Origin of the sequence: Sphingomonas elodea ATCC 31461 (genome assembly GCF_000226955.1) — a bacterium.
Classification (GTDB): Bacteria; Pseudomonadota; Alphaproteobacteria; order Sphingomonadales; family Sphingomonadaceae; genus Sphingomonas; species Sphingomonas elodea.
On sequence record NZ_AGFU01000006.1, the window covers coordinates 1 to 54,000 of the forward strand.

The window sequence follows — 54,000 nt, forward strand, 5'->3', positions numbered from 1 at the left end:
CCGCCCGCCGAAGCGCGCGAGCATCGGCACCAGAATGACGACCAGAATGATAAACCAGAACAGCAGTCCGATCGGCAGCCCGCCGCCCTGCCGCTTGCGCGCGGAGGATTTGGTCGCCGCGTCCTGCGCCGCCTTGGCCTTCTGCTCGGCCGCCTCGAGCGGCTGCTTCATCTGCTCGGCAACGGCCTGCGCGCCGGCGACGATGCCGCCCGCCATGTCGCCCGCCTTGAACTTCGGCACGATGACCTGGCTGATGATCTGGTTCGACAGCGCGTCGGTCATGATCGGTTCGAGGCCATAGCCCACCTCGATCCGGACCTTGCGCTCATTGGGCGCGACGATCAGCAGGATGCCGTTATTCGCGTCCTTCTGGCCGATCTGCCATGCCCGGCCGAGCTGATAGCCGTAATCGGCAATGTCGTACCCCTGCAGATCGGGGATCGTCGCGACCACCAGCTGCCGGCTCGACGCCTGCTGCACCTCCGCAGAAAGCTGGGTGAGCTGCGCCACCTGCTCGGGCGAGAGCAGATGCGCATCGTCCACCACCCGGCCGGTCAGCTTCGGAAAGGTCGGATCCGCCAGCGCGCCTGTCGCCCCGGTCAACAGGGCGACGAGCAGCAGCAGGAGACGCAGCGTACGCATGATCGACGCTCCGGAGGCGGGACGGATCAGTTGCCGTTCCCGAAGTTCACCGTCGGTGCGACATCCGCGCCGGCCTTGGCCTGGAACGGCGTCATCGGCTTGGCGCCGTAGAAGATCTTGGCGCCCACCGCGTCCGGGAAGGTGCGGATGCGGGTGTTATAGTCCTGCACCGCCTGGTTGTAATCGCGGATCGAGATGGTGATCCGATTTTCGGTGCCTTCCAGCTGGCTCATCAGCGTGGTGAAGTTGGCCTGGCTCTTGAGGTCCGGATAGGCCTCGGTGGTGGCGAGCAGGCGCGAGAGCGAGCCGCCCAGCTGCTGCTGCGCCGCCTGGAACTGCTGGACCTTGGCCGGATCGGTCAGGTCGTTGGCATTGACCTGCACCGACGTCGCCTTGGCGCGCGCGTTCATCACGTCGGTCAGGATCTTGCCCTCCGACGCCGCCGAGCCCTTCACCGTCGCGACGAGATTCGGCACGAGATCGGCGCGGCGCTGATACTGCGCCTGCACGTCCGCCCATTTCGCCTTGGCATTTTCCTCGGCGGTCGGGACGCTGTTGAGTCCGCAGGCCGAGAGCGACAGGGCTGCGATCGGCGCGAGTGCGGTACGAAACTTCATGGGGAAGCAACCTCCAAATCCCATCAACGGGGTGTCTTATACGATGCCTACACCCGGGGACGGAAGCGAAATCGGTAGCTGCGGGGTTGGCGCCGCGGCCGGACTTGGTAATGGTTGCATGCCTTCGCAATGGGAGAGACGGCGAATGTTGAAGGAATTCAGGGCGTTCATCGCGCGCGGCAACGTGCTCGATCTCGCGGTGGGCGTGATCATCGGCGCGGCGTTCGGTACGATCACCAAATCGTTGACCGACGACATGATCATGCCGCTGGTCGGCTGGATCTTCGGCGGGATGGACTTTTCCGGCTATTTCCTGCGGCTCGGTGCGATCCCGGCCGGCTATACCGGCTCGCCGGCAAACTATGCCGCGCTGAAGGCGGCGGGGGTGCCGTTGATCGGCTTCGGCCAGTTCATCACGGTGGTGATCAACTTCCTGATCCTGGCCTTCATCGTCTTCCTGCTGGTGCGCACCGTCAACAAGGTGATCGCCGCCGCCGAACGCGACAAGGCGAGCGGTGACGCGCCGCCGGCGGCCGATCCGGCCGACGTGGTGCTGCTGCGCGAGATTCGCGACGAACTGAAGAAACGGAACGGCGCGGCCTAGGCCGCTGCCAGATCCTCGGCGACGGCATCGGCCAGGCTGGTGCCGTCCAGGATACGGGCGGTTTCGTCGCGTACCCGGGCCATGGCGCGGCGGATCGCGCAGGCAGCCTCGTCCTTGCAGTCGTTGCAGGGCCGGTAGGCGGTACGGCTGACGCAGGGAACCAGTGCCAGCGGCCCTTCGATCACGCGGATGATCTCGCCCAGCGAGATCAGGTGCGCCGGACGCGCGAGGCGATAGCCGCCCATCTTGCCGCGGGTGGAGGTAAGGAAGCTCGCCTCGCGCAGATCGGCAAGGATCAGTTCGAGGAACTTGCGCGGAACATTCGCTTCCGCGGCGATGCGGTTCATCGGCACGGGCGCGCCGCTGATCGGCTGATCGGCAAGGAAAAGCATTGCGCGGAGCGCGTAGCGGGAACGCTGCGTCAACATGATGCACTCTCCATGCCAACCGAATGGGGCCGTGTGAAGGCGCTTAATCCTTGCAACCTGACCTTTTCATTAAGCGCAAACCGCCTATATAGGGTTTCGCCGGGTTCGCCCGGCTATGGCGATAAACAATGGCGTATAATAGATGCAGCGGACCCGGGGGCAGTACCCGGCGGCTCCACCATAACCGGTGGTGTATCTGGACACCGTTTCTGACGGGGCCGAACCAGGATCGACGTGTATTGAAAAGCGCTGTCTTCGCTCGGAATGGGACCACCGCAACGGCCCATTACACAAGTGCCAACGATAACGAAGCACTCGCTATTGCGGCGTAACCTCACGGCTTAACGGCCTAAGGTTATTCTAAAATGCGCGGTTGGGCCACACCGGGCAACAGAAGTGGACTCCAGCGGCCGCCAGGGGGGCCGGGCAACAGAACCCCCTGGACCTTCCTTATGCTAGAGGGTCGCGAGCCACGGCTCTACGGCGGCGAAATGCGCCTCCCAGCTGGGCATGGCATAGCCCTGCACCCGCGCCAGTTGCTCTGCGCGCACCGCGCCTTCCTGCAGATGATGGGCGATCGCCGCGAGCCAGGTCGCGCCGTCCAGCGGGTCGCAATAGATCGGTAGGTCGCCGGCGAGTTCGCGGAAGACCGGCAGGTCGCTCGCCACCACGGGCGTGCCGACACCCAATGCTTCCACCACCGGCAGGCCATAGCCCTCCGCGAAGCTTGGCATCAGCAGCGCGCGGGCGCCGCGGAGATACCCGGCCAGATCGGAATCGCCGCAATCCTCGATCACCTCGACATGACCGGCGAGCATCGGCAGCCGGTCGAGCATCGCCAGCGCCGTTTGCGCTTCCCAGCCGCGCTGGCCGATGATGATCAGCTTGGGGCAGGCGCCGGGATTGTGCGCGATCAGCCGGCGCCACAGCTGGAGCAGCAGGACATGGTTCTTGCGCCCCTCGATCGTGCCGAGAGTGACGAAATAGGGCCGGTCGAGCGCGATGGGCGGTGCGTCGACGGGCAGCGGATGGCCGCCGAGCAGCGCCGGCAGCATCGGCGGGCAGGGCTTGCCTTGTGCCGCGGCAAAGGCGGCGAAATCGTCGAGGGTCGCCTGCGAGTTGCCGATGATTCCGGTGGCGCTCGCCAGCGCGTTCGCCATCCGGCGATGGTGACGGATGTCCTCACCGACGCGGCAGAATTCGGGGTGGGTGAGCGGAATCAGGTCGTGGATAAGATAGACCGGCCGCACCCGCGCGCGCTGCGCCCAGGTGACCAGGCCGGCTGCGTCGAGTCCGGTATGGCCGACATTGAGGTACAGACGGTCGTGTCCCGACTGGCCGCCGCGCTGCGCCACGACGGCGCGCATCGCCAGCCGCGGGGCGCGGGTGCGGAATTTCGGGCCGCCTTCGCGGATCAGCCGGAAGATCGCATCCGACAGGGCAGGGGTGAGGATCTGACGCAAGTTGCCGCGCTGGATCACCGCCTGGGCGCGATCGGCGAACTGGTCGACATAGGCGAGGCAAACCCGGTCGATCCCCGTCGGCAGGCGTCCGGTCCAGGTGCGCCAGATCAGCCGGCTGATGTCGATGAGGAGGTCGCGCTGCATGGGAGCCAGTCAGTCCGTCGCTGCCGATCGGGATGGGAGGTGTTCGCTGCAAGTCATGGCGCTGTCCTCCGCTTGCGCCCGCCGGCCTGGCAAATCAAGCCGTTGCTGCGTCACGGCCCAGCAGCTAGGAGGCGGACGAGACAAGCTGCCGAAAGGGCGGCATAGCCCGAGACTGGTGATGGCGCGACGAATCCTGATGCTACTGTTCCTGCTGTCGCTGGCAGCGAACCTGCTGGCGGCGCTGCTGAACCCCAGCCTGTGGGCGATCCCTGCGCTGCTCGCCGGCTGGTACGCCGCCGATCTCGCCTCGGGTCTGGTCCATATGTACATGGACTATCGCCCCACGCCGGCCGGCAAGGGGCTGGATGCGCTCTATTTTTACGCCGGCTCGCGCGAGTCGGAGCATTACAAGGCGCTGTGGCGCGAGCGCATGTCCAAGGTCGGGCCGATCGACCGGCTGGTCTATGATTTCAAGAACCACCATCCGCGGCCCCATGCGCTCGGCCGCCGGGATCTGTGGCGGCTGATCGGCAGCACGGTGATTCTGGCGGCGCTGCCCTTTTCGCTGATCCTCAATCTTTTGGCGTTCACGGGCGTGGTGCCCGGCTGGGCGGCGGCGGGCGGCGTCGCGCTGATCGTGGGCGGCGCTTTCGCCCAATATTTCCACGGCTCGCTCCACCGCGACCTTAATCCCTGGATCGTCCGTGCGATGCGCCGCTGCGGGCTGCTGATGACGCCCGCCGCGCACCAGCTTCACCACGATACGCTGCAGCGGGACTTCGCGACCAATTGCGGATGGTCCAACCCGCTGGTCAATCGCCTGTTCGCCGCCGGCCGCCGGCGGGGCTGGTTCGACGATGCGGGGCTGGAGCCGACCGCCTGAACTAGACGAACAGCGCGGCTTCGCTGATCCGGGCGATGTCCTCAGCGCCGTCGCCGAGCAGCCGCTCGATGCTGTTCTCGATCAGTGTCTCGGTGGCCGACTGGCTGGCGAGGCCGCCGCGGATCAGGCAATGCTCGTGCAACACGCGCCGGAAGGCATCGTACAATTCCATATCCGGTGCCTGGGGCGCGTCCCAGAAGCGATCGAGATGGCCCTGATGGGTGATTCCCGGCACGTCATAGATCGCCTCGCCGAGCACGATGACCGGCTTGCCGGCGGTGAGTGCCAGTGTGCCCGACGTGCTGTTGACGCACACCATGCCCTGCGCGTCCCGCGCCAGCCGGCTGAGGTCACCGCCTTCGATATGGTGGACCCGGTCGGCGATGCCGAGCGCCTTTGCCCGCTTTCGCACGAACCTGCGCCAGTTGTGGAAGCCGCAGTCGAGCGGGTGCTCCTTCACCAGCAGGTGGGCATCGGCAGGAGCGCACTGCGCGAAGCTGTCCAGCACATAGTCGGCGGCGGTCATCATCGTACCGAACGGCGAATGTTCGCGGATCTGATAATCGCCGGTCAGCTGCAGCGGGAACAGGAAGAACGGCTTGCCGGCAAGGGCGGCGAGCGTCGCCTGCGCCTGTGCCGCGCGGCGGCGGCTGAGCGCGAACTTGCGGATCCAGCCCAGCCCCTCGACGATGATCACGCCCTTGCGGTGCGACCGATAGAAGGGGAACCGGAAGCGGCCTACCACGACGCGGTGGTAGTACCAGTAGGAGTCGCGCGCGCGGCGGCCGAAGCTGGCGGTGATCGGCGGCAGATCGGGTACCGGCGGCAGCGCGCGGGCGCGAGCCCGCAGCACGTCGGGATTGCGCTCCAGCGTCGAATGGCCGTTCACGCCGTCCGGCTCCAGCGTCATCCAGTCGGGGCGGATATAGCCTTCTTCATAGACATGAATGGCCACGCCGCGGAGCTTGGCCAGCCGGTGGGCGGCGAGGTGCATCGGCCGGCAATCGCCGTAGAGCACCAGATCGGTGATCGCATGTTCCCGGATGAATCGATCGACGAACATCGGCCAGTTCGACATGCGTCCGCGAAAATCGACGGCACCTTCCGGCCAGTCGTAGCGATCGCCGCCATTCAGGTTGATTCGGTGAACGGCACAACCGCGGGCAGCGAGTTCGCGACTCAGCTGCCAGAAAAAAGGACCCGGGGGGCCCTGCAGGAACAGAAAAGAACGCCGTAGCGGTCGCACATGTTTCATCGGCCGATCCCCAAGCGGGCTAGACTGCGTCTAACCTTGCCTTGCGCGATACGCAATCGTTCGAGCATGCTCGGCGTCATCGCCTCATCGGCAATCATTCGTTCCACAAGCAGTTCGACTTCACAAGGGATCCGGGTGACCGGGTCCAGGTAGCGCGGATAGACGATGAGCACTGCGGCGACGAGTTCGGCAAGGCTGCGCCGTGCGGTGCGCCGTGCCGGAACCGGGCCCAGATCGTGGGTAAGGCCCCAGCCGGCATAAAAGGGGACGCCGTGGGTGACCACCTGCTTGCCCCGCAGCAGCGCCTCGAACCCGGCCAGCGAGGTCAGCACATGGATCGCATCGACCATGTCGAGCAGCGCGGAAATCGGCGTCTCGCGTTCGATATGGTCGGCATGGCGGCGTGCCACCGAATCGTCGATCGCGCCCTTGCGGTGGCCGGCCTCGACATCGGGGTGCGGCTTGTAGATCAGATAGGCGTCGGGTTCCGCCGCACGCGCGGCCATGAGCAGGTCGAGATTGGTCCTGCCAAAGCCGCCGCACTGGACCGAGCGATCATCCTCGACCTGGCCGGTGACGAGCACGTGGCGCCGCGCACCCGCCGGGCGCGCGATAGCGGCGGCGCCCCGGCCATATTTGCTGAGCCCGGCGGTGACGATCCGAGAGACAAGGGCATCGGCGCGGGCGCACAGCTCGGGGCCGAGGTCGCCATGCTCGAGCAGATGCTCGAGATCGCTCGGCTGCTGCGGATCGAAGTGCACGCCGCGCCGGTCGACCGTGATCGACAGCGGGGGCACGCAGTTCGCACCGAGACCGGTCGATCGGACGAAGCCGTCCTCGATCTCGCCGATCGCGCTGCCGTCGCGTTCGATCGCCTGCAGGATGGCGGGCGGCACCCGCGAGCGCCACAGCAAGGTGATGCCCGCAGCCGAGCCGCTGCTTCGATAGCTCGGCCCGGCGCCGCCATGCCACAGCAGCGCTTCCACCGTCTCGCGCTTCCAGCCGGCGACGCCCAGCACGCGGGTCACGTCGCGATTGCCGTCGATCAGCCGCCGCCAGGCGCCGAACTGCTCCAGAAGCGCATCGAGCGTGGTGGGAGCGTCGGTGAACGGATCGCGATAACTTCGGCCTGCCAGCAGTTCGGCATCGACGGTGGCGGCAAGGGCGGCGGCATCGCTGCCGTCGCCCAGCCCGGCGAAGCGCCCGGTGCCGAACAGCCGGAGGCGGCAGCCGGCGATCGCCGCGACCAGGGCGATCTCATCCTCGGCATCGGCGAACAGCATCGTGCCGTGGGCGGCCAGCCACCAGGGGTCGGCATCGGGTGCCGCCAGCAGGCCCGGCAGCGCCGCGCGGGTGGCGATTCCGCGCGCTTCGGCGTCGGCGGGTGCGGCCGACAGCATCGTGCGGAGCTGGCTGCGCGTGCGGGCGGCGAACACCAGGTCGCGCGCGGCAGGCAATGCGGGCTGTGCACCCCAGAAGGTACCGCCGACCCGAAGGCGGCGCAGTTGCGCGAGGATGGCTTCGGGCGTCCCGGCGGCGCGTCCCGGTGCAGCTTCGATCACCGCCCCCGGCCGGGCGCGGGGGAAGGGGGGGATGCGGAGAAAGGCGGGATGCCCCGCACCGGAAGCGCCGCGCGTCACGCGATGTCGCGCGCGGCCAGCGTGGCTTCGATGGGAGCGAGGTCGGTCGGGTTGTTGAGCTCGATCGGATCCCAGCCCGGCGGATCGAAGGTGAGCACGTCGATCGGGATGCCGTGGTGCAGGAAGCGCAGCTGTTCCAGCCCCTCGGAAAGCTCGGCAGGGGAGGGCGGCAGCGCCCGATAGCGGCGCAGCGCCTCCGCGCGATAGGCATAGAGCCCCAGATGCAGTTGCACGGGCAGCGGCCCCTTCTCCGCGCCTTCCGGCAGGAAAGGCAGCACCCGCTTCGAGAAATACAGGGCCTGGCCGGTGGCGTTGGTGACCACCGTCGTCCCGCCGCTGCGGCCCGCGGCCTGGTCTGCGATCAGATGCGTATAGACACTGGGCGAACAGCGCATCGCCACGGTCGCGACGGCGCAGTCGGGATGCGTTTCCATCCATTCCGCCAGCGCGGCGACATAGGCCGGCGGGGTTAGCAGCGCGTCGCCCTGGAAATTGATTGCATAGTCCGGCGCGATTCCCAGCGCCTCCAGCGCCGCCGCCACCCGCTCGGTGCCGTTGGCGCAGCTTTCCGGCGTCATCACCGGGGTCTCGCCCAGCGCCCGCACCGCCTCGGCAATGCGGACGTCGTCGGTCGCGACATGGAGCGGCAGGTCGCCGCGCGCGGCGTGGGCGGCGGCGATGCTGCGGGCGATCAGCGGCTGGCTGGTGCCGCTCGCGCCGCGAATCGGTGCCAGCGGCTTGCCGGGATAGCGCGCCGAGGCATAGCGCGCCGGAATCACGATCACGCCGCCGGGCGTGCGGGCCTGCTCCATCGTCGAGGCCTCAGCCGCCGAGCTGCAGATCGTGGATGTGCAGCAGCCCCCAGGGCCGGCGCGATCCGGCCTTTTCCATCACGAACAGCACGGTGACCTTGTTCTCCTGCATGCGCGCGACCGCATCGTCGACCGATGCATCGCACGCGATCGTCACAGGATTGCGCGTCATGATCTCCCCGGCAACCGCAATCAGCATACGATCGAACGCGCGGCGCAAGTCACCGTCGGTGATCACGCCGACCAGGTTTCCGTCGCTGTCGACCACGCCCGCGACGCCCTTGCCGCACGAGGTCATCTCCAGCACCACGTCGCGTGCCGAAGTCTCGGGGCGGACCAGCGGCAGCGGCTCGTTGCGGCGGACCAGCGCCGCGACGGTCTGCATCCCCCAGCCGATCCGGCCCCCGGGGTGCCAATAGGCGAGATCGTTGCGCGAAACCCCGCGGCGGCGCATCGCCGCCACCGCCAGCGCGTCGCCCAGCGCCAGCATCATCGTGGTCGAGGTGGTGGGCGCGATGCCTTCTGGGCAGGCCTCGCCGCAATCCGGCAGCTTCAGCGTGATCGCGGCGTTGCGCGCCAGCATCGATTCGGCGCCCGCCGTCATCGCGATCACCGGCACCGCCAGCCGCTGGGCATGGGTCAGGACCGCGACCACTTCGGGCGTCTCGCCCGAGTTGGAAAGAACCACCGCCACGTCCCCGCTGCGCATCACGCCGAGGTCGCCGTGCGACGCTTCGCCGGGGTGGAGATAATAAGCGGCGCTGCCGGTCGCCGAAAGCGTGGCGGCGATCTTGCGCGCGATATGGCCCGACTTGCCCATGCCGGCGAGGATGATCCGCCCACGCGCGCCGACCAGCAGGTCTACGGCGGCCGCGAAGTCCGCATCAAGCTGCCCCGCAAGCATCGCCAGTGCCGCAGCCTCGGTGCGGATTACCTCCGCGCCGTGCTCGATGATGTCCCGTACGCCAACTAGTTCCATTCGTGCCCCCTGGCGATTTCAGCCCCGCCCGGACCAGATGCGCACAAGCATTTGATCCCATTGCTGCCGATCCCGCACCAAACCCGTCTCGCACTCGCGCAGCACCGATGCAAGAGTATTGCCCTCCGTCAATCGTCCAACACGAACTTGTTGCCGCGCGGTTGCCAGGGCTGCCCCATCCATTTCTGCAACCTGTCGCGCAGCTGCCACATATATTCTATCCGGCGCTCGGCGATGCCCGGCATGCTGAGCAGATCGGCGCCGGTCCATGGTACAAAGGGATTGCGGCGGCTGAACGACCAGAGCTCGAGCCGCCGGCTGGGCCGCGAGGCTGCGACCCGGGCGTGGAAGCCGCAGGTGTCGGCGACGACCAGGGTGTTGGCCGGCACCGGGAACTGCTTCGCCGGGGGCAGGCCGAGCGCGCCGAGTTCGGACGCGTCGATCCGCAGCGATCCGCGCGCCGAGAGGAAATCGCTGCTGCCCTGCGCGGTCACGCTGCGGGCGCGTTCCCAGGCTAGCCGTGCGGGCGTCAGCCGGTGCGAGCCGGGCACATAGGAGAAGGGGCCGTCGGCTGCCTCGACGTCGTTCAGGAAGAACCATGCCTTCAGCGTCGGGTGAAACGTATCGGCGTGGAGGCGGGTCTGGGGATCCGGATCCGGCACGTCGCATTCGGTGAGGATCGTCTGGATGTAATGGAGCGGCTCGCTGCGGAAGCTGCCGACATAGCGGCACAGCGCCCGGAACCGTGTATCCTCGATCAGCGCCTTCGCCTCGGGGACAGCCTGCAGGAACGTCGGCCCGATCGCGACGCGGCGGGTGATCGTGTTGCCCTGCCGCATCTCGCGCGTGGCGAAGCGCTGCGCGGTCACGCCGTCGCGCAGGGCGGCGAAGGCGTCGGCGGGCAGGAAATCGCGAACCACGACGAAGCCGTCGCGATCGAACGCCGCGCGATCCGCCGGATCGAGCCCGCGGGTCAGCCGCGCACGGCGCGCCCAGGCCAGCCGGTGCGCCAGCGCCGCGCGACCGCTGTGCAGGCCCATGGCGTTGAGCCGCGGAGATCCGATGATCGGATTGTCGCGAAACGATTTCGCGCCGGTGGCAAGTTGGGCAACCCACAACGGGGATGCCAGGATCGAGGGCATGCTACTCTCACTCGGAACACGATGGTTTGCGACCCATCCCGGTACATATACGTGTTTTGTGCACGTTCGTTCACCCGAAAACCGGTTTCAGGTCAAGCTGCGACAAATTCGCAACAGCGCATTTCGGCAGGCATAGCGCCCGGCCGGCCCGGTCAGGCGGCGAATGCCGCCGCGCGTTCGGTTTCGGCGATCCAGCCGCCGCCCAGCACGCGGTCTCCGGCATAAAGCACCGCCGCCTGGCCGGGGGCGACGCCATATTCGGGCGCCTCGAACACGACCCGGTCGCCGTCGCGTCGCGCCGGCACCGGCTTGGCGAGGCTGCGCACCTTGGCGGTCATCGGGCCTGCATAGTCGCCCGCCAGCCAGTTGATCCCTTCCAGCCTTGCCGCGCCCACCGCCAGCGCCCGGCGCGGGCCGACCACGACGCGTCGTGTCTCGGGTTCCAGACGAAGGACGTAATAGGGCTCCGGTGCGCCGCCGATCTCCAGCCCGCGACGCTGGCCGACGGTGAAGTGGATCAGGCCGCGATGCTCGCCCAGCTTGGTGCCGCGCTCGTCGACGATGTCGCCGCCCGCTGCGGCCTCCGGCCGCAGCTTCTTGACCAGCGACGCATAGTCGCCGTCGGGCACGAAGCAGATGTCCTGGCTGTCCGGCTTGCCGGCGATACCCAGGCCCAGTTCCGCGGCCAGCGCGCGGACCTCGGGCTTGGGCAGGCCGCCCAGCGGGAACCGCAGGAAATCCAGCTGTGCGGCGGTGGTGGCGAACAGGAAATAGCTCTGGTCGCGCGCCGGATCGGCAGCGCGGTGCAGTTCCGGCCCATGATCGCCGACGACGCGGCGGACATAATGGCCGGTGGCAAGGCAGTCTGCACCCAGGTCGCGCGCGAGGGCGAACAGATCGGTGAACTTCGGCCCCATGTTGCACTTCACGCAGGGAATGGGGGTGCGGCCCGCCAGATATTCGTCGGCGAAGTCGTCGATCACCTGGGTCTGGAAGCTGCTGGCGTGGTCGAACACGTAATGCGCGATGCCCAGCGTGTCGCACACCGCGCGCGCATCGCGAATGTCGCGGCCGGCGCAGCAGCTCCCGGCGCGGCCCACCGCCTCGCCATGATCGTAGAGCTGGAGCGTGATGCCGATCGTCTCGGCGCCGCTGCGCGCGGCGAGCGCGGCGACGACGGAGGAATCGACGCCGCCCGACATGGCGACGACGATCCGTCGCCCCTTCAGGGGCTCGGCAAGCTGGAAATCACCCGGGGTCATTGCTCGCAAATAGGGCAGGTCCGGTCCGGATGCCACCCGAGTCCGGCAGCAAGGTTCATGAAACCGGAGTTAAATGTCCGTTCTCAGGCCTTTTACGGCCCCTTCAGTACTGTGGGGTTACAATCGGTTCCGGAAAGACGACTGGAAACGCATTGGTGGACTTGAGTTTTGCCCGTTCCGACCGCGAACTCACCGCGTTGCTGCTCCCCACGGGGCTGGCGGTGCTGATGGCGCGGGCGACGAGCCGGCAGGCCGCGAGCGCCACCGCGCGGATCCAGACCCGCCTTTCCATGCCGCTGCCCGTCGCAGCGTTGCTCGCACCGGTCGATGGGGCTTTCCATCGCGCCGTCGCGATCGCGCTGCACCAGTGGGGAGAGGCGTGAAGCGCGCGTTTACCGTGCCATTTTAGTCGATGTTCAAAGGCGCTGCGTAAAAGTCGTTTCACGGTTGCGTAACAGGGGCGGCCGGCCCCGATGAGGTTGGTAGATGATTGAGAACCAGAAGATCCGTCCCGCGAAGGTCATCGGTCCGCTCGGCGAGCCGCTGACCCTGGACTCGCTGCCGCCGCCGAACACCACCCGCTGGGTCGTGCGGCGCAAGGCCGAGGTGGTCGCCGCCGTCAATGGCGGACTTCTGACCGTGGACGAGGTGTGCGACCGCTACGGTCTGACCGTCGAGGAATTCGCCGGATGGCAGCGTGCCATCGATCGTTCGGGCATGCCGGGCCTGCGCGTCACCCGCATCCAGCATTATCGCTTGCTCTACGAACGGCAGCAGAAGTTCTGAATTTTCTTGAGCGAGATCCCGAAAGTTCCCTTGACAACGTAAAATATCGCTGCGGAACCAATCTGACCATTTGCGGATTTCCCTCTGCGTGGCCCGGGTCGCCGGGCAGGTAAAAGGAGGGACCAATGGTAGGATTTATCGTTTGGCTCGTCATCGGCGGCGTCGTCGGCTGGCTTGCAAGCATCATCATGCGGACCGATGCCCAGCAGGGCATCTTTCTCAACATCGTCGTCGGCATCGTGGGCGCCTTCATCGGCGGCCTGCTGTTCGGCGGCAACATCAACAGCGGCGTGATCACCCCGATGACCTTCCTGGTTTCGCTCCTGGGTGCCGTCATCCTGCTGGCGATCGTGAACCTCGTTCGTCGCGGCGCCGTTCGCTAACGCGAACACGCTTCGATCGTAGTTCCAAAAGGGCCGTCCTTAGGGGCGGCCCTTTTTCGTGTCGAACTTCGCCTGCCTTGGCGCGCCGTCGTCGGGCCATGGCCGGACGACGGCGCGTATCCCGTCATTTGAGCAGGAAGCGGACCGAGACGCTGGCGACGAGCTTCTGTTCCCCCGGCACGATCGCCGTGTCCGCCTCCGCCATCATGCCCTTGGCGCGCATCAGCATCGGCATCGGCTGGACGATGGGCGTGCTGCCCGTTTCCGAGATCATCAGGATGCGATCCACTTTCAGCCCTGCGGCCTGGGCATACAGGGTGGCGCGCGCCCGGGCCTTGGCGATCGCGTCGCGCCGCGCCTCGTCCAGCGCGCCGCTTTCGTCGGCGAGCGTCAGGTTGGGGCCGGAGATGTTGTTCGCGCCTTGCGCCACCAGCGCATCGAGTACCGTGCCGCTCTTCGCCACGTCGCGGAAGCGCACCGTCAGCTGGTTCGATGCCTGGTAGCCGGTGATCACCGGCGGCTTGTTTTCCTGGTAGCGATATTGCGGTGCGAGGTTCACCGCACTGGTCTGCAGGTCGCGCTCGGCGAGGCCCGCCTTGCGCAGCGCCGCGAGCACTGCCGCCATCCGGGCGGCATTCTGCTGCATCGCCTCGCCTGCGGTCGGCGCGGTGGTGACGACGCCGGCCTGGATCAGCGCGAGATCGGGCACGCGGGTGCTCGTCCCCTCGGCGGTGATGTCGAGGACGGTGCCGTCGGCCGGGATCGGCTGCGCCACCGCCATCGACTGCGCAAAGGCATGCGGCGCGGCGGCGAGCGCGATCAGCGCGGCGAGCGGAAGGGTGCGGATCATGGACGTTCCTCCTGTCATTTGTCGTCTCTCAGCCCCGGCTTGTCGACACCTGCAGACGAACGCAGGCTGAACGGGGTGCTGCGGGGAAACGTTTGTCGTTACTTGCAGGCGCCGGCAGGTGCTGCAGTTTTTCTTTTCAGCGACTTGCATCGGGCCAGGCAACCGGGCATTTGCCCGTGCGTTGCTACACCGGCCTTGTGGCGGGTGATATATTCCTATAATACAGTGCGACCTGGAGCGTTTGGGCGCTCCGAACGAGGTGGGCGCATGAACTACGAGGCAGGGATGTTGGATCGGCAGGAGCGGCTCGGCTACGAAGGTGCGCCGGCGCGGGGGCGGCGCTGGTTGTGGGTCGGGCTGGGCGCGTTCGCGCTGATCGTTATCGCTGCCTTCGTGGTGATGAAGCGACCGTCGGGATCGGTGCCTGCAGCGAAGGGCGGCAAGCCGCAGGCGCAGATGCAGACGGTAACCGTCTCGCAGCCGGGCCAGCAGACCATCTCCACCATCGTTACCGGCAATGGCAGCCTGGCCGCCAAGCGCGAGATGCCGGTGGGTGTCGCGGGCGAGGGCGGCCTCGTCACGCGCGTGCTGGTCGATGCCGGCAGCTGGGTCCAGAAGGGCCAGGTGCTCGCCGTGGTCGACCGCTCGGTGCAGGCGCAGACCGCCGAGTCGCTCGCCGCGCAGATCCGCGTCGCCGAGGCCGATGCAAAGCTCGCCCAGGCGAATCTGGAGCGCGCGCAGAAGCTCGTCGGCAACGGCTTCATCTCGCGAGCCGATATCGACCAGCGCATCGCGACCCGCGACCAGGCGCTCGCCCGCGTGCGCGTCGCCAAGGCGCAGCTGGCCGAGACCCAGGCGCGCAACCGCCGGCTCGATATCCGCGCGCCGGAAGCGGGTCTGGTGCTCGCCCGCCAGATCGAGCCTGGCCAGATCGTCAGCTCGGGCTCGGGCACCCTGTTCCGCATGGCGATGGACGGCCAGCTCGAGCTGCGCACCCAGCTCGCCGAGTCCGACATCCAGAAGCTGCACGTCGGCGCGCCCGCCGAGGTGACTCCGGTGGGCACCCAGCTGAGCTTCAAGGGCCAGGTCTGGCAGGTCTCTCCGGTGATCGATCCGACGACGCGGCTGGGCATCGCGCGCATCGCGCTGCCCTACAATCCGGCGCTTCGCCCCGGCGGCTTCGCCAGCGCGCGTATCGTCGCCGGCTCGTTGACCACGGTGGTGCTGCCGCAATCGGCGGTGCAGAGCGACCAGCAGGGCAGCTACGTCTTCATCCTCAACGAGAATAACGAGGCGGTGCGCCGGGACGTGAAGACCGGCGACGTGTCCGATCAGGGCGTGCGGATCACCAGCGGCCTCACCGGCAACGAGCGGGTGGTGATGACCGCGGGCGCGTTCCTCAACCCGGGCCAGAAGGTCATACCCCAGCTCCTCAAGAAGTAAGGGATCGGCGCGATGAGCTTTCGCAACATCTCGGCCTGGGCCATCCGCAACCCGGTCCCGCCGATCGTCCTCTTCCTGTTCCTGACCATCGCGGGGCTGGTCAGCTTCAGCCGCATGGACGTGAACAACAGCCCGGACATCGATTTCCCGATCGTCTGGATCTCGATCAGCCAGCCCGGTGCCGCGCCGAGCGAGCTCGAGACGCAGATCACGCAGAAGGTCGAATCCGCCGTCCGCAGCCTGCAGGGCATCGACGAGATCAACTCCACCGTCTCCGAAGGCAACAGCCAGACGGTGGTGCAGCTCGCGATCGGTACGCCGATCGACCGCGCGGTGGAGGATGTGCGCAGCGCGATCCAGCAGATCCGCGGCAACCTGCCCGACGGCATCCTCGAGCCGCAGGTCGGCCGCGTCGACAGCGCCAGCAGCAACGACATCGCCAGCTTTACTGCCTCGGCCAGTGACATGACCGTCGAGCAGCTTTCCTGGTACATCGACAATACCGTCACCAAGGAACTGCTGTCGATTTCCGGCATGGCGGCGGTGCAGCGCAACGGCGGCGTCAGCCGCGAAGTGAGCGTGGTGCTCGATCCGGTGAAGCTGGCGAGCTATGGCCTCACCGCGAGCCAGGTCAACCAGCAACTGCGCCAGGTGAACCTCAACGCGGCGGGCGGGCGCGCGCAGATATCCGGCTTCGAACAGTCGCTCCGCGTCGTCGGCAACGCCAAGGACGCCTATACGCTGGGGCAGACCCAGATCGCCACCGGCACGGGCCGCACCGTCCGCCTCGCCGACATCGCGACGGTGAAGGACGGCTTTGCCGAGCGCCGCAACTTCGCGCGCTATGACGGACACCCGGTGATCTCGTTCGACATCCAGCGTGCCAAGGGCGCGTCGGACGTCAGCATCTTCGACGAGACGCAGAAGAAGCTGCAGGCGCTCGAGAAGAAGAACCCCAACGTCCATTTCGAGCTGCTCGACAATTCGAGCAAATATGCCAAGCAGCAGTTCGACACCGCGATGGAAGCGATGATCGAGGGCGCGGTGCTCGCCGTCGTCGTCGTGTTCCTCTTCCTGCGCGACTGGCGGGCGACGGTGATCTCGGCGCTGGCGATTCCCCTGTCCGCGATTCCCAGCTTCTGGTTCATGGACATGCTGGGCTTCACGCTCAACCAGATGACGCTGCTGGCGCTCAGCCTGGTGGCGGGCGTGCTGGTCGACGATGCGATCGTGGAGATCGAGAACATCGTCCGCCACATGCGCATGGGCAAATCGGCCTATCAGGCATCGATCGACGCGGCGGACGAAATCGGCATCGCGGTGCTGGCGACGACCATGTCGATCGTCGCGGTGTTCCTGCCGGTGGGCCTGATGCCGGGCATTTCGGGCCAGTTCTTCAAGAATTTCGGCCTCACCGTCGTTGCGGCGGTGCTGATGTCGCTGGCCGTGGCGCGCATGCTGACGCCGATGATCGCGGCCTATTTCCTGAAGGCCCATGGCCATGCCGAACATGGCGGCGGCCCGGTGATGCGCGTCTATGTCCGCCTGCTCGAATGGACGCTGATGCACCGCTGGGTGGCGATCCTCGCCTATGTGCTGTCGCTGGGGGGCACGATCGGCCTGCTCGTCGGCATGCCGCAGACCTTCCAGCCGGCGCAGGATCAGGACAGCGTGACCGCGACGATCGAGATGGTGCCCGGCACCACGCTCGAGCAGACCGATCGCGTCGTACAGCAGGTCGCCGGCATTCTCCGGGCGGAGCCGGGGGTCGAGCATACCTATGCCCGCACCTCGGTGGGCAATGGCCGCGTCACTGCCGATCTGGCGGAGAAGAAGAGCGCCGGGCGCACGGAGACCAGCACCGAGTTCGAAAAGCGCGTCGCCCCCAAGCTGCTCGCCATTCCGGATGCGCGGGTGAACTTCCGCTCGCAGTTCGGCTGGGGTTCGACCGGCCGTGACCTGACGGTGACGCTGGGCGGCGAGGATCCGGAGCTGCTGAACAAGACCGCACTCGCGCTGATGAAGCAGATGGAGGGACTCAAGTCCGTCGTCGCGCCGCGCATCTCGGGCGATCTGCAGCGCCCGGAAATCGTGATCTCGCCGCGTCTGGACCTGGCGGCCGATCTGGGCGTGACCACGGCGGCGCTGTCCAACGCGATCCGCGTGGCGACGCTGGGCGATATCGAGCAGAACAGCGCCAAGTTCTCGCTGTCCGATCGCCAGATCCCGATCCGCGTCGCGCTGGATCAGGATTCGCGTACCCGCCTCGATACGCTGCAGAACATGCGCGTGCAGACGCAGACGGGCAGTTCGGTGCCGCTCTCGGCAGTGGCGGACATCCGTTTCGCCGCGGGGCCGACCAAGGTCGAGCGCCTGAACCTGCAGCGCCGGCTGGTGGTTGGCGCCGACCTCGCGATGAACCCGGCGACGGGCAAGCCCTATATCTCGGGCGACGTGATGAAGGAGATCCACAATCTCCCGATCATGAAGCAGCTGCCGGTGGGCGTGGCCGAGATGACCGTGGGCCAGGCCAAGTGGCAGGGCGAGATGATCCAGAACTTCATCATCGCGCTGGCCTCGGGCATCTTCCTGGTCTTCGCGGTAATGGTGCTGCTGTATCGCCGCTTCGTCTCGCCGATCGTCAACATGGGGTCGCTGCTCAATGCGCCGCTGGGCGGACTGATCATGCTGGCGATCCTGGGCATGCCGGTGAGCCTGCCGGTCTATATCGGCATGCTGATGCTGTTCGGCATCGTCGCGAAGAACTCGATCCTGCTCGTCGACTTCGCGCTGGAGGAGATGGAGAAGGGCGTGCCCAAGGTGGAGGCGATCATCGACGCCGGCCGCAAGCGCGCCCAGCCGATCGTGATGACCACCATCGCGATGGTGGCGGGCATGGTGCCGACCGCGCTCTCGCTCAACGGCGACTCGTCGTTCCGCGCGCCGATGGGCGTGGTGGTGATCGGCGGCCTGATCGTCTCGACGCTGCTCACGCTGGTGATCGTGCCGGCGCTGTTCAGCCTGGCGGTGGGTCTGGAAGGCTGGCTGGGGCCGCGGCTGTCGCGGCGCCTGCTCACCTATCGTCCTGGCGACGACGGCAGCCGCGTGCTGGGTCCGGTCGCGCCCCATGGCGCGATCGATCACAAGCCGGGCGACGACGAAGCCCAGCCGGCCGAGTGATCCAGACGGCCCTGTCTTCCGGAAGGGGGGCGGGGCCGTTTCCTGTTCGCGGCTGCGGGCGCGGCGGACGTCTGCACTAGCTGCTCTGCCGGCCCGCGCGGCCTGTCCATCAAACCACTGGCGGTGCGCGCGGCACACACTATCTTATTGCCGTGCGATCTCCCTCCGTCACCGCCCGCCTCGCCGATGGCGTCGCCTCGATCCCGGCGGCGCAGTGGGATGCCTGTGCAGGCGCCGACAACCCTTTCCTCAGCCACGCCTTCCTGTCGATCCTCGAAGCCTCGGGCTCGGCGACGGCACAGACCGGCTGGCAGCCGCTGCCGATCGTGGTCGACGGGCCGGACGGCACCCCCGCCGCGATCGCGCCGGCCTATGCCAAGAGCCACAGCCAGGGCGAATATGTGTTCGACCATAGCTGGGCCGATGCCTGGGAGCGCGCCGGCGGGCGCTATTATCCCAAGCTGCAGGTCGCGGTGCCGTTCACGCCCGTGCCCGGTCCCCGGCTGCTGCTGCGCGATCCCGACCTCGCGCCATCGCTGATCGCCGCGATCGAGGCGGTGGTCGACCAGCACAGGCTCTCCTCCGGCCATGCCACCTTTGTCGAGGCGGCGCAGGTACCGCTGTTCGAGTCGGCGGGCTGGCTGATCCGCACCGGCACCCAGTTCCACTGGCACAATCACGGCTATGCCAGCTTCGACGATTTCCTGGGTGCCTTGGCCAGCCGCAAGCGCAAGGCGATCCGCAAGGAGCGGGCGGCGGCCGTGGAGGGTCTCACCATCCGCCACCTGACCGGCGCCGAGATCACCGAGGCGCATTGGGACGCCTTCTGGGACTTTTACCAGGATACCGGCAGCCGCAAATGGGGCCGCCCCTATCTTACCCGCCCGTTCTTCTCGATGCTCGGCGAAGCGCTGGGCGACAAGGTGCTGCTGATGCTCGCCGAACGCGACGGGCGGGCGATCGCGGGCGCGCTCAACCTGATCGGCGGCGATGCGCTGTACGGCCGCTATTGGGGCTGCACGGAGGACGTGCCGTTCCTCCATTTCGAGCTCTGCTATTATCAGGCGATCGATGCCGCGATTCAGCGTGGCCTCCCCCGCGTCGAGGCCGGTGCACAGGGCGAACATAAGCTAGCCCGCGGCTATGTGCCGGTGACCACCTACTCGGCCCATTATCTGCCCGACCCCGGCTTTCGGCGCGCGGTCGCCGACTTTCTGGTGCGCGAGCAGCAGGCGGTCGAGCGCGAGCAGGAATATCTGGAAGAGCTGACGCCGTTCAGGAAGGCGGAGTAGCTCAGAGGGTCGTCTGCTTTTTTCGGCTAAGCCAAAGGATGGTCGCGGCACCTGCCGCAATGCCGATCACGCCAGGACGAACTTCAAAACCCAAACTCTCGGCGGCAGAGCCCAATGCGATCACCGCAGCCAGAAGAGCAAGATAAAGCCACATAGAGATCAGCCCCCCTGGTTCGAAGACGCGACGCTAGTCGCGAACGATCGCATCCTCAAGAAGGCGGTGCGGTCCCGTTGCCCGGCAATTCCCCCGCCGCCTCTGCCTCGCGGATCAGCACGGCTTCGGGGCGCGGGATCGGCAGGTCGCCGGGGTTGAGGCCGGGGCCGGGGACATTGTGGTCGACGCGGTACAGCACGCTCGGGCCGTCGCGCCACAGGGGGATCAGCCCCTGCTCGTACCGCGGATCGAACGCGGGCGGGCGGATCAGCCAGACATAGTCGAAGGCGTCGCGCGGAAAGAGCGCCAGGCTGCGCGCGATCGGCCGCCACCATTCGCGCGGGCACTGGACGTTGGTCACCAGCTCCGAGGGATCATGGGCGAAGCGCTTGGCCGCGCGGTAGCGCACCGTCAGCAGCTGGCCGCCCGCCATCGACCATTGATCGTTGGTATAGGCCAGCCGCCGCTCCAGCGCGAGGCCGGGGACGTGCTGCAGCCGGGTCATCGCCCATTCGTTGTAGCAGGTCTCACCGACGAAGCTCACCAGCCGGGCACCCACGGGCAGGTGGTCTAGCGCCTTCAGCTCGCGATCATAGGCCTGGTCGTAGAGATAGAAGCTGGCCGTGGTCGCCCCGATGCGGGCGACGAAGAAGGCGAGGCCGAGCAACGCCACGGTGGTCGCCCCGCGCATCGACAGGCCGGGCTTGGGCCGGATCGCCAGGATCGCGATCGCGATCAGGAACGGCACCAGCCGCATGTCGGCATAGGCGGAGCCGAACACCACGCGCGGCAGGAAGATATAGACCAGCAGCAGGAACAGCGCCGACAGGCCCAGGTTGCGCGAATACTGGATGTTGGGGTCGCGCACCGCCTTCAGGATGAGCAGGAAGATCACGCCGACGCTGGCGAGGTCGAACAGCTGCCAGCGATCGCGGAACACCTGGGTGACCCACAAGGTCTTGGCGCGCCAGTTGAACCAGTCGAAGGTCTGGCCGGAAACATGCTCGCCGCCGCGCCAGATGATCATCAGCACCGCCGGCAGCGCGAGCACCAGGCACTGCACGCCCGCGAAGAAGCAGGGCGCGATCCAGCCGTTCCTGAAATCCTTGTACCAGGGCAGGCTGCGGTTGCGGCGCGCGTCGTGCTGGCGGATCAGCTCGGCCGAGAAGGCGAGCACGCCCAGCACGCCCCAGCCGAAGGTGTGCGCAATCCAGATCAGCACCGAGATCGGCACGAAGACCATGGAGCGGAAGCCGAACTTCCCCAGCCGGCCCAGCCGCAGCCACCAGCCGAAGGCCAGCATCGCCAAGCCCATCGAGAAGGCGAAGTTGACGAAGCCGAAATGGAAGGGGAACGCATAGGCCAGCGGCAGCGCGAACAGCGCGGTCGCGGGGATGCGGCCATGCACTTCCCGCGCGATCATCAGGAAGCCGGCGACGGTCATCGCCGGGATGGTGAGGACGATCAGCTTCACCGCGAGCTCGAGGCCGAGGCCCATCTTCACCAGCGGGATGATCGCCAGATCGAGGCCCAGATTGCCCATCAGCTGCCAGCGGAAATCATACCATTCGCGCAGCCACGGGGTGCCGTCATAGGCGAACTGCACCCGGTAACGGCCCATATGGCCGGGCAAGTCGACGAGCGGCGGAATATCCGGCCATAGCAGCGGCAACGTCGCCACCAGCGTCGCGAAAAGCACGAACCAGCGTGTCTGCCACCAGTGCAGCCGAACCCCATTATCCATCGCGCCGCTTTAATGCGGCGAAGGCCCGGGCGACAAGCGCTTATGGTCGATCCGATAGAGCGCGTCTCCCCCGCTGGCCCAGATGCGGGTCATGCCGGCGAAGCGACGAGCGTTGATCGCAGGCGAATGGATCAGCCAGACATAATCGAAGGCGGCGCGGGGGAGGGTCTCCAGCGACTCCTCGAGCGTCAGAAATCCCGGCTCCAGCGCGCAAGGCTCGGCCAGCACCATCTGCGAGGGGTCGCTGTCGAACCCTGCCATCGCGGCAGGCGCATGGACGGCAAGCGGCGAACCGTCTGCCAGCCGCCACTGGTCATTGGAGAAGGCACGGCGTTCGGCCAGCGCCAGGCCGGGCAGGTGGTTGAGCCGCTGGTGCTTCCAAGGCTGGCCGCAGCGCTCGCCGACGAAACTTACCAGCCGCGCGCCTCGGGGGATATGGTCGAGCGCTGCGAGCCGCTGTCGCCAATCGGCATCGTAGAGCGCTAGGCTGGCGGTGGTGCCCGCGATCCGGACGAGGAAGAAGGCGAGCGCGATCCCCGCAATCGTGGCGCGGCGGCGCTCGGTCATGCCGGGCTTCGCTTCCAGCGCGAGCAACCCGAGCAGGAACAGGTAGGGCACCAGCCGCATATCGGCATAGGCCGAGTTGAACAGCATGAAGGGCAGCAGCACGAAGGCGGCGAGCACCAGCAGGAAGCCGCGGTGCAGGCGTGGCGCGAGCCCGGTGTCGGGATCGCGCCAGCCCTGGTAGAGGAGGCTCACCAGCACCGCGACCGAGACGAGGTCGAGCAGCTGCCAGCGATCGCGCACCACGGAGACCAGCCAGCCGATCTTGGTGCTCCACACGAAGAACGGGCCGGTCAACCCCGCGCCGGTCCCGTCGCGCCAGAGCAGGATGAGCAGCGCGGGCGGCACGAGCGGCAGCAGCCGCAGCGGCAGGCGCTTCCAGTCGCGCAGTTCCGCGCCGAGCACGAACAGCCCGAGCATCCCCCAGCCGACGATATGCGCCAGCCAGATCGCCAGCGCGATCGGCACGAAGAGCAGTGCACGCAGCCGGTAGCGCTCCAGCCGGCCGAGCCACAGCCATAGCGCGAAGGCATTGAGCGCCAGCGCCATCGCCAGCACATAGTTCACGAAGCCGAAGTGGAAGGCGTAGTTATAGGCGAGCGACAGCGCGGCGATCGTCCAGGGGGTGACGCGGCCATGCACCTCGCGGGCGATCCACAAGGTTCCGGCGACCGTCAGCATCACGGTAGCGATCACCACCGCCTTCACCGCCGGCAGCAGCCCTGTCCACGGTGCCAGCACCCGCACCGCCAGATCGACGCCGAGATTGCCGACCAGCATCCAGCGGAAGCGATACCAGGCGGCCAGCGGCGCGGCATCGCCGTCCAGCATCACCCGGAAGCGGCCGAGATGGCCGGGCAGGTCGGTCAGCGGTGGCACGGCGGGCCACAGCAGCGGCACGGCGCTCAGCAGCACCGCCGCCAGCGCGAACGCCCGCGTCTCCCACCAGCGCTTGGGGATCAATGCGTCGTCCCGTGCCCGACCAGCCGGTAGATCATCGGCGCCTCGCCCGGGCGCGACACCTGCGCCAGCCAGCCCGGCACCTGGCCGGCGCGGAGCGCGCCGGCGAGGCGATGCGTGTCGTTGCCGGCGCTGCCCAGCTCGCCCAGCCCGTCGGGGCAGAGCGCGACATAGTCTACGCCCCAGCGCCGGGCGGTCGCCTCGGCCTCGGCGGACGGACGCAGGAACAGGTCGAGCATGGCACGATTTCCTTGGGTGTTGCGGTGATAGGGGCCGGCGAGGAAGCGATGCCGGGTGGCGGGAAGCAGGAAGCCGCTAAGGTCGACGGGCGCGGCGACCAGGCCGGTCGGCAGCGCCGCGACGCGGGCCAGCGCGGCGGGAGAGGTACAATCGGGGCCGGGTGCGGCAGCGGCCTTGGGGGTGAGGGCATCGCCCAGAAACGCATAGACCATGCCCGCGGATGCCAGCCACGCGGCAGCGAGGGGAAGCGCTCCTCGCGCCCGCGCGGCGGCGATCATCGCGGCGAGGGCAGGGGCTGCCAGCAGCGCGGCGGCATAGGCCCCGCGCAGCTGCGTCAGCGCGACCAGCACCGCGACAGTCTGGAAGCCGGCAAGGATCGCCGCGTCGGTCGTGCGGCGCCGCACCGCGTGCCACAGCCCGGCCGCCAGTCCGACCAGTGCGAGGCCGCAATAGGCGGTGCTGTGCCAGGGCGGCGCGGAGAGGACCGATTGCGCCTCCGCAACCTGCGCCAGCCACACGCGCGCGAGCACCGGGTCGACTGCGCCATAGGGGTGCAGACAGGCGGGCGAAGCGAGCGCCGCGCAGCCGACGGCAAGGCCGCCCGCGGTCATCATCACGTCGAATCGTCGCTTGCGGCTGGTCGTGGCAAAGCCTGCCACCGCCATCACCGCGGGCGCCAGCGCCACCAGCATCGCCGCACGCCACAGGATCGCGGTGAAGCCGTCACAGGCGGGATAGGCCCAGCCGCTCGTTGCGAGCAGCGTGCGGCCGGCGGCCAGCGCCAGCAGCAGCGCGGTGGCATAGCCGGTGATCCGCGCCTGCGCGCCGACATCTCCGCACCACCAGCGCAGCGCGATGGCGAGCCCACCCACCGCCAGCAACGGTGCGGTCTCCAACACGATGACCAGCGACAGCATCGTCGTGAGCCCCGCGACCGCGCCGTTCCGCAGCGATCCCTGCCCCAGCGTCGCCCAGAGCAGCGCCAGCACCAGCACCATCTGCAGAGCGTGGTGATCGATCCGGCCGGGAAAGAAGAGCGTCGTCGCCGGGAAGGCGAGAGCCGCGATCACCGCCGCGACCGTGCCGTCGATCTCCAGCCGGCGCGCGATCGCGGCGACCAGCAGCAATACCAGCGCGAACCACACAAAAGGCACCACCGCCACCGCGCCGACCAAGGCCATGTGGCTGCCCAGCAGCGGCGTCAGCAGCAGGATCAGCGCAGCGGGCAGCAGGTCTGCCCCGCGCGACCAGTGCATCTCCACCCCCGGCGGGGGGCCGAGGCGATGCTGGGCGAGATCGGCGAAGGCCTGCCCATCCAGCCAGTCGCGCACCTGCTGCAGCCGCATGCCGTCATCGGTGTCGGGCAGGCGTAGCGCCGATAGCGGCAGATGGTCGCGCACCATCCAGGCGACCCCCAGCAGCACCGCGAGCGCCAGCGCGGCGATCGAATCGCGCATGGCTTGGCGAGGATGGCCCGGTCCCATGCCACCGGGCTAGGCGCACATGGTTAATGGGCTGTTGAGCCGGGGCTCCGGCGCTATCCGCTGTTGCGCAGCGCGGTCGCGATGGCGTTGATCGACAGCAGGATTCCCTCGCCGATCCGGGGATCGTCCTCGCCGGCACGGTGCCGCTTCATCAGCTCGATCTGGAGCAGGTTCAGCGGCTCGATATAGGGCAGGCGCAGCCGGATCGAGGTGTCAAGCAGCGGGTGCTTTTCCAGCAGCCGCGTCTGGCGGGTCACCTGGAGCAGCGCGTCATGCGTCTGCTGCCAGCCGGCCTGGATGCGCCCGAAGATGCCGTCGCGCAGCTCACCGTCCTCGACCAGCGCCGCATAATGGCTGGCGATGCCCATGTCGGACTTGGCGAGCACCTGCTCCATATTGTCGAGCGTCGCGCGGAACAGCGGCCAGGCGCTCGCCATCTCGCGGAGCAGCCCCTTGTCCTCGAATGCCTCCAGTGCCGCGCCGACGCCGTACCAGCCCGGCAGCATCACGCGGGCCTGCGCCCAGCTGAACACCCAGGGGATCGCGCGCAGATCCTCGATCGCGTCGCTCTTCTTGCGGCTGGCCGGGCGCGAGCCGATCTTGAGGCCGGCGATCTCGGCGATCGGCGTCATCTGGCGGAAGAAGGTGGTGAAGCCCGGCGTCTCGTAGACCAGCCCGCGATAGGTGCGGAACGCGGTCTCGGAGATGCGGTCCATCGCCGCGGCGAAGCGCTCGGCATCGGCGGGCGCGAGCTGTTCGGGCTCGAGGCTGGCGAGCAGCGTGGCGGAGGCCATCGCCTCCAAATTGGTCATCGCGCTTTCGGGGCTGCCATATTTGGCGGCGATCACCTCGCCCTGTTCGGTGATGCGGATGCGGCCCTGCACCGTGCCCGGCGGCTGGGCAAGGATCGCCGAGAAGCTGGAGCCGCCGCCGCGCCCCACCGCGCCGCCACGGCCGTGGAACAGCTGCATCGCCAGCCCCGCCTGCTCGAACACCGGCTTGAGCGCGGTCGATCCGCGGCTGAGCTGCCAGGTGGAGGTGAGGTAGCCGCCGTCCTTGTTCGAATCGGAATAGCCGATCATCACTTCCTGGTGCCCGCGCACCGCGGCGATCGCGGCGACTTCGGGCAGGCCGAGCCAGGCCTCCATGATCGGCGGCGCGGCCTCGAGGTCGGCGATCGTTTCGAACAGCGGGATCGCCATGATGTGCGCCTGCGGGGTTTCGCCCGGCACATAGAGCCCGGCTTCCTTGAGCAGGACATGCACCTCGAGCAGGTCGGAGACCGACTGCGCCATCGAGACGATATAGTGGCGGATGCAATCCCGCCCGTAGCGCGCATGCGCCGCCGCCGCCTCGCGCACGATCGCCAGTTCGGAGGCGGTTTCCTCGGAATAGACCGCATAGGGGCTGGTCAGCGGCCGGGCATTGGCCAGTTCGTGGCGGAGCAGGTCGATGCGTGCCTGCTCGTCGAGCGCGGCATAGTCTTCGCAGACGCCGGCCGATTTGAGCAGCTCCGCCACCACCCGTTGATGGATCGCGCTGTTCTGACGCATGTCGAGCGTGGCGAGATGGAAGCCGAACGTTTCCACCGCGCGGATCAGCCGCCCGAGCGCGCCGCCGGTAGCGAGCGGCCCGCCATTCGCCAGGCCGCGCGCGATGGCGACGAGATCCTCGCGAAACTCCGACGGATGGCCATAGGGTGCGGCCGGGATCGGCGAGGGACGACCGGGGCGCTTGCCGATCAGCTTTTCATGGGTGGCGGAGAGGCGCGCATAGATGCCGGTCAGCGCACGACGATAGGGCTCGTCGCTGCGGCTCTTGCCGGTGTCGCCACTGGCCTCGGCGAGTTGCAGCACGGCTTCGGGCACGGTGACATGCTCGGTCGAGATCGACAGCTCGGCACCCAGCGCGTGGACCGATTCGAGATAATGGTCGAGCACCGTCTCCGCCGCGCGGGCGAGGGCGAAGCGCATCGATTCGGCGGTGACGAACGGGTTCCCGTCGCGGTCCCCGCCGATCCAGCTGCCGGGACGCAGGAAGCTCGGCGCGCGGTCGCCCAGCGCGCGGTCCCAGCGGGCGTAGAGTGCCGGCAGCACCGGCAGGAAGACGTCGCGGAAATAGGAAAGCGCTGTCTCGACCTCGTCCGGCACGCCCAGCTTCTCGCGGCGCAGGATGCGGGTCTGCCAGAGCAGCGCGATCTGGCGGAGTATGGCTTCCTCCACCTGGTCGCCATCGGCCGTTTCGGTGACGCCGTGATCGCGCAGCCGCATCAGTTCGGCGATGCGGTTCTTGTGGTCGATCATCGACTTGCGCCGCACCTCGGTCGGGTGGGCGGTGAGCACCGGGCTGACCAGCGCATGGTCGAGCAGCGCCATCACCGGCTCGCGGCCGATCCCGGCCTTGGCGAGCCGCTCCAGCGCGGCAGCGACATCGGCATCCTTCTCGGTGGCGACGCCCTGCCGATCCTCGGCAAGGTTGGCGAGCATCGAAAAGAGCATGAAGCCGCGGACGAAATCCAGCGTCTCGTCCAGGCTCAGCCGGTCCAGCCCGGAATCGATCGCGCCCGCACCCGCAACCCCGCGATGCCGGTCGACCGACGTCGCGCGGATATATTCGATCCGCTTGAACAGTTCCTCGCCGCCATAGGCGCGAATGACGTCGCCGAGCAGCCGCCCGAGAAAGCGGATATCGGGATTGTTGGTGATTGCGATGCTGGCCATGGTCGCGATTGCTGCACTGCAAAGCGAACGCGGTCAACTTGTTCGCGCTATCAGAGTAGCTACCTTAAGCGCATGGATTTAGTTGCATTTGCAACCCACAGCGTACGGCGCGCGATAATCGGCCAGGTGCGGGCCGTGTTCAACGATGCGTCGCGCGGCGAAACCCCGGTGCAGCGGAGCGCGAACGGGCTCTTCGGCCCCGAATCGGTGGTGTGGCGCGTGCATGGCGACGTGACCGCCATGATGGTCGGCGGGGTCGCGGCGCTGCTGCTGCAGATGCTCCATCCGGCCGTGCTGGCGGGGGTGTGGGACCATTCCAAGTTCCGCCACGACATGCTCGGCCGGCTGCGCCGCACCGCCCGCTTCATCGCGCTCACCAGCTATGCCGATCGCGGCGAGGCGGAGGCGGCGATCGCGCGGGTGCGGGACATTCACCATCACGTCCAGGGCACGCTGCCCGACGGTACGCCCTATCGCGCCGACGATCCCCGGCTGCTCGCCTGGGTGCATGTGACCGAGGCGACGAGCTTTCTCGATGGCTGGATCCGCTATGCAGAGCCGGGCATGTCGCGCGCCGACCAGGACCGCTATTTCGCCGAGTTCGCGCAGGTGGCGGAGGCGCTGGGGGCCGATCCGGTGCCGCACAGCCGTGCTGCCGCCCGGGCACTGATCGCGGAGATGCGCGGCGCGCTTCGTTACGACGAGCGCACGCGCGAGGTGGCGCGGCTGCTGCTCGAACAACCGGCGCCGAACCTTGCCACTAAACCCTTCCAGGCGATGACCTTCGCCGCCGCGATCGACCTGCTGCCCGGCTGGGCGCGGCAGATGCACCGGCGGTCCACCCCTGCGCTGGCGGCTCCCGCCGTCCGCCTCGGCACGCGTGGGGTGGCGGAGACGCTGCGCTGGGCGTTTCGCTGATTTTCCAAACCGGAAAGTTTTCGCTTTCCAAAACGGAAAAAGGCGCTATCGCTTTCCATATCGGAAAGGGAGTATCGTCATGTCCACCGTCGCCGAGGCCCAGCAGGCCCTCGCCCAGATCCAGGCAAGCCGCGCGCAGCTTGCCCGCATCGCCCATTGCCCGCCGGCGCGGCACCTCGCCTTCGCGGCGCTGGAGGCAGGCATCGTCGTCTCCCCGGCCGCCGCACCCTATCAGTTGCTCGCCATGGCGCCGCTCCTGCTGGGGCTGGTGCTGGTCGTCCGCTGGGATCGCCGGCGGCTGGGCATGTTTATCAACGGCTATCGTCGCGGCCGCACGCGCCGGGTGATCGCGGCGTTCCTGCCCGTGCTGCTCGCGCTCTACGGCACCAGCGTCTATTTCGTCTTCGCGCGGCAGGAAATCTGGCCGTCGCTGCTGCTCGGCGGGGTGATGTTCGTCGTCGCGACCTGGATGAGCGTGATCTGGCAGCGGGTATTCGTCCGCGAGCTCGAGGAAGGTCTGTGACCGTGCCCGAGTTCGACGCGGTGATCCACCCGCCGACCCGGCTGCAGATCATGGCGGTGCTGACCAATGTGCAGGAAGCCGAGTTCGCAGCCCTGCGCGACCTTGCCAAGGTAAGCGATTCGGTCCTGTCGAAGCATCTCTCGGCGCTGGCCGAGCCGGGCTATGTCAAGTTGCGCAAGGCCGCCGCCAATGGCCGGCAGCGGACCTGGGCGTCGGTCACCCGCGCCGGGCGCACCGCGTTCGAGCGGCACGTCGCGGCGCTGCAGGCGCTGGCGGGGCTGGTGCCTGCCGAGGGGGTCAGCGCACCGGCGTGAGGTTCGGGCGCGGCCGGGTCATGCTGGCGAGCAGCAGCGTCAGCACGGCGGCGAAGAGCGGCGCCAGCCACAGCGCGTTCCAACCCCAACGGAACTGGCTCTCCGCGCCGATCACCACCCCGCTGACAAAGCCCAGCCACAGCGCCAGATAGCGCAGCCAGCCGAAGCGATCAGTGTCGCCCATCAGCGCACCGGCCAGCTTCTGGCCCAGCTTGACCAGCGATCCGGTCATGTAGGTGAGGCCGATCGTCACCTCGCCGTCGCGGTGAAACACGCCGTTCTCGGCGCCCATCGCGGCGGCGAGCAGCAGCAGCACGATGGGGCCCGGCATCAGCATCGCGACCATCGCGGCCAGCGCCAGCAGCAGCGTCACCGTCGCCATCACCGCCGGCTGGTGGCGGTGCGCCCTCGCCCGCGCGATGATCGTGGACAGGATCACCCCCGCCACGAAGCTCATCACCAGCGATGCCGCCATTGCCGCATCCCGGGTGGAGCCGCTGCCCAGCCCGACGCCAAGGCGGGTGGAATTGCCACTCATGAACGAGGCGAAGAAACCGCCCAGGCTGGTAAAGGCGAGCGCATCGACGAAGCCGGCGAGCGCCGCCAGGAGGATCGCCAGCGCGATCAGCGGGGACTCGGTACGTTGCATGGTTCCTCTCTGCCCCAAGCAGGTTCAGCTCGCCAAGGGCCTGTTTGACTTGACGGTCGCCTGCGCGGCAAACCGAGCCGCATGAACGCATCGGTTGCCTTCCAGATCGGCCCCATCCTCCCCTGGCTCGACTTGTTCGGCATCGCCGTGTTCGCGGCCACCGGCGCGCTGGCGGCTACCCGGCACCAGCAGACCATCGTCACGGCTACGTTCTTTGCGCTGATCACCGGGGTGGGCGGCGGCACGGTGCGCGACCTGCTGATCGGCGCGCCAGTCTTCTGGGTGCATGACGCGACCGTAGCGGCGCTGTGCCTGGGCATGTCGGCGATCGTCTGGATCACGCCCCAGCGCTGGTGGAGCGACCGGACCTTCGCCTGGCTCGATGCGCTGGGGCTGGCCGCCTATGCGGCCTTCGGTGCGGCCAAGGCACTCGGCTATGGCATCCCGCCGGTGCCGGCCGCGGTGATGGGGGTGGTGACGGCCTGTGTCGGCGGCATCATCCGCGACGTGCTGGCCGGCCAGCCCTCGATCCTGATGCGGCCGGAACTCTATGTGACGGCAGCGGCGTTGACGGCCTCGGTCTATGTGGTGCTGAGCCTGCTCGGCTGGCCTCCCTATGCCGCGGGTCTCGTCGCCGCGGCTGCCGGCTTCGCGCTGCGGGCGGCCGCGATCGTGTGGAAACTGGGCCTTCCCGCTTATCGTGCAGATCAGGGCAAACCCGGCGCATGATGCGCCGCAATATAGTTCCAATATGATACATGATGGTTTTTGGCGAAATCGCACAATGTGCTATGTCTTCGCCCCATCGGGTCCCCAGAACCATAAAAACATATGATGAGCCATAGGTAGAGGGGAAATTCTGTGAAAAGATTCATGCTTTTTGCGGCGACCGGTGCTGCTGCTCTCGCAACCGCAGCGCCTGCTCAGGCCGCACTTTATTCTTTCTCGATCACCGGTAGCCAGACGATCAAGTTCGTTCTCGACTCGTCTCCGACTCCGCCAATCGTCTCTTCCGGAGACTATTTTGTGCTCAGCGGCGTCAACGGCACGATCAACAACGTAGCCGCCACCTTCGATCTTGGTTTTGGCAGCCCCACCTATTTCTTCAATTTCGGCCTGCTCAACAACATCGTCGGCACGAGCTTCGTCTCGACGGGAGCGGCGATGTACACCGGCAGCGAGGCTTCGCCGAGGTTCAAGCTGGGCACGTTCACCCTGACCCCGAACGACCCCGGCCCTGCCTACACCATGACGATCTCTGCAATCCCCGAACCCGCAAGCTGGGGGATGCTGATCGCCGGCTTCGGCGCCATCGGCGCGATGGTGCGTCGCCGCCGGAACGTGACCGTGCGCGTCGCCTATAGCGGCTGACGGAGTCTGCGTGCCGCTGGTCCCTCCGGAACGGCGGCACGTTTGGAAGCCGGATCAGTCCTTCATCGCGTCGATCAGCTTCTTCACTTCCTGGCTGCGGCCGCGCGGCAGCACCAGCACATCGGCCCCCGAGACGACGACGATCAGGTCCTTCACCCCGACCAGGGCGACGCGCTTGCCCGGCTCGCTCTGCACCAGGCAGTTGGTCGCCTCGATCGCGACCACGTCGCCGCGCACCACGTTGCCGCCGGCATCCGGGTTGCTGATCGCATGCAGCGCGTCCCAGCTGCCGACGTCGCTCCAGCCCATTGAGACAGGGACGACGGCGACGCGCGGCGCCTTCTCCATCACGGCATAGTCGATCGAATCGGACGGGCAGGCGGCGAAGGCCGTCGCGTCGGGGAAGATGCGGAGACCTTCGCGCCGGGCGCTGTCCATCGATTGCTGGGCGGCGACGAGCATTTCGGGCGCGTAGACGCTCAACGCACCGAGATACATGTCGGCGCGAAACAGGAAGATGCCGCCGTTCCACGCGTGATCGCCCGATGCCAGCATCGCCTCGGCGCGGTCGCGCGGGGGCTTCTCGACGAAACGCTCGACGCGGTGAACGCCGGGTGCCAGCTCCTCCTCGCCGATCTTGATCCAGCCATAGCCGGTCTCGGGTGAGTCGGGCGCGATACCGAAGGTGACGAGCCAGCCTTCATTGACCAGCGGCAGCGCCGCATCGATGGCGGCATGGAAGGCGCCGACATCGCCGATCACATGGTCCGACGGCATGACGAGGATCGGCTCGCTGCCGCCACCCGCCGCCATCGCGGCGAGCGCGATGGCGGGCGCGGTATTGCGGCCGATCGGCTCCAGGATCAGTGCCTTGAGCGTCGCCCCGATAGTAGCGATCTGCTCTTCTACCAACTCTGCGTGAAACGCGTTCGCAACGACGATCGGTGACGTGAAACGTTCGCCTGACGCCCGGCTGACGGTAAGTTGCAGCATGGTTTCTTCCGCCGTCAGCGACAGCAGCTGTTTTGGCCGCTCCGGACGGGACATAGGCCAAAGCCGCGTTCCCGAACCACCCGACAGAATGACGGGGGTGATCGGCTTCGAATCCGACATTCGATAAAGCTCCTGTTTCGATGTCTGCGTGCGATTGCAAGAAAAGCCCGTCTGAAACAAGCAGAAGGCCATTTTGTTACGGCTTGCGCAAATTTGATGGTGGCTAAGTGGCTTGCGTCTGCTGATGGCCGTTTCGTTTACCCTTGTGCGCTATCCCGTTCCGGCCATGATCCGCCTGTTCAAGCATTATGTCCCCAACACCGTGCTGCTGCTCGGCCTGCTGGACGTGATCCTGCTCGTTGCCGCCGGCGAGATCGGCTGGCAGCTGCGTGCCCACCAGATCGCGTTCGACCCCGGACCGATCGCCGAAAGACTGCCGCAGCTGGCCAGCTTCACCCTGGTGCTACTCACCGCGATGGTGGCGCTCGGGGTCTATGGGGCGGAGGCCTTGCAGTCGCTGCGCCATGCGCTGGTGCGATTGCTGGTCTCGATCGCGCTTGGCGTGCTCGGGCTCAGCGTGCTCTACTTCCTGCTGCCGCCGATCGGTTTCTGGCGGTCCAACCTGCTCTACGCCGCGCTGGCCGCCGTCGTGCTGCTCCTGCTGATGCGGATCCTGCTGGGAAAGACGCTCGGCAGCCAGGCGTTCAAGCGCCGCATCGTGGTGCTCGGCGCCGGCCCGCGCGCGGCGCGGCTGAAGCAGCTGTCCAAGATGCCGGGCGCCAGCTTCGCGGTGGTCGGCTATGTCGCGATGAGCGAGACCAACCGCGTGATCCCCGAGGCGATCGCGCGCGACGCCATCTACAACCTTGCCGATCATGTCGTACTGCTCAACGCCAGCGAGGTGGTGCTGGCGCTGGAGGAACGCCGCAATTCGCTGCCGCTGAAGGACCTGCTGCGGATCAAGACCACCGGCGTGCACGTGAACGAGATCTCGACCTTCCTCGAGCGCGAGACCGGCCGCGTCGATCTCGACAGCGTCAACCCCAGCTGGCTGATCTTCTCCGACGGCTTCTCGTCCGGCCGCATGGTTTCCGCCCTGTCGAAGCGGCTGTTCGACATCCTCGCCAGCCTGATCCTGCTCGTGCTGTCCTTCCCGCTGGTGCTGCTCACCGCGGTGCTGATCAAGCTGGAGAGCCGCGGCCCCGTGCTCTATCGCCAGCAGCGGGTCGGTCTGTACGGCCAGGCCTTCGACGTGCTCAAGCTGCGCTCGATGCGCCAGGATGCCGAAGCACCGGGCGAGGCGGTGTGGGCGGAGGAAAACGATCCCCGTATCACCCGGATCGGCCGGATCATCCGCAAGATCCGCGTGGACGAACTGCCGCAATGCTGGAGCGTGCTGAAGGGCGAGATGAGCTTCGTCGGTCCTCGCCCCGAACGGCCGCAGTTCGTCGACGATCTGGAGCAGAAGCTGCCTTATTACGCCGAGCGGCACATGGTGAAGCCCGGCATCACCGGCTGGGCGCAGATCAACTATCCCTATGGCGCCTCGATCGAGGACTCACGCCAGAAGCTCGAATATGACCTGTTCTACGCCAAGAACTATTCGCCCTTTCTCGACCTGCTGATCCTGCTCCAGACCGCCCGCGTCATCCTGTTCCCCAGCGGCGCGCGATGATGCTCACGCCCGCGCTGAGCCTGTGGCTGCACGCGCTGGCGGCCCTGCTGTTCGCGCTGCTGCCGCTGGCAGCGCTGCGCACCGGCGGCGACGCGCTGCCCCGCCGGGCGCTGGCCGGGGCGCTGGTCCTCACCGCGCTGGCAGCGCTCGCCATGGCGGGAATCGGGGCGGAGGCGATCGTCACGCGCGTCGTCGAGGCGCTGTGCACGCTCGGCTGGCTCGTCTTTCTGTTGCTGCTCCACCGCCGCGCCGGCGAACCGCGGCCGCCGCTGGCGCTCGGCACCGTATACGGCGTGATTGCGCTGGTCACGCTGGCGGCACTGGCCGTCGATGGATTTGCGGGAACGCCCGGACCGGTGGCGGACGAGACCGCGTCGGTCGCACTGCTGCTGCACATGCTGGTGGCGGTGGGAGCGCTGGTGATGGTGCAGGCGCTCCATGCCGCGCTGGCGCAAAGCGCTGGGCCCGGCCTTCGCTGGACGGTGGCGGCGCTGGGCGGACTGTGGTTTGCCGAGTTCGCCGTGCGCACGCTCGCCTATCTGGGCGTGCCGATGGACGGGATGCTGCTCGTCGCCCACGGCGCCGCCTGGGTCTGCGTGGCCGCCGCCATGGGGCTGGGACTGCAGCGGCGCGGCGACTGGCGGGTGCGGATGTCGCGCACGGTCGCCTACCAGTCGCTCACCCTGGTCGCGGTGGGCGCCTATTTCGTGCTGCTCGCGCTGGCGACGAGCGCGCTGGCCACGCTGGGCGGGGCTCATGCCCGGCTGCTCCAGACCGCCTTCGTCTTCGGCGCCACCGCCGCCATCCTCGCGCTCGTCTCCAACGGGGCGCTGCGCGGCTGGGTGAAGGTGAAGCTCGCCAAGCACCTGTTCCGCCATCGCTATGATTACCGCGCCGAGTGGCTTCGCTTCACCGAGACGCTGGGCGCCCCCGGCGCCGCGCCGCTCGACCAGCGGATCGTGCGCGCGCTGGCCGACCTTACCGATTCGCCGTCCGGGCTGCTGCTGGTGGCCGAGGAGGGCGGACTGGTTCCCGGCGCGGGCTGGCATTGGGAGCGAACGGCGCTGCCGCAGCTGGGCGACGCGACCCTTGCCGCCCATCTGGAGGCGACGGGCCGGATCCTCGAGGTCGATGCGGTTCGCCTGGGCCTTGCCGATGCGCGGGATGCCGCTGCGGTACCCGGCTGGATGTGCGACTCGCCCGCCGCCTGGGTGGTGGTGCCGCTCCTCCATCGCGGCGCGCTGGTCGGCGCGATCCTGCTCAGCCGCCCCGCCGTCGCGCGGCGGCTCGACTGGGAGGATTTCGACCTGCTCAAGGCCGCCGGCCGGCAGGTGGCAAGCTATCTCGCCGAGGCGCGGGCGCAGGAGGCGCTGGCCGAGGCGCAGCGCTTCGACGAGTTCAACCGCCGATTCGCCTTCCTTCTCCACGACATCAAGAATCTGGTCAGCCAGCTGGCACTCACCGCCCGCAATGCCGAGCGCCATGCCGACAACCCCGCTTTCCGCGCCGACATGATCGCGACGCTGCGCGATTCGTCGGACCGCCTGAATGCGCTGCTCGCGCGGCTGGGTCAGCATCATCGCGGTCGCAGCGAACCCGCCCGGCCGACGGCGCTGCTGCCGCTGCTGGAGCGCCTCGCCGCGCGCCATCCCGCGCAGGTGCGGCTGGCGCCCGCCGCCAAGGCCTGGGCAACGGCCCAGCCGGCCGCACTGGAGCAACTGCTCGCCCATCTCGTCCAGAACGCGATCGAGGCGAGCCCTGCCGATGCGCCGGTCACGCTCACGCTCGCCACCGATCCGGATCACGCCATCATCGACGTGCAAGACCAGGGCTGCGGCATGTCGCCCGGCTTCGTGCGCAACCGCTTGTTCAAGCCCTTCACCTCGTCCAAGCCCGGCGGCTTCGGGCTCGGCACCTTCGAGGCGCAGCAACTGGCGCAGGGCATGGGCGCCCGTATCGAGGTCGAATCGCGCGAAGGGCAGGGCACCCGCTTCCGCATCCTGTTGCGCGCCGCCCCGGCGGTGGAGGCGGCGGCATGAGCGATCTGCTGCCGAAGCTCCTCATCGTGGAGGACGATGCCGGGCTGCTGCGCCAGTTGCGCTGGGCCTATGAGGGCTACACGATCCTCGCCGCCGCCACCCGAGAGGAGGCGATCACCCTGCTGCGCGCCGAGGAGCCGCCGGTCGTCACACTGGATCTCGGCCTGCCGCCCGATCCGGACGGCACCAGCGAAGGATTCGCCGCGCTGGAGGCGATCCTGCGCCTTGCACCGGCCACCAAGGTCATCGTCGCTTCGGGCCATTTCGAGCGCGAGTCGATGCGCCGCGCGATCGAGCTGGGTGCGTGGGACTTCTACCAGAAGCCGATCGACATCGATGCGCTGGGGTTGATCGTCGCGCGGGCCTTCCACGTCCATGCGCTGGAGGCGGAGAATCGCCGCCTCGCCGAGCGGGTGGAAGCGAAGACGGTGCTCGGCGGCATGATCACCGCCGCGCCGGAAATGCTGAAGGTCACCCGCACGATCGAGCGCGTCGCCGGCGCCGACGTATCGGTGATGCTGCTCGGCGCCAGCGGCACCGGCAAGGAACTGCTCGCGCGCGGCCTGCACGAGGCGAGCCCCCGCGGGCGCGGCAATTTCGTCGCGATCAACTGCGCGGCGATTCCCGAGACGCTGCTCGAATCGGAGTTGTTCGGCCACGAAAAGGGCGCCTTCACCGGCGCGGTGAAAACCACCGAGGGCAAGATCGAGCTGGCGCAGGGCGGCACGCTGTTCCTCGACGAAGTGGGCGACATCCCGCTGCCGCTGCAGGTCAAGCTGCTGCGCTTCCTGCAGGAGCGGGTGATCGAGCGGATCGGCGGTCGCAAGCCCATCCCGGTCGACACGCGCATCGTTTGCGCCACCCACCGCGACCTCGACGTGATGGTGGCCGAGGGGCGGTTTCGCGAGGACCTCTACTACCGGCTGGCCGAGATCGTGGTGCGCATCCCCTCGCTTGCCGAGCGGCCGGGCGATGCCGGGTTGCTCGCCCGCCATTTCCTCAAACGCTATGCCGAGCAGATGAAGGCCGGGCCGAAGAGCTTCGCCCCCGATGCGCTGGCGGCGATCGACGCCTGGGGCTGGCCCGGCAATGTCCGCGAGCTGGAGAACCGCATCAAGCGCGCGGTGATCATGGCCGAGGGCAAGACGGTGCACGCCGAGGATCTCGACCTCGCGCCCGGCGATGCGGCGGCGATCAACCTGCGCGCGGTGCGCGAGGCGGCGGACCGGCAGGCGATTCGCCACGCGCTGGCGCGCAGCGACGGCAACGTGTCGGCGGCCGCGCGGCTGCTCGGTATCAGCCGGCCGACACTCTATGACCTCTTGAAGGCGTATGATTTGCAGACCTGAATGCGCTTGGCGAAACGCCATCGTGTGAGAAATCGATCAGGTAAACGAGCAAGAGTAGTAAGCACCCCAAAGGTGTCGGCATCCCACCAGGTCTCCGCCGAAAAGCTTTGTCACCCGCTCCGGCGCGGCAAAACGACCTTTGGCGTCGAAGCCTTTCGCCAGCATCACGTCGCCGGTGGGATCATAGATGATGCCAGCCCAGTTATTGAGAAACCCCGCGGGGTTGAACGCTACGCGCAGCGGCGGACCTGGATCGGTCGTGAACGACACCCCGTCCTCCTCGCCTCTCCATTCTCCTGGGCCATGCTTGCGCGCCTTGGCAATGATTCGCTCATACCTGCTTTGGTTGAGCGCCAGCCTCGATAACGTGCCGACGACCCCTCCAAAACTGAGCAAGGGAAGGGAAAGAAGTAGCGTAGCGACAAGCATCGAGGGCGCAGCCAGAACAAGCATCGTGCGTTGAAGCAGCGAGCCCGCATCGCGTGCATTTCGGATCCCCCGGAACAACCAGAACATGGTGCCCGAAAGCGTGATCAGAAACGCGAACGGTATGCCGAACAAGAACAGCGCGAACAAGGTGCTCTCATCCCATGCACCGACAACGCCGAACATGAAAGGAGCGGAGAGGACGATGAGGAAAAACAGCGCGACCGAACGGAAATAGGCGTGCACCGCGCGCTTATCTGTCATATTTTGTTCGTGGGAGCCCAGATCCGCATGATCACTTCTTCTTCTCGGCCTGTACCGCCGCCTGCGGGTCCTTGGCGGGTGTGCCCTCGGCCGGCGTCGCCTGCTGGACGTTCACCGAGACGTCGGCACCTTCGGCCGCGCCGTTGCTCTGCACGCCGGCATTGTCCGGAGCGGAGCCTGCCGCGGGGGCGGCCGGCAGCGGCAGGTTCGAGCCCTGCTTGTTGAGATAGAGGATCACGTCGGCGCGCAGCTGCGGGTCCGAGATGCCGGCGAAGGTCATCTTGGTGCCCGGTGCGAACTTGCGCGGGTTGGTGAGCCAGGCGTCCATCTTGTCGAGGTCCCAGTTGCCGCCCACGCCCTTCAGCGCGTCCGAGAAGGCGAAGCCGCCCTTGCCCTGCGCGATACCCTCGCCCAGCGTGGCATAGAGGTTCGGGCCGATGCCGTTGGCGCCGCCCTGCGTGATCGTGTGGCACGAGGCGCACTGCTTGAAGCCGCTCTCGCCCTTGGCGGCATCGCCCTTGGCGAGGCGCACCGCCAGCGGCTCGGCTGCCGCGGCACCGCCGGCGGCATCTTCTACTGCCTCGACGACATAGCCGGGGCGTTCGGGTTTCTCAGAGTGAAAGATCTTCGCGCTGACGATCGAAAGTCCAAGGGCCGCGATGCCGCCCGCCAGTGCCCAACCTGCGATCGTATTGAAGCGATCTTGCATTCATCCGCTCCCGCCTGTGCTTTGGTGCATCTTTAGAGCGTCGCCGACGACAAAGGCAAGCGGACTTGCGGCGGAGTTCTACGGAGGCTAGCGCCGCCCCCCATGGAGAATTTCGCCGCACCCGCCCGACCGATCGTCGCCCGCATGCTCGCGGAGGCCGAAGCGGCGCCGGCGCGGGCGGTCGCCTATCAGGGGGCGCCGGGGGCCAATTCGCATGTCGCGGTGCGCGAGGCCTTCCCCGAAGCGTTGCCGATGCCCTGCTTCTCGTTCGACGACGCGATCGATGCGGTGAAGGAAGGCCGTGCCGACCGGGCGATGATCCCGATCGAGAATTCGCTGCACGGGCGCGTCGCCGACATCCATTTCCTGCTGCCCGAATCCGGCCTGTCGATCATCGGCGAGCATTTTCTGGCGATCCGCCACACCCTGATGGGTACCGGCGTGCTCGACGGCGTGCGCGAGGCGATGAGCCATCCCCAGGCGCTCGGCCAGTGCCGCCACTGGCTGAAGGCACACGGCATCGCGCAGGTCGCCTATCCCGATACCGCCGGCGCAGCGGCGATGGTGGCGGAGCTGAACGATCCCAAGGTGGCGGCGCTGGCGCCCGCGCATGCGGCCGAGCTCTACGGCCTCACCGTGCTGGCGAGCGACATCGCCGATGCCGCCCACAACATGACGCGCTTCGTGGTGCTGTCCCGCGAGGCGCCGGCAGTGACCGGCGAGGGGCCGTTCATGACCTCGCTGGTGTTCGAGGTGAAGAACATCCCCGCCGCGCTCTACAAGGCGCTGGGCGGCTTCGCGACCAACGGCGTCAACATGACCAAGCTGGAGAGCTACCAGCGCGAGGCGAGCTTCGCCGCGACGGAGTTCTATGCCGACATCGTCGGCAGCCCGGAGGAGGAAGCGGTGGCGCGGGCGCTGGACGAGCTGTGCTTCCATTCGAAATGGGTCCGGCTGCTCGGTACCTATCCCCAGGCGCGCCCGCGGCCCTGAGCGTGGGGGGAGGGGGCTCCCGCCTCTGGCATCGGCACGGCAGGGTCCCCATCTCCTTGCCATGACTGCTTATTCGCTGCTCGATCTGGTTCCCGTCGTTCAGGGCGGGACGATATCCCAAGCGCTCGTCAACGCGGCCGATCTCGCCGCCCATGCCGAACGGCTCGGCTTCCAGCGCTACTGGATGGCCGAGCATCACGGGATGGAGGGGATCGCCAGCGCCGCGACCGCGGTGGTGATCGGCCATGTCGGCCAGGCGACCAGCCGTATCCGCATCGGCGCCGGCGGCATCATGCTGCCCAACCATTCGCCGCTGCAGGTGGCCGAGGCGTTCGGCACGCTCGATGCGCTGTTCCCCGGCCGGATCGACCTCGGCCTGGGCCGCGCCCCGGGATCGGACCAGCGGGTTTCCGCCGCGATCCGCCGCAACCTCGACAGCGACGGCAACGACTTCCCCCGCGACGTGATGGAGCTGCAAAGCTACTTCGCCGATGACGGCCGCACCGGCATCCGCGCGACTCCGGGCGCGGGCGCGGACGTGAAGTTGTGGATCCTCGGCTCCAGCACGTACGGCGCGCAGCTCGCCGCGGCGCTGGGGCTACCCTATGCCTTCGCCTCGCATTTCGCGCCGGGGCTTATGGACGAGGCGATTGCCGTCTATCGACGCAATTTCCGTCCGTCCGAGGTGCTCGACAAGCCGCACGTGATGCTCGGCTTCAACGTGTTCGCCGCCGATACCGACGCGGAGGCGGAACTGCTCGCCAGCTCGCAGCAGCAGGCCTTCGTCGCGATCCGCACCACCGGGCGCGGCATCCAGCTGCCGCCGCCGGTGCCGGGCTATCGCGAGAGCCTGGGCGCGCAGGGCAACGCGATGCTCGATCAGGTGCTGTCCGCCTCGGCGATCGGCGGTCCGGCCAAGGTGCGCCGCGAAATCGAGGCGTTCGTCGAACGCACCCAGGCCGACGAGCTGATGCTGACCAGCGCGATGTTCGATCACGAGGCTCGCAAGCGCAGCCTGACGATCGCCGCCGAAGCGATGCGCGCGGTGGAGCCGGCCTGAGCCTCAGCCGGCGGCGGGCAGGCGCAGGCGGACCAGCAGGCCGCCCAGGTCCTCGCTCTCTTCCAGGCTGACCGTGCCGCCATAGATTTCGGCGACGTCGCGGACGATCGCGAGGCCGAGCCCTGTGCCCGGCTTGCCGGTATCGAGCCGCACGCCGCGATCGAAGATGCGGATCCGGTCGGCCTCCGGGATGCCGACGCCGTCGTCCTCGACCATGATCTCGGCGAAGCCGGAATCGAGCTTCGCCGTCACGAACACGCTGCCGCCGCCATATTTCGCGGCGTTCTCGACCAGGTTACCGAGAATCTCGTCGAGATCCTGCCGCTCGATATGGGCGACCGCGTCCTTCACCCCGTCCACGTCGATGCGGACATTGGGGTAGAGCCGGGCGACCGCGCGCTCCACTGCCTCGATCGACGGCCACACCTCGGCGCGGCTGTGCGCGCTGCCACGGCGACCGACGGCGCGGGCGCGGGCGAGGTGATGGTCGATCTGCCGCCGCATCGTCCGCGCCTCGCGGATCACGGTATCGGGCAGGTCTTCCTGGCCCGCCGCGGCGGCGTTCATGATCACGCTGAGCGGGGTCTTGAGCGCATGGGCGAGGTTTCCGGCATGGCGCCGCGCCTCCTCGGCCTGGCGGTCATTATGGTCGACCAGCGCGTTGAGTTCGTCGACCATCGGGCCCACCTCGGCCGGCAGCGGCCCGCCGACGCGCTTGGTGTGCCCGGCGCGGAGGCTGGCGATCTCGCGGCGCACCTTGCGCAAGGGGCGCAGGCCGTACCAGGTCTGCAGCGCCGCCATCGCGACAAGCCCCAGGCCGAGCAGCGCGAAGCTGCGCACCAGCGTGCGGCGCACGGTGGCGATCTGCGCATCGAGCACGTCGCGGCTCTCCGCCACCTGGAAGCGCCAGCGCACCGGCGAGCCGGGCAGCTTCAGGTCGCGCTCGGCAATGCGCAGCTTCTGGTCCTGGAACTGGTTGCTGTCGTAGAAATGGATCTCGCGATCGTTATGGACCGCATCCATCTTCAGCCGCCGGTCCCACAGCGAGCGCGAGTAGAAGGGTTCGTGCCCGTCGCCGCTGATCTGCCAATAGGCGCCCGAATTGGGTTCGAGGAAGCGCTGGTCCGCCAGCTCGCGGGTAAGCCGCACCTCGCCATTGCCGTCCAGCTCGGCGGAGACGATCATCGACGAGACCAGATAGTCGAGCTGGTCGTCGAAATTGCGGGTGATCGCGCTGGTCAGCACCCGGTCGAGCGCCAGCCCGCCGCCGACCAGCAACAGCAGGATCCAGGCGGTGGCGACCAGCAGCATGCGCCGGCTGACCGATCCGGTGACGCGCACCCGCCCGCGCGGCCGGCGCTCGCCTGCGCCGACCTCGCCGTCGAGGTCGCTCTGGATCGGCTCCGCCTCCATCTGGGGGTCAGCCGAAGTTGGCTTCGTCCAGGCTGTAGCCGAGACCGCGGATGGTGGTGATCACGTCGGCGCCCAGCTTCTTGCGGATGCGCGTCACGAACACTTCGATCGTGTTGGAATCGCGATCGAAATCCTGGTCGTAGATATGCTCGATCAGTTCGGTGCGGCTGACCACCTTGCCCTTGTGGTGGAGCAGGTAGCTGAGCAGCTTATATTCCTGCGCGGTGAGCTTCACCGGCTCGCCGGCCTTGGTGACCTTGCCCGAGCGGGTGTCGAGCCGGATGTCGCCTGCGGTCAGCTCGGCCGAGGCGTTGCCCGAGGCACGGCGGATCAGCGCGCGCAGCCGGGCGATCAGCTCCTCGGTCTGGAACGGCTTGGCGACATAGTCGTCGGCGCCGGCATCGAGGCCCGCCACCTTGTCCGACCAGCTGTCGCGCGCGGTGAGCACCAGCACCGGGGTGGTCTTGCCTTCCTTGCGCCAGCGATCGAGCACCGTCAGCCCGTCGATCTCGGGGAGGCCGAGATCGAGGATGATCGCGTCATATTGCTCGGTCGAACCGAGGAAATGCCCTTCCTCGCCGTCCGTCGCCAGATCGACGGCATAGCCGGCCCCCTCCAGCGCCGTGCGCAGCTGGATGCCGAGATTGGGTTCGTCCTCGACGATCAGAAGTCGCATTCGCTGTTCCGTCCTTCTCTTGTGCTTCGCTCAATTGCCCACGCGGCGCAGGATCTGGCCGGTATGGCCGTCCACCTCGATCCAGATGACCGATCCATTGCGCAGGAATTTGAGGGTGTAAACGTCGTGCTCGGGATCATAGTCGAACCCGAGATATTGCGCGCCGGGCATGCGGGGGATCACCCGCCGCTCGATCTCACGCGCAGGCAAATTCTGGCCACGAAGCCGCCGCTCGCGCGCCGCACGCTGGCCATCGTCCTGGGCGGCCGCGAAGGGGCGCGCCACGGCCGGGCTCGTGAGCGCGAGGCTCGCAAGACACGCGACCAGAACAGAGGGAACCAGCATTCGCATGGGCATGGCATAGGGTCCGGGCATTGAATAGCCCCTGAACATGGCCGCCAGCAGCGGCTCGGCAATTGTGGCATTGGTGCATCGCTTTCGTACCTACGCTTGCGGGGCCGCCCGCCGCCGCCTAGGTGCTGCACCATGGCTGCTCCGGTGCTTTCCTATGAAGGGCTGGGTCTCGTTCAGGGATCCGGCTGGCTTTTCCGCAATCTCGACCTGCATGTCGGCGAACGCGATCGTCTCGCGCTGATCGGCCGCAACGGCGCAGGGAAAACGACGCTGCTCAAGCTGATCGCCGGCGTGATCGACAGCGACGAGGGCCGCCGCACCATCGTGCCCGGCACCCGCGTGATCCTGCTCGAGCAGGAACCGCGCATGGCCGGCTGCACCACGCTGATGGACTATGTCCTCTCCGGCGACGACGCGCCCGCCCAGCACGAGGCGGAGGCGATCGCCGACCAGCTCGGCATCGACCTGTCGCGCGAGGCGGCGACGGCGTCCGGCGGCGAACGACGCCGCGCCGCCATTGCTCGCGCGCTGGCGCAGGATCCCGACGTGCTGCTGCTCGACGAGCCGACCAACCATCTCGATCTCGGCGCGATCGAATGGCTGGAAGACTGGCTGACGCGCTTCAAGGGCGCGTTCGTCGTCATCAGCCACGATCGTACCTTCCTCACCCGCCTCACCCGCCAGACGCTGTGGCTCGATCGCGGTTCCATTCGCCGCGCCGAGATCGGTTTCGGCGGCTTCGAGGCCTGGACCGAGCAGGTCTATGCCGAAGAGGAGCGCAACGCCCAGCGGCTCGACGCCAAGCTCAAGATCGAGGAGCATTGGCTCCAGCGCGGCGTCACCGGCCGGCGCCGGCGCAACCAGGGTCGCCTGTCGAAGCTGAAGGAAATGCGGGCCGAACGCGCCGCGATGACGGGGCCCCAGGGGACCGCCGCGCTCGCCACCGCCTCGGACGGCAACCAGACCAAGGTGGTGATCGACGCCAAGCACGTCACCAAGCGCTTCGGCGACCGCACGATCATCAAGGACCTGACCTTCCGCGTCACCAAGGGCGACCGGATCGGCATCGTCGGATCGAACGGCGCGGGCAAGTCGACGCTGCTCAAGATGCTCACCGGCGAGCTGGAGCCCGACGAAGGCACGGTCAAGCTCTCGCAGACTCTCGACGCGATCATCATCGACCAGCAGCGCAGCCTGATGGCGCCCGACAAGCGGGTGCGCGACGTGCTGGCGGACGGCGGCGACTGGATCGACGTGCAGGGCGCGCGCAAGCACGTCCATGGCTATCTCAAGGAATTCCTGTTTGATCCCAGCATCGCCGAGGCGCGGGTGGGCACGCTGTCGGGCGGCGAGCGCTCGCGCCTGCTGCTGGCGCGCGAATTCGCCCGACCGTCCAACCTGCTGGTGCTCGACGAGCCGACCAACGATCTCGACCTCGAGACGCTCGACCTGCTCCAGGAGGTGATCGCCGATTATGCCGGCACGGTGCTGATCGTCAGCCACGACCGCGACTTTCTCGATCGCACCGTCACGGTGACGCTGGGGCTGGACGGCAGCGGCACGGTGGACGTGGTGGTCGGCGGCTATGCCGACTGGGAGGCCAAGCGCCGCCCGCGGATCGAGGCGAAAAAGGCGAGCAAGCCTGCCGCCGCGGCGCCCGCGCCCGAGGTCCCCAAGGCCCGCACCAAGCTGAGCTACAAGGACCAGCGCGATTACGAGCTGCTGCCCAAGCGGATCGAGGAGATCGACCAGATCATCGCCCGCGACGAGGCGGCGCTGGCGGATCCGGCGCTCTACACCAAGGATCCGGCGAAGTTCGCCAAGCTGAGCGAGGGAATCGCGCGGCTGCGCGACGAGAAGGATGCCGCCGAGATGCGCTGGCTGGAACTGGCCGAGATGGTGGAAGCGCTCGGCTGAGGAGCCTCGGGAGCCAAAGAAATGCCCGCCGGAACCGGTCCGGCGGGCATTCTTTCTCCAGAAGGCTCAGTGCGCCGCGAAGCGGACCCGGATGGTCCGTCGTGCCGTCCGCAGCATGCCCCCGGCAAAGCCGAAGCCGGCGATCAGCATCGCCCAGTTCGCCGGTTCCGGTACGGCGGAAAATGCCGTTGCCGAGAAGCTGGTAAGCCCGCTGCCCTGCGTCGTCAGCGACACCGCGCCGGGCGTGTCGGTGAAGCCGGCTACGCGGAAGGTTCCCTTGGCGAGGATTTTCAGGCCGCCGCCCGACCCGTCCGGCGTCACCGTCACCGAAGTGATGGAGGCGAGATCGAAGAAGATCGTCGAACCGATGTCGAAGAACGAGGCGATCGGTCCGCTGGTGAAGGTCGGCAGGTCCTTGATCGTCCCGCAGGGGCCGATGCACGCGAGACCGGCGAACACACCCGAGGTTCCCAGAACGGAGAAGAGGGTACCGGGAATGCCGCCGTCATTTGCGGGACTCGCAGGCAACGAGAATTGATAGAAATCCAGACCGGTGGCGGCGTTCATCGTGGGTGCCCCGATCGGTCGAACGAAGCCGGTAAAATTGATCTGGCCGATCAGCGTGGCGGCCCCGGCCGGTGCTGCCACGCACGTCAACGCTGCCGCGGCAGCGAGCCTAGTTACGATACGCATGTGCGGTACCTCTCCATCGAACGGTATTATTTTCACGCGACTCGATTTTTTCGCACTGCGTCCAAGTTAATCTTCCGTTAATGAGGAACAACACACTTCATAGATGCATAACTCTACATATATGCATTGTGCGGCACGGGTGGTTGTGTGGGCGAACGCAGCGCATGCACGGCTGGTCGCCGAACAGGGGCCTGCCAGAATCTACAATTTCCTGCATTTTTTCGATTGCCCGCGCATCTGCCTGATGCGATTCGGTCGCAGCAGGGATGTGCGTGCGCACAACGGTTTTCGGGCGCTCGGGCCGCTGTCCCGTTTTGATACGCTGCAGCATGGCGCAGCGTCGGCCGCTGCATCCAAGTTTCTGATTTCGATGGCGTAACGAGCTAGAGGCGCTTGCCCTGACGGCCTGCCAGCTCGACGACATATTGCCAGGCGACCCGGCCCGAGCGGCTTCCGCGCCGGGTTGCCCACTGGATCGCTTCCTGCGGGTCGAAATCCAGCCCGTGCGCTTCCGCATAGCCGCGGACGATCGCGACATAGGTGTCTTGATCGACGACGTGGAAGCCCAGCGACAGGCCGAAGCGGTCGGCGAGGGCAAGGTCGTCGTCGATCGAATCGCGCGGATTGATCGCGCTCGCCTGCGCCTCCAGGTCGCGCGGCAACAGGTGGCGGCGATTGGAGGTGACGAGCAGGCGGCAATTGGCCGGCCGCGCCTCGGCGCCGCCCTCCAGCAGCGAGCGGAGCGCCCGCGCATCGGCGGCGGCGTCGAAGCCGAGATCGTCGATGAAGATCGCGAAGGGGCGATCGGTGGTGGCGAGCAGCGCGAACAGATCGGGCAGCGTCTCCAGATGGGTGGTCGCCGCCTCGACCAGCGCGAGCCTGCCGCCCTCGGCCTGCACCGCGCCCACTGCACCCTTCACCAGCGCCGACTTGCCGGTGCCGCGCGCACCCCACAGCAGCACGTCCTGCGCGGCATGGCCGGCGGAGAGGCGCTGGAGATTGGCGAGCAGCGCCGCCCGCTGCTTCTCCACCCCCTGCAGCAGGGCGAGCGGGGTCGGTGCGAAGGCGCGCGCGGGCACGATCTCGCGGCCGCGCCACACATAGGCGGGATGCGCCTCCACGTCGGCCGGCGGAGCAGGGGGCGGCGCCAGTCGTTCCAGCGCCTCGGCGATGCGGATCAGCGGATCGGTCATGGCGGCGCTATAGCGCAACGCTGCGCCGGCGCGAGCCTCCCGACGATGATCAGCTGCTTGCCGTTTCCTTGTTCCGCCAGAAGTCCTGGACGATTTCCCAGCCCTCCTCGGCGGTTTCGCAGAAGCGGAACAGGTTCAGATCGCGCGGCGAGATCACGCCCTCGTCGCACAGCGCCTCGAAATTGACGACGCGATTCCAGAACTCCTTGCCGTAGAACAGCACCGGGATCGGATCGACCTTGCCGGTCTGGATCAGCGTCAGCAGCTCGAAGCTCTCGTCGAACGTGCCGAAGCCGCCCGGGAACACCGCGACCGCGCGGGCATGCAGCAGGAAGTGCATCTTGCGGAGCGCGAAATAGTGGAACTGCATGCTGAGCCCCGGCGTGACATAGGGGTTCGGTGCCTGCTCGTGCGGCAGCACGATGTTGAGCCCGATCGTCTCCGCGCCCACGTCCTGCGCGCCGCGATTGGCCGCTTCCATGATCGAAGGACCGCCGCCCGAGGTGACGACGAAGTGCCGCTTGCCCGCCGCGTCGAGCGGGAAGTTGCTCGCCAGCTGGCCCAGCTTGCGGGCGACGTCGTAATATTTGGACTTGGCGACCAGGCTCTCGGCGATGCGCTTCTGCTGCTCGGTCTCGGCGAGCGCCAGCACGGCCTCGGCCTTGGCGGGCTCGGGAATGCGCGCCGAACCGTAGATCACGAAGGTGGAGGCGATGTTCGCCTCGTCGAGCAGCAGCTGCGGCTTCAGCAGCTCCAGCTGGAAGCGCACCGGCCGCAGGTCCTCCCGCAGCAGGAAATCCATGTCCTGGAAGGCGAGCCGGTAGGCGGGATGCTCGGTCTGGGGCGTGCCGGTGGCGGTGTTGGCGGTCTCGGCCTCCTGCTGGGCAGGGCGGAAGACGCGCGACGGGACTCTCGTATCGCTCATTACCGGCCGATTAGGCGCATCCGCGCCGCTTGGAAAGCCTCAGGCGCAGAACGGCCCGCGGCCCATGTCGAGGTGGAAATGGTCGCGGTGGACGTAATTATAGTTCGGGCTCAACACGGTAGCGAAACGCTTGCAGGCGGATCCGTGGACCGTTTCCAGGAAACGGCGGATGGCCGGATCGGGGTTCGCCCAGTCCTTCAGGATGGAGATCCGCCGTCCGTCCTTCAGCACGAAGCCCGACACGTCGACCGCATTGGCAAGGCCGTGCTCGGACAGCTTGGTCGAGGCCTGGACATTGCCGACCACCGCCCGGCAGACATAGGTGCCGAACGTGTCCACCCGGACCAGGTCGCTGCCCAGGATCTGCCGCGCGGCGGGGGCGACGGCGAACTGCACCCAGCCGGTGAAGGCGCGGGCGAGCGGGCAGCGCATCGCCTTGATGCCGCCCACCGGCACGCCGATGTCGAGCAGCTGCACGGCGCCCTGCACCGCGCAGCCCCCGCCGAAGTCGCGATCCGGCAGCGGGCTGTAGCGCACGCCGGCGCGGCTGAGGTCGGTGAAGCATTGCTGGGTGTCGCGGGGGGTAGGGCCGTTGAGCGTGATCGGGCCGCTCTGGCGCGGGCGGGCGACCGGCGGGCGGGCGGGGCGCTTCTCGCCGCCGTCTCCGCTGCCGAAGATGCAGGCCGAAAGCAGCAGGGGCAGCAGCAAGGCGGCCGGCAGAAACGCGCGCGAGGAACCCATGGCGCGACCCTACGCCAGTTCGGCAGCGTCGCGAACCACGGCTCGTCGCACGCGCGACTCGCTTCGTCAGGCGGTCGTGTCGAGAAAGCGTGCGCTGAGGTCCGCCGGTACCCGCAGCAGCCGGCCCGAGGCGCGGTCGATCAGTGCCCAGGTGGTCACCGCCTCCACCCGCACCTTGCCGTCCGGGCCGAGGAAGCGGACATGGCGGTTGAAGCGCGCGCCGCGCGGCGGCTCCGGCACCCAGGTTTCGGCGGTCACCGTCTCGCCTTCGCGGACATTGCCGCGATAGTCGATCTCGTGGCGGGTCACCACCCAGACCAGCGCCGCCTGCTCCTCCGCCGTCGCGAGCGATGCCCAATGGGCGCCGGCGATGTCCTGAATCCAGGCGACCCAGACGGCGTTGTTGACATGGCCGAGGATGTCGATGTCGTCCGGGCCGGCGGTGATGCTGAGCGAGAAGCGCGCCATGACTGCAATGTGTAGCCCGGTTCCTGCCCCGCGACTATTGCGCCGGCTTGCCGGGATCGCTCCGGAACTTGATCGCCCGGATGCGCCATTGGCGCTGCTCCGGCGTCGCGCCGTCGATCTCGCCGGCGCGGTGGAGCGTGACCTCGCCGAGTTGGTGGAAGGGTTTGCCGGTCGCCTTGATGCGACCATAGGCCTGCACCGGCACGGTAACATAGCGCTGCCCTGCACCCGCCTCGATCCGGCCCGGTGCACCGATATTGGCGTGATATTCGGAATAGGGGGCAAAGCGCGCGGTGAAGGCCCTGGCGTCCCCGCCCGATGCCTTGCCACCGTCGCTCCACAAGGCCCAGGCCTGGTCGGTGCGACCGCTTTCGATCAGCGCATAATAGGTCTGCACGACATTGGCGGCACCCTGGGCGCTGTCCGGCGTGAACTTGGCTTCACGCACCGGGGTGCGGTCGTCGGGCAGGCTGCCGGGCTGGCCGGGGGCGGGCGGATCGAGCGGTTCGAGCGTCCCGTTGGGCGGTGCCTCCTGCGTGGCATTGGCCGGTGCCTGCAGCGTCGCGGCCGGGGCGGTCCGGTTCACCGCGGTCGTGCCGTTCTCGGTGCCGTTCTCGGCCGTCGGGGGCAGACCCGAGGAGCAGGCGGCAAGCGAGCAGGCGGCAAGTAGGGCAGGAATCAGGCGCATCCGGGTCTCTTCCACTTCGAGACTGGGCGAACGAGCCACCGGATGCGCCGGTTCCTCAATCCTTGAGCGGCTGGTTGCCGACAAAGCCTAGCTTGACGATGTTCGCTCGCTTGATTGCGGCGAGCACCGTGTCGAAGCGGTCGTAGCGGGCCTCGGGATCGGTTTGCAGCTCCAGCACGGCGGAGTCGGTGCGAAGGCTCGCCAGCTTTGCTGCCAGGGCCGATTCGGCGAGGCGTGCGCCGTCCCAGAACAGCGCCCCGTCCTTGTCGATGGCGAGGCGGTGGCGGGCATCGTCCGTGGGGATACCGTCCTGGGGCATGTCCACCGGCACCTTGTGGGTCATCATCGGCATGCTGAGGATCATCACGATCAGCAGCACCAGCATCACGTCGATGAACGGCGTCACGTTGATCGCGCCGATCGGCATGGGGTCGGACGCGGGTACGAACTTGCGCATGGCCTCTCCTCCAACGTTATTACGGTATAACGTAACATAGGTCGGGGCCGACGCAAGCGTCATGCATGTTTCCAGTTCCGTCGCTTGCCGTCGCGGCGCCAGGCGATGGCCTCCTCCGTGCGGCGGGCCCGCGTTTCGGGGCGCTTCGCCGCGCCGATCCATTCGCAATAGTCGCGGCGACAGCTCGGCGGGTATCGGCAGCTCGGGGCGGGGTTGGCGTGCCGGTCGCCTGGACACGCCGCCGCTCGCCAGGCGATCGGCCGCCGCGCGCACCATCGCTTCGAAGGGTGCGGCAGCCTCGACATAGGCGTCGACTCGGGGGTCGGTGGGCATGGCGCGTCGAGCCTCCGCCCACCGCGCCACCCCGTCAAGCATCAGGGTCGAAGCGCTGCCTCGTCCCGATCGTCGAGTTCTTCGTCCAGATCGTCCTCGTCGACATCCTCGTCGTCGAAATCGTCCTGGATGTCGTCCTCGTCGAGGTCGTCCTCATCCTCGTCGGCGTCGTCGTCTTCCTCGCCGACCTCGTCGTCGGTCATGGCGAGATCGTCGAGATCGTCGTCGTCATCCTCGCCGCCGCCCAGATCGGGGGCGAGATCGGTCAGCAAGGATCCGTTGTCGGGGCCGTCGCTGGTCGCTTCGAGAATTTCGGCGCGTTGGCTTTCGTCATAGCCTTCCGCGTCATAGCCGTCGTCGCCGGGGCCCTGGATGCCGCTCATCGCCCATTTCCTTCCCAAGTCCGGCGGGGATCGCCGGGGTTCGAATGCGCAACGGCGCAGCCCCCGGCTGCGTTCCGACTCAGCTGGGGCGGAACATCCGTCCGCGCTCCGTTACTGCTACAACCACCAGCGATAGCCCGCCCATGAGGAGAAATCCGCTGTACAGGGGTATGGTGGTGCCTTCGAAGGCCTGGCCGATCGCCGCACCGATCAGCGCGCCGGCGATGGTGGTGACGAAGCCCTGCAGGCTGGAGGCGGTGCCGGCGATCGCGCCCATCTTCTCCATCGCCATTGCCGAGAAGTTGGAGGTGGCGAGGCCGAAACATGCCATCATCAGCGCCTGCAGCGCGGCGAAGCTCCACAGCGTCTCCAGGCCGAGCAGGGTGACGGCCAGGTGGATTGCGGCGAACAGCGTCAGCAGGCTGAGCGCGGTGTGGGAGATGATGCGCGTGCCGATCCGCATCACGATCCGCGAATTGAGGAACGAGCCCACGGCCATGGTTCCGGCCACGCTGGCGAAGACGATCGTCATCAGTTCGGGACGGTGGAAGACGTCCGCCATCACCTGCTGGATCGACCCGATGAAGCCGAACAGCGCGCCGGAGAGCAGGCCGGTGGCGATGGTGTAGCCCACCGCCGCCCGGTCGCGCAGCATCACGCCATAGTCGGCGATCACCCGCGCCGGCTGCAGCGACTGGCGGGCGCCGGCCGCCAGAGTCTCGGGCATGCGCGCGGCGAACCAGGCCATCACCAGCGCGCCGATCGCGCCGATTCCCCAGAAGATCGTGCGCCACGATCCGCCGGCGGCGAGGATGATCTGCCCCACGGCCGGCGCAAAGATGGGGGCGGCCATGAACACGATGAAGACAAGGCTCATCACGCGCGCCATCGCGCGGCCGGCATAACAGTCGCGCACCAGTGCCACGGTGACGACGCGCGATCCCGCCGCCGCCGTGCCCATCGCAACGCGGGAGGCGAGCAGCAGTTCGAAACTGCCCGAGATCGCCGCGATCCAGCTCGTCACCACATAGCAGCCGAGCGCCACCAGCAGCACCGGCCGTCGCCCGAACCGGTCGGACAGTGGCCCATAGGCCAGCTGTGCCGTTCCGAAGCCGATCAGGAAGGCGGTGATCACGAACTGACGGTGATTGGCCGATTCGACCCCCAGGCTGGTGCCGATCGCCGGAAGCGCGGGCAGCATCGAATCGATGCCGAGCGCGGTCAGTGCCATCAGCGCGGCGGCGAGCGCGACGAACTCGGCGAAGCGCAGCGGGGCCTGGCCGGCCGAGGCGGTGCTCAGGTGCGGGGCGTTCATGGCAGCGGCAATGGCGCAAGCCTGCCGCTGCGTCACCCTTTTTCCGGTTGACGTGGATACCCGCGCAACAACATTGCGGGGTGTAACCGCACCAGGAGTATCCCGATGAATCGCCTTTTCGTGCCCCTGTTGCTGCCGATCGCGCTGGCTGCCTGCCACGGCAACGCGAACATCAACTTCGATGGCAACGATACCGACGGCAACAGCGTGATCTCCACCGACGCGAGCGGCCGTATCCAGATCAAGGCGCCGGGCATCCAGGGCTCGATCACCCTGCCGAAGATGCCGCTCGATGCGAAGAACTTCGACATCGACGGGGTCACGCTCTATCCGGGTTCGACGCTAAAGAATCTGAAGGTCAACGACGGCGCCGGCGACAAGGACGGCCAGGTCATCGTCGAGTTCGAGAGCCCGGCGGCGCCGACGGTGGTGCGCGACTGGTTTCGCGACAACATGACCAAGCAGGGCTTCAAGGTGACGACCAAGGACGATAACCTGATCGGCACCACCGACGACGGCCAGCCCTTCGCGCTGCAGCTGAGCGCGCGGGGCGACAAGACGAAGGGCCTGATGCAGGTCGGCCGCTGAGCCCGGAGCGGGACACCGGCGGGCCATTGGGAATGTCCCCAGGCTTGTAGGCCCCGCGGTGGCACGACTAACCACGCGTTTTTGCGTTCGGAGATTGTGATGTTGGATACCCTCGCCGAAATTCCGGTGCTGTCGCTGAAGGAGCAGGCCGGCGATCCGGAAGGCTTCGCTCAGGCGTTCGGCCAGTCGTTCCAGCGGTTCGGCTTTGCGGTGGTGCGCGATCATGGCGTGCCGCAGGAACTGATCGAGCGCGCCTGGCGCCTGACCAAGGCGTTCTTCGACCTGCCCGAGGAAGAGAAGCGCGCCCACTTCATCCCCGGCGGCGGCGGCGCGCGCGGCTACACGCCGTTCAAGACCGAGATCGCCAAGGGTGCGACCCATGTCGATCTGAAGGAATTCTGGCACATCGGCCGCCAGCTGGCCGCCGGCCATCGTTTTGCCGACGTGATGGCGCCGAACATCTGGCCGACCCGGCCCGAGGGCTTTCGCGAGACCTTTATCGAGCTGTTCGCCGCCTTCGACGCGGCCGGCGACAAGCTGCTCTCAGCGGTGGCGCGCTATCTGGGCCTCGCACCCGACTGGTTCGACACCGCGGTGAAGGACGGCAACTCGGTGCTGCGCCTGCTCCACTATCCGCCGGTCGCCGCCGATGCGCCCGAGGTGCGCGCCGGTGCGCATGAGGACATCAACCTCATCACCCTGCTGCTCGGCGCCGAAGAAGCCGGGCTCGAGCTGCTCGATCGCGACGGCAAGTGGCTGGCGGTGAAGCCGCCCGAGGGCGCGATGGTGATCAATGTCGGCGACATGCTGCAGCGGCTGACCAACCATGTGCTGCCCTCGACCACGCATCGCGTGGTCAACCCGCCGGCCGAGCGTCGCGGCCATTCGCGCTACTCGATGCC

Annotated in this window: 54 protein-coding genes and 1 other RNA gene (1 of these 55 only partly in view); 22 read left to right on the forward strand and 33 right to left on the reverse strand. The window is 67.7% G+C overall.

The features are described 5' to 3' along the window. Together KK7_RS0102445 and KK7_RS0102450 are read right to left on the reverse strand one after the other, a co-directional pair. Window positions 1–642: TPM domain-containing protein (locus KK7_RS0102445; RefSeq protein WP_010543056.1), on the reverse strand; the 642-nt coding region annotated here is incomplete at its 3' end. 26 nt (window positions 643–668) lie between these two features. Then, entirely contained in the window at window positions 669–1,259 is a 591-nt protein-coding gene (locus KK7_RS0102450; RefSeq protein WP_010543057.1) for a LemA family protein, read from the reverse strand. A 145-nt stretch (window positions 1,260–1,404) separates the two neighbouring features. Between KK7_RS0102450 and mscL the strand changes: the two genes are divergently transcribed. After that, window positions 1,405–1,863 (forward strand): large conductance mechanosensitive channel protein MscL, encoded by a 459-nt coding sequence (mscL, locus tag KK7_RS0102455; protein ID WP_010543058.1) that lies wholly within the window; start codon window positions 1,405–1,407, stop codon window positions 1,861–1,863. On the opposite strand, the gene KK7_RS0102460 is transcribed toward mscL, so the two are convergent. After that, window positions 1,860–2,291, reverse strand: a complete 432-nt coding sequence (locus KK7_RS0102460; protein ID WP_010543059.1) for an RrF2 family transcriptional regulator — start codon at window positions 2,289–2,291, stop codon at window positions 1,860–1,862. The genes mscL and KK7_RS0102460 overlap by 4 nt on opposite strands. A gap of 59 nt (window positions 2,292–2,350) precedes the next feature. On the opposite strand from KK7_RS0102460, the gene ssrA reads away from it, so the two are divergent. After that, window positions 2,351–2,696: a transfer-messenger RNA gene (gene ssrA / locus KK7_RS21750) on the forward strand. 50 nt (window positions 2,697–2,746) lie between these two features. Here the strand turns inward: ssrA and KK7_RS0102465 are convergent. After that, the gene (locus tag KK7_RS0102465; protein WP_010543060.1) at window positions 2,747–3,898 is read right to left on the reverse strand and encodes a glycosyltransferase family 4 protein; all 1,152 of its coding nucleotides are present in this window, start codon (window positions 3,896–3,898) and stop codon (window positions 2,747–2,749) included. Between the two features lie 196 nt (window positions 3,899–4,094). Here KK7_RS0102465 and KK7_RS0102470 point away from each other — a divergent pair, with 196 nt between their 5' ends. After that, window positions 4,095–4,781, forward strand: coding sequence for a fatty acid desaturase CarF family protein (locus KK7_RS0102470; protein WP_100207495.1), 687 nt, complete (start codon window positions 4,095–4,097; stop codon window positions 4,779–4,781). A gap of 1 nt (window position 4,782) precedes the next feature. Here the strand turns inward: KK7_RS0102470 and KK7_RS0102475 are convergent, their stop codons facing one another. From KK7_RS0102475 to mnmA, 6 genes are all read right to left on the reverse strand, one after another. Further along, window positions 4,783–6,036, reverse strand: a complete 1,254-nt coding sequence (locus tag KK7_RS0102475; protein ID WP_010543062.1) for a capsule biosynthesis protein — start codon at window positions 6,034–6,036, stop codon at window positions 4,783–4,785. After that, complete coding sequence (locus KK7_RS0102480; protein ID WP_237709114.1) at window positions 6,033–7,676, reverse strand: capsular polysaccharide export protein, LipB/KpsS family; 1,644 nt, start codon at window positions 7,674–7,676, stop codon at window positions 6,033–6,035. Before KK7_RS0102480 ends, KK7_RS0102475 begins: the two co-directional genes overlap by 4 nt. Next, window positions 7,673–8,488, reverse strand: coding sequence for a 3-deoxy-manno-octulosonate cytidylyltransferase (locus tag KK7_RS0102485; protein WP_010543064.1), 816 nt, complete (start codon window positions 8,486–8,488; stop codon window positions 7,673–7,675). Before KK7_RS0102485 ends, KK7_RS0102480 begins: the two co-directional genes overlap by 4 nt. 10 nt (window positions 8,489–8,498) lie before the next feature. After that, window positions 8,499–9,467: a KpsF/GutQ family sugar-phosphate isomerase gene (locus tag KK7_RS0102490; RefSeq protein ID WP_010543065.1), complete on the reverse strand. Its 969-nt coding sequence runs from the start codon at window positions 9,465–9,467 to the stop codon at window positions 8,499–8,501. A gap of 128 nt (window positions 9,468–9,595) precedes the next feature. After that, the gene (locus KK7_RS0102495) at window positions 9,596–10,609 is read right to left on the reverse strand and encodes a phytanoyl-CoA dioxygenase family protein (RefSeq protein WP_010543066.1); all 1,014 of its coding nucleotides are present in this window, start codon (window positions 10,607–10,609) and stop codon (window positions 9,596–9,598) included. Window positions 10,610–10,761: 152 nt separating this feature from the next. Beyond that, window positions 10,762–11,871 carry a tRNA 2-thiouridine(34) synthase MnmA gene (mnmA, locus tag KK7_RS0102500; RefSeq protein ID WP_010543067.1) on the reverse strand — a complete coding sequence of 370 codons (1,110 nt, stop codon included), beginning with the start codon at window positions 11,869–11,871 and terminating at the stop codon, window positions 10,762–10,764. A gap of 155 nt (window positions 11,872–12,026) precedes the next feature. On the opposite strand from mnmA, the gene KK7_RS0102505 reads away from it, so the two are divergent. The 3 genes from KK7_RS0102505 to KK7_RS0102515 all read left to right on the forward strand — a co-directional run bounded on the left by KK7_RS0102505 (window position 12,027) and on the right by KK7_RS0102515 (window position 13,040). Continuing rightward, window positions 12,027–12,254 carry a hypothetical protein gene (locus KK7_RS0102505; protein ID WP_138983905.1) on the forward strand — a complete coding sequence of 76 codons (228 nt, stop codon included), beginning with the start codon at window positions 12,027–12,029 and terminating at the stop codon, window positions 12,252–12,254. A gap of 103 nt (window positions 12,255–12,357) precedes the next feature. Continuing rightward, window positions 12,358–12,657, forward strand: a complete 300-nt coding sequence (sciP, locus tag KK7_RS0102510) for a CtrA inhibitor SciP (RefSeq protein WP_010543069.1) — start codon at window positions 12,358–12,360, stop codon at window positions 12,655–12,657. A gap of 125 nt (window positions 12,658–12,782) precedes the next feature. Continuing rightward, a complete protein-coding gene (locus tag KK7_RS0102515) occupies window positions 12,783–13,040 on the forward strand; it encodes a GlsB/YeaQ/YmgE family stress response membrane protein (protein ID WP_010543070.1) in 258 nt (85 codons plus the stop codon). Window positions 13,041–13,164: 124 nt separating this feature from the next. On the opposite strand, the gene KK7_RS0102520 is transcribed toward KK7_RS0102515, so the two are convergent. After that, window positions 13,165–13,890 carry an SIMPL domain-containing protein gene (locus tag KK7_RS0102520; RefSeq protein WP_010543071.1) on the reverse strand — a complete coding sequence of 242 codons (726 nt, stop codon included), beginning with the start codon at window positions 13,888–13,890 and terminating at the stop codon, window positions 13,165–13,167. Window positions 13,891–14,157: 267 nt separating this feature from the next. Between KK7_RS0102520 and KK7_RS0102525 the strand changes: the two genes are divergently transcribed. The 3 genes from KK7_RS0102525 (at window position 14,158) to KK7_RS0102535 (ending at window position 19,805) form a co-directional block, all read left to right on the forward strand. Then, entirely contained in the window at window positions 14,158–15,333 is a 1,176-nt protein-coding gene (locus KK7_RS0102525; protein ID WP_010543072.1) for an efflux RND transporter periplasmic adaptor subunit, read from the forward strand. Window positions 15,334–15,345: 12 nt separating this feature from the next. After that, window positions 15,346–18,513: an efflux RND transporter permease subunit gene (locus KK7_RS0102530; RefSeq protein ID WP_010543073.1), complete on the forward strand. Its 3,168-nt coding sequence runs from the start codon at window positions 15,346–15,348 to the stop codon at window positions 18,511–18,513. Window positions 18,514–18,665: 152 nt separating this feature from the next. Then, window positions 18,666–19,805 (forward strand): GNAT family N-acetyltransferase, encoded by a 1,140-nt coding sequence (locus KK7_RS0102535; RefSeq protein WP_010543074.1) that lies wholly within the window; start codon window positions 18,666–18,668, stop codon window positions 19,803–19,805. A gap of 1 nt (window position 19,806) precedes the next feature. Here KK7_RS0102535 and KK7_RS22795 read toward each other — a convergent pair whose 3' ends face one another. The 5 genes from KK7_RS22795 to ppc all read right to left on the reverse strand — a co-directional run bounded on the left by KK7_RS22795 (window position 19,807) and on the right by ppc (window position 27,671). Continuing rightward, window positions 19,807–19,959, reverse strand: a complete 153-nt coding sequence (locus KK7_RS22795) for a hypothetical protein (RefSeq protein ID WP_157999973.1) — start codon at window positions 19,957–19,959, stop codon at window positions 19,807–19,809. A 55-nt stretch (window positions 19,960–20,014) separates the two neighbouring features. Further along, a complete protein-coding gene (locus tag KK7_RS0102540; RefSeq protein WP_010543075.1) occupies window positions 20,015–21,703 on the reverse strand; it encodes a hypothetical protein in 1,689 nt (562 codons plus the stop codon). Window positions 21,704–21,712: 9 nt separating this feature from the next. Further along, the gene (locus KK7_RS19995) at window positions 21,713–23,230 is read right to left on the reverse strand and encodes a hypothetical protein (RefSeq protein ID WP_010543076.1); all 1,518 of its coding nucleotides are present in this window, start codon (window positions 23,228–23,230) and stop codon (window positions 21,713–21,715) included. After that, window positions 23,227–24,924 carry a hypothetical protein gene (locus tag KK7_RS0102550; RefSeq protein ID WP_010543077.1) on the reverse strand — a complete coding sequence of 566 codons (1,698 nt, stop codon included), beginning with the start codon at window positions 24,922–24,924 and terminating at the stop codon, window positions 23,227–23,229. Before KK7_RS0102550 ends, KK7_RS19995 begins: the two co-directional genes overlap by 4 nt. 80 nt (window positions 24,925–25,004) lie before the next feature. Next, window positions 25,005–27,671: a phosphoenolpyruvate carboxylase gene (ppc, locus tag KK7_RS0102555; RefSeq protein WP_010543078.1), complete on the reverse strand. Its 2,667-nt coding sequence runs from the start codon at window positions 27,669–27,671 to the stop codon at window positions 25,005–25,007. Between the two features lie 72 nt (window positions 27,672–27,743). Here ppc and KK7_RS0102560 point away from each other — a divergent pair, with 72 nt between their 5' ends. From KK7_RS0102560 to KK7_RS0102570, 3 genes are all read left to right on the forward strand, one after another. After that, window positions 27,744–28,589, forward strand: coding sequence for an oxygenase MpaB family protein (locus KK7_RS0102560; RefSeq protein WP_029622684.1), 846 nt, complete (start codon window positions 27,744–27,746; stop codon window positions 28,587–28,589). Between the two features lie 79 nt (window positions 28,590–28,668). After that, on the forward strand, window positions 28,669–29,112 hold the full coding sequence (locus KK7_RS0102565) for a hypothetical protein (RefSeq protein ID WP_010543080.1): 444 nt from the start codon (window positions 28,669–28,671) through the stop codon (window positions 29,110–29,112). Beyond that, window positions 29,109–29,426, forward strand: coding sequence for a transcriptional regulator (locus KK7_RS0102570; RefSeq protein WP_010543081.1), 318 nt, complete (start codon window positions 29,109–29,111; stop codon window positions 29,424–29,426). Before KK7_RS0102565 ends, KK7_RS0102570 begins: the two co-directional genes overlap by 4 nt. Here KK7_RS0102570 and KK7_RS0102575 read toward each other — a convergent pair. After that, complete coding sequence (locus KK7_RS0102575) at window positions 29,410–30,075, reverse strand: YoaK family protein (RefSeq protein WP_010543082.1); 666 nt, start codon at window positions 30,073–30,075, stop codon at window positions 29,410–29,412. The two genes, KK7_RS0102570 and KK7_RS0102575, sit on opposite strands and share 17 nt — an antisense overlap. Window positions 30,076–30,156: 81 nt before the next feature. Here KK7_RS0102575 and KK7_RS0102580 point away from each other — a divergent pair, with 81 nt between their 5' ends. Both KK7_RS0102580 and KK7_RS0102585 read left to right on the forward strand, forming a co-directional pair. Further along, window positions 30,157–30,804, forward strand: a complete 648-nt coding sequence (locus KK7_RS0102580) for a trimeric intracellular cation channel family protein (protein WP_010543083.1) — start codon at window positions 30,157–30,159, stop codon at window positions 30,802–30,804. A gap of 144 nt (window positions 30,805–30,948) precedes the next feature. After that, a complete protein-coding gene (locus tag KK7_RS0102585) occupies window positions 30,949–31,446 on the forward strand; it encodes a PEPxxWA-CTERM sorting domain-containing protein (RefSeq protein ID WP_083836027.1) in 498 nt (165 codons plus the stop codon). Between the two features lie 54 nt (window positions 31,447–31,500). Here KK7_RS0102585 and KK7_RS0102590 read toward each other — a convergent pair whose 3' ends face one another. Then, window positions 31,501–32,559, reverse strand: coding sequence for a mannose-1-phosphate guanylyltransferase/mannose-6-phosphate isomerase (locus KK7_RS0102590; RefSeq protein ID WP_010543085.1), 1,059 nt, complete (start codon window positions 32,557–32,559; stop codon window positions 31,501–31,503). A 166-nt stretch (window positions 32,560–32,725) separates the two neighbouring features. On the opposite strand from KK7_RS0102590, the gene KK7_RS0102595 reads away from it, so the two are divergent. The 3 genes from KK7_RS0102595 to prsR are packed head-to-tail and all read left to right on the forward strand — an operon-like array spanning window position 32,726 to window position 37,502. After that, window positions 32,726–34,114 (forward strand): TIGR03013 family XrtA/PEP-CTERM system glycosyltransferase, encoded by a 1,389-nt coding sequence (locus KK7_RS0102595; protein ID WP_010543086.1) that lies wholly within the window; start codon window positions 32,726–32,728, stop codon window positions 34,112–34,114. After that, the gene (gene prsK, locus KK7_RS0102600; RefSeq protein ID WP_029622690.1) at window positions 34,111–36,153 is read left to right on the forward strand and encodes an XrtA/PEP-CTERM system histidine kinase PrsK; all 2,043 of its coding nucleotides are present in this window, start codon (window positions 34,111–34,113) and stop codon (window positions 36,151–36,153) included. Before KK7_RS0102595 ends, prsK begins: the two co-directional genes overlap by 4 nt. After that, window positions 36,150–37,502 carry a PEP-CTERM-box response regulator transcription factor gene (gene prsR, locus KK7_RS0102605; RefSeq protein WP_010543088.1) on the forward strand — a complete coding sequence of 451 codons (1,353 nt, stop codon included), beginning with the start codon at window positions 36,150–36,152 and terminating at the stop codon, window positions 37,500–37,502. Before prsK ends, prsR begins: the two co-directional genes overlap by 4 nt. 36 nt (window positions 37,503–37,538) lie before the next feature. Here prsR and KK7_RS20000 read toward each other — a convergent pair whose 3' ends face one another. Beyond that, on the reverse strand, window positions 37,539–38,192 hold the full coding sequence (locus tag KK7_RS20000; protein ID WP_010543089.1) for a hypothetical protein: 654 nt from the start codon (window positions 38,190–38,192) through the stop codon (window positions 37,539–37,541). 31 nt (window positions 38,193–38,223) lie between these two features. Beyond that, window positions 38,224–38,901, reverse strand: coding sequence for a c-type cytochrome (locus KK7_RS0102615; protein WP_010543090.1), 678 nt, complete (start codon window positions 38,899–38,901; stop codon window positions 38,224–38,226). A gap of 102 nt (window positions 38,902–39,003) precedes the next feature. On the opposite strand from KK7_RS0102615, the gene KK7_RS0102620 reads away from it, so the two are divergent. Together KK7_RS0102620 and KK7_RS0102625 are read left to right on the forward strand one after the other, a co-directional pair. Continuing rightward, window positions 39,004–39,894: a prephenate dehydratase gene (locus KK7_RS0102620; protein WP_010543091.1), complete on the forward strand. Its 891-nt coding sequence runs from the start codon at window positions 39,004–39,006 to the stop codon at window positions 39,892–39,894. A 61-nt stretch (window positions 39,895–39,955) separates the two neighbouring features. Continuing rightward, window positions 39,956–40,954 (forward strand): LLM class flavin-dependent oxidoreductase, encoded by a 999-nt coding sequence (locus KK7_RS0102625; RefSeq protein WP_010543092.1) that lies wholly within the window; start codon window positions 39,956–39,958, stop codon window positions 40,952–40,954. A gap of 3 nt (window positions 40,955–40,957) precedes the next feature. Here KK7_RS0102625 and KK7_RS0102630 read toward each other — a convergent pair whose 3' ends face one another. The 3 genes from KK7_RS0102630 to KK7_RS0102640 all read right to left on the reverse strand — a co-directional run bounded on the left by KK7_RS0102630 (window position 40,958) and on the right by KK7_RS0102640 (window position 43,436). Beyond that, the gene (locus KK7_RS0102630) at window positions 40,958–42,265 is read right to left on the reverse strand and encodes a sensor histidine kinase (protein WP_029622692.1); all 1,308 of its coding nucleotides are present in this window, start codon (window positions 42,263–42,265) and stop codon (window positions 40,958–40,960) included. A 109-nt stretch (window positions 42,266–42,374) separates the two neighbouring features. Further along, window positions 42,375–43,043 carry a response regulator transcription factor gene (locus KK7_RS0102635; RefSeq protein ID WP_010543094.1) on the reverse strand — a complete coding sequence of 223 codons (669 nt, stop codon included), beginning with the start codon at window positions 43,041–43,043 and terminating at the stop codon, window positions 42,375–42,377. Between the two features lie 30 nt (window positions 43,044–43,073). Continuing rightward, window positions 43,074–43,436, reverse strand: coding sequence for a hypothetical protein (locus KK7_RS0102640; RefSeq protein ID WP_420186394.1), 363 nt, complete (start codon window positions 43,434–43,436; stop codon window positions 43,074–43,076). 93 nt (window positions 43,437–43,529) lie between these two features. Here KK7_RS0102640 and KK7_RS0102645 point away from each other — a divergent pair, with 93 nt between their 5' ends. Next, window positions 43,530–45,314 carry an ABC-F family ATP-binding cassette domain-containing protein gene (locus KK7_RS0102645; protein ID WP_010543096.1) on the forward strand — a complete coding sequence of 595 codons (1,785 nt, stop codon included), beginning with the start codon at window positions 43,530–43,532 and terminating at the stop codon, window positions 45,312–45,314. Window positions 45,315–45,380: 66 nt separating this feature from the next. Here the strand turns inward: KK7_RS0102645 and KK7_RS0102650 are convergent, their stop codons facing one another. The 10 genes from KK7_RS0102650 to KK7_RS0102695 all read right to left on the reverse strand — a co-directional run bounded on the left by KK7_RS0102650 (window position 45,381) and on the right by KK7_RS0102695 (window position 52,510). After that, a complete protein-coding gene (locus tag KK7_RS0102650; RefSeq protein WP_138983906.1) occupies window positions 45,381–46,007 on the reverse strand; it encodes a PEPxxWA-CTERM sorting domain-containing protein in 627 nt (208 codons plus the stop codon). Window positions 46,008–46,390: 383 nt separating this feature from the next. Beyond that, on the reverse strand, window positions 46,391–47,200 hold the full coding sequence (locus tag KK7_RS0102660) for an ATP-binding protein (protein WP_029622696.1): 810 nt from the start codon (window positions 47,198–47,200) through the stop codon (window positions 46,391–46,393). Between the two features lie 49 nt (window positions 47,201–47,249). Then, window positions 47,250–48,125 (reverse strand): LOG family protein, encoded by an 876-nt coding sequence (locus tag KK7_RS0102665; protein ID WP_010543100.1) that lies wholly within the window; start codon window positions 48,123–48,125, stop codon window positions 47,250–47,252. Window positions 48,126–48,164: 39 nt separating this feature from the next. Beyond that, entirely contained in the window at window positions 48,165–48,866 is a 702-nt protein-coding gene (locus tag KK7_RS0102670) for an extensin family protein (RefSeq protein WP_010543101.1), read from the reverse strand. Window positions 48,867–48,932: 66 nt separating this feature from the next. Beyond that, window positions 48,933–49,334: an acyl-CoA thioesterase gene (locus tag KK7_RS0102675; RefSeq protein WP_010543102.1), complete on the reverse strand. Its 402-nt coding sequence runs from the start codon at window positions 49,332–49,334 to the stop codon at window positions 48,933–48,935. Between the two features lie 34 nt (window positions 49,335–49,368). Next, window positions 49,369–50,061, reverse strand: coding sequence for a hypothetical protein (locus KK7_RS0102680; RefSeq protein ID WP_237709115.1), 693 nt, complete (start codon window positions 50,059–50,061; stop codon window positions 49,369–49,371). Window positions 50,062–50,077: 16 nt separating this feature from the next. Continuing rightward, window positions 50,078–50,479: an ExbD/TolR family protein gene (locus KK7_RS0102685; RefSeq protein WP_010543104.1), complete on the reverse strand. Its 402-nt coding sequence runs from the start codon at window positions 50,477–50,479 to the stop codon at window positions 50,078–50,080. A gap of 59 nt (window positions 50,480–50,538) precedes the next feature. Continuing rightward, window positions 50,539–50,784, reverse strand: a complete 246-nt coding sequence (locus KK7_RS23710; protein WP_083836028.1) for a YdeI/OmpD-associated family protein — start codon at window positions 50,782–50,784, stop codon at window positions 50,539–50,541. A 69-nt stretch (window positions 50,785–50,853) separates the two neighbouring features. Continuing rightward, a complete protein-coding gene (locus KK7_RS0102690) occupies window positions 50,854–51,195 on the reverse strand; it encodes a hypothetical protein (protein WP_010543105.1) in 342 nt (113 codons plus the stop codon). Window positions 51,196–51,274: 79 nt separating this feature from the next. Further along, complete coding sequence (locus KK7_RS0102695; protein ID WP_010543106.1) at window positions 51,275–52,510, reverse strand: multidrug effflux MFS transporter; 1,236 nt, start codon at window positions 52,508–52,510, stop codon at window positions 51,275–51,277. Window positions 52,511–52,615: 105 nt separating this feature from the next. Between KK7_RS0102695 and KK7_RS0102700 the strand changes: the two genes are divergently transcribed. Together KK7_RS0102700 and KK7_RS0102705 are read left to right on the forward strand one after the other, a co-directional pair. Further along, on the forward strand, window positions 52,616–53,098 hold the full coding sequence (locus tag KK7_RS0102700) for a hypothetical protein (RefSeq protein WP_010543107.1): 483 nt from the start codon (window positions 52,616–52,618) through the stop codon (window positions 53,096–53,098). Between the two features lie 99 nt (window positions 53,099–53,197). Further along, window positions 53,198–54,000, forward strand: the 5' portion of a protein-coding gene (locus KK7_RS0102705; protein ID WP_010543108.1) for an isopenicillin N synthase family dioxygenase. The gene runs 148 nt beyond the window's last position; only the first 803 of its 951 coding nucleotides appear in the window; the start codon lies at window positions 53,198–53,200; its stop codon lies off the right edge, out of view.

Excerpts from the sequence above, each read along its gene's own strand:
- KK7_RS0102450 (WP_010543057.1), bottom strand. The coding sequence starts at position 1,259 with ATGAAGTTTCGTACCGCACTCGCGCCGATCGCAGCCCTGTCGCTCTCG.
- mscL (WP_010543058.1), top strand. The coding sequence starts at position 1,405 with ATGTTGAAGGAATTCAGGGCGTTCATCGCGCGCGGCAACGTGCTCGAT.
- KK7_RS0102460 (WP_010543059.1), bottom strand. The coding sequence starts at position 2,291 with ATGTTGACGCAGCGTTCCCGCTACGCGCTCCGCGCAATGCTTTTCCTT.
- KK7_RS0102465 (WP_010543060.1), bottom strand. The coding sequence starts at position 3,898 with ATGCAGCGCGACCTCCTCATCGACATCAGCCGGCTGATCTGGCGCACC.
- KK7_RS0102470 (WP_100207495.1), top strand. The coding sequence starts at position 4,095 with ATGCTACTGTTCCTGCTGTCGCTGGCAGCGAACCTGCTGGCGGCGCTG.
- KK7_RS0102475 (WP_010543062.1), bottom strand. The coding sequence starts at position 6,036 with ATGAAACATGTGCGACCGCTACGGCGTTCTTTTCTGTTCCTGCAGGGC.
- KK7_RS0102485 (WP_010543064.1), bottom strand. The coding sequence starts at position 8,488 with ATGGAGCAGGCCCGCACGCCCGGCGGCGTGATCGTGATTCCGGCGCGC.
- KK7_RS0102490 (WP_010543065.1), bottom strand. The coding sequence starts at position 9,467 with ATGGAACTAGTTGGCGTACGGGACATCATCGAGCACGGCGCGGAGGTA.
- KK7_RS0102495 (WP_010543066.1), bottom strand. The coding sequence starts at position 10,609 with ATGCCCTCGATCCTGGCATCCCCGTTGTGGGTTGCCCAACTTGCCACC.
- mnmA (WP_010543067.1), bottom strand. The coding sequence starts at position 11,871 with ATGACCCCGGGTGATTTCCAGCTTGCCGAGCCCCTGAAGGGGCGACGG.
- sciP (WP_010543069.1), top strand. The coding sequence starts at position 12,358 with ATGATTGAGAACCAGAAGATCCGTCCCGCGAAGGTCATCGGTCCGCTC.
- KK7_RS0102515 (WP_010543070.1), top strand. The coding sequence starts at position 12,783 with ATGGTAGGATTTATCGTTTGGCTCGTCATCGGCGGCGTCGTCGGCTGG.
- KK7_RS0102520 (WP_010543071.1), bottom strand. The coding sequence starts at position 13,890 with ATGATCCGCACCCTTCCGCTCGCCGCGCTGATCGCGCTCGCCGCCGCG.
- KK7_RS0102525 (WP_010543072.1), top strand. The coding sequence starts at position 14,158 with ATGAACTACGAGGCAGGGATGTTGGATCGGCAGGAGCGGCTCGGCTAC.
- KK7_RS0102530 (WP_010543073.1), top strand. The coding sequence starts at position 15,346 with ATGAGCTTTCGCAACATCTCGGCCTGGGCCATCCGCAACCCGGTCCCG.
- KK7_RS22795 (WP_157999973.1), bottom strand. The coding sequence starts at position 19,959 with ATGTGGCTTTATCTTGCTCTTCTGGCTGCGGTGATCGCATTGGGCTCT.
- KK7_RS0102540 (WP_010543075.1), bottom strand. The coding sequence starts at position 21,703 with ATGGATAATGGGGTTCGGCTGCACTGGTGGCAGACACGCTGGTTCGTG.
- KK7_RS0102550 (WP_010543077.1), bottom strand. The coding sequence starts at position 24,924 with ATGCGCGATTCGATCGCCGCGCTGGCGCTCGCGGTGCTGCTGGGGGTC.
- ppc (WP_010543078.1), bottom strand. The coding sequence starts at position 27,671 with ATGGCCAGCATCGCAATCACCAACAATCCCGATATCCGCTTTCTCGGG.
- KK7_RS0102560 (WP_029622684.1), top strand. The coding sequence starts at position 27,744 with ATGGATTTAGTTGCATTTGCAACCCACAGCGTACGGCGCGCGATAATC.
- KK7_RS0102565 (WP_010543080.1), top strand. The coding sequence starts at position 28,669 with ATGTCCACCGTCGCCGAGGCCCAGCAGGCCCTCGCCCAGATCCAGGCA.
- KK7_RS0102575 (WP_010543082.1), bottom strand. The coding sequence starts at position 30,075 with ATGCAACGTACCGAGTCCCCGCTGATCGCGCTGGCGATCCTCCTGGCG.
- KK7_RS0102580 (WP_010543083.1), top strand. The coding sequence starts at position 30,157 with ATGAACGCATCGGTTGCCTTCCAGATCGGCCCCATCCTCCCCTGGCTC.
- KK7_RS0102585 (WP_083836027.1), top strand. The coding sequence starts at position 30,949 with ATGCTTTTTGCGGCGACCGGTGCTGCTGCTCTCGCAACCGCAGCGCCT.
- KK7_RS0102590 (WP_010543085.1), bottom strand. The coding sequence starts at position 32,559 with ATGTCGGATTCGAAGCCGATCACCCCCGTCATTCTGTCGGGTGGTTCG.
- KK7_RS0102595 (WP_010543086.1), top strand. The coding sequence starts at position 32,726 with ATGATCCGCCTGTTCAAGCATTATGTCCCCAACACCGTGCTGCTGCTC.
- prsK (WP_029622690.1), top strand. The coding sequence starts at position 34,111 with ATGATGCTCACGCCCGCGCTGAGCCTGTGGCTGCACGCGCTGGCGGCC.
- prsR (WP_010543088.1), top strand. The coding sequence starts at position 36,150 with ATGAGCGATCTGCTGCCGAAGCTCCTCATCGTGGAGGACGATGCCGGG.
- KK7_RS20000 (WP_010543089.1), bottom strand. The coding sequence starts at position 38,192 with ATGACAGATAAGCGCGCGGTGCACGCCTATTTCCGTTCGGTCGCGCTG.
- KK7_RS0102615 (WP_010543090.1), bottom strand. The coding sequence starts at position 38,901 with ATGCAAGATCGCTTCAATACGATCGCAGGTTGGGCACTGGCGGGCGGC.
- KK7_RS0102620 (WP_010543091.1), top strand. The coding sequence starts at position 39,004 with ATGGAGAATTTCGCCGCACCCGCCCGACCGATCGTCGCCCGCATGCTC.
- KK7_RS0102625 (WP_010543092.1), top strand. The coding sequence starts at position 39,956 with ATGACTGCTTATTCGCTGCTCGATCTGGTTCCCGTCGTTCAGGGCGGG.
- KK7_RS0102630 (WP_029622692.1), bottom strand. The coding sequence starts at position 42,265 with ATGCTGCTGGTCGCCACCGCCTGGATCCTGCTGTTGCTGGTCGGCGGC.
- KK7_RS0102635 (WP_010543094.1), bottom strand. The coding sequence starts at position 43,043 with ATGCGACTTCTGATCGTCGAGGACGAACCCAATCTCGGCATCCAGCTG.
- KK7_RS0102640 (WP_420186394.1), bottom strand. The coding sequence starts at position 43,436 with ATGTTCAGGGGCTATTCAATGCCCGGACCCTATGCCATGCCCATGCGA.
- KK7_RS0102645 (WP_010543096.1), top strand. The coding sequence starts at position 43,530 with ATGGCTGCTCCGGTGCTTTCCTATGAAGGGCTGGGTCTCGTTCAGGGA.
- KK7_RS0102650 (WP_138983906.1), bottom strand. The coding sequence starts at position 46,007 with ATGCGTATCGTAACTAGGCTCGCTGCCGCGGCAGCGTTGACGTGCGTG.
- KK7_RS0102660 (WP_029622696.1), bottom strand. The coding sequence starts at position 47,200 with ATGACCGATCCGCTGATCCGCATCGCCGAGGCGCTGGAACGACTGGCG.
- KK7_RS0102665 (WP_010543100.1), bottom strand. The coding sequence starts at position 48,125 with ATGAGCGATACGAGAGTCCCGTCGCGCGTCTTCCGCCCTGCCCAGCAG.
- KK7_RS0102670 (WP_010543101.1), bottom strand. The coding sequence starts at position 48,866 with ATGGGTTCCTCGCGCGCGTTTCTGCCGGCCGCCTTGCTGCTGCCCCTG.
- KK7_RS0102675 (WP_010543102.1), bottom strand. The coding sequence starts at position 49,334 with ATGGCGCGCTTCTCGCTCAGCATCACCGCCGGCCCGGACGACATCGAC.
- KK7_RS0102685 (WP_010543104.1), bottom strand. The coding sequence starts at position 50,479 with ATGCGCAAGTTCGTACCCGCGTCCGACCCCATGCCGATCGGCGCGATC.
- KK7_RS23710 (WP_083836028.1), bottom strand. The coding sequence starts at position 50,784 with ATGTCGAGGCTGCCGCACCCTTCGAAGCGATGGTGCGCGCGGCGGCCG.
- KK7_RS0102690 (WP_010543105.1), bottom strand. The coding sequence starts at position 51,195 with ATGAGCGGCATCCAGGGCCCCGGCGACGACGGCTATGACGCGGAAGGC.
- KK7_RS0102695 (WP_010543106.1), bottom strand. The coding sequence starts at position 52,510 with ATGAACGCCCCGCACCTGAGCACCGCCTCGGCCGGCCAGGCCCCGCTG.
- KK7_RS0102700 (WP_010543107.1), top strand. The coding sequence starts at position 52,616 with ATGAATCGCCTTTTCGTGCCCCTGTTGCTGCCGATCGCGCTGGCTGCC.